At 62.9% G+C, this 56,890-nt stretch carries 49 protein-coding genes (2 of these 49 running past the window's edge); 27 read left to right on the top strand and 22 right to left on the bottom strand.

Annotated elements, in window-relative coordinates; translation table 11 throughout:
- Positions 1-1,316, top strand: the 3' portion of a protein-coding gene (locus CTR2_RS27480) for an NADP-dependent malic enzyme (protein WP_012840379.1). The gene continues 994 nt to the left of window position 1, outside the view; the window shows 1,316 of its 2,310 coding nt (coding positions 995-2,310); its start codon lies beyond the left edge, outside the window; its stop codon occupies positions 1,314-1,316.
- Between the two features lie 69 nt (positions 1,317-1,385).
- Here CTR2_RS27480 and CTR2_RS27475 read toward each other — a convergent pair whose 3' ends face one another.
- The 5 genes from CTR2_RS27475 to CTR2_RS27455 form a co-directional block, all read right to left on the bottom strand.
- Positions 1,386-1,559 (bottom strand): hypothetical protein, encoded by a 174-nt coding sequence (locus CTR2_RS27475; RefSeq protein WP_176391760.1) that lies wholly within the window; start codon positions 1,557-1,559, stop codon positions 1,386-1,388.
- 113 nt (positions 1,560-1,672) lie between these two features.
- Positions 1,673-2,440 carry a tyrosine-protein phosphatase gene (locus CTR2_RS27470; RefSeq protein ID WP_087085586.1) on the bottom strand — a complete coding sequence of 256 codons (768 nt, stop codon included), beginning with the start codon at positions 2,438-2,440 and terminating at the stop codon, positions 1,673-1,675.
- Between the two features lie 154 nt (positions 2,441-2,594).
- Positions 2,595-4,136, bottom strand: coding sequence for a class I adenylate-forming enzyme family protein (locus CTR2_RS27465; RefSeq protein WP_087085587.1), 1,542 nt, complete (start codon positions 4,134-4,136; stop codon positions 2,595-2,597).
- 14 nt (positions 4,137-4,150) lie between these two features.
- On the bottom strand, positions 4,151-5,800 hold the full coding sequence (locus tag CTR2_RS27460; protein ID WP_087085588.1) for an acyl-CoA dehydrogenase family protein: 1,650 nt from the start codon (positions 5,798-5,800) through the stop codon (positions 4,151-4,153).
- Between the two features lie 101 nt (positions 5,801-5,901).
- Positions 5,902-7,146 (bottom strand): branched-chain amino acid ABC transporter substrate-binding protein, encoded by a 1,245-nt coding sequence (locus CTR2_RS27455; protein ID WP_087085589.1) that lies wholly within the window; start codon positions 7,144-7,146, stop codon positions 5,902-5,904.
- A 168-nt stretch (positions 7,147-7,314) separates the two neighbouring features.
- On the opposite strand from CTR2_RS27455, the gene CTR2_RS27450 reads away from it, so the two are divergent.
- Positions 7,315-7,908 carry a TetR/AcrR family transcriptional regulator gene (locus tag CTR2_RS27450; RefSeq protein WP_087085590.1) on the top strand — a complete coding sequence of 198 codons (594 nt, stop codon included), beginning with the start codon at positions 7,315-7,317 and terminating at the stop codon, positions 7,906-7,908.
- Positions 7,909-7,973: 65 nt separating this feature from the next.
- On the opposite strand, the gene CTR2_RS27445 is transcribed toward CTR2_RS27450, so the two are convergent.
- Entirely contained in the window at positions 7,974-10,910 is a 2,937-nt protein-coding gene (locus tag CTR2_RS27445; protein WP_087085591.1) for a DNA topoisomerase III, read from the bottom strand.
- 117 nt (positions 10,911-11,027) lie between these two features.
- Here CTR2_RS27445 and CTR2_RS27440 point away from each other — a divergent pair, with 117 nt between their 5' ends.
- The 3 genes from CTR2_RS27440 (at position 11,028) to CTR2_RS27430 (ending at position 13,494) form a co-directional block, all read left to right on the top strand.
- Positions 11,028-11,534, top strand: coding sequence for an SET domain-containing protein (locus CTR2_RS27440; protein WP_087085592.1), 507 nt, complete (start codon positions 11,028-11,030; stop codon positions 11,532-11,534).
- A 142-nt stretch (positions 11,535-11,676) separates the two neighbouring features.
- Complete coding sequence (locus tag CTR2_RS27435) at positions 11,677-12,507, top strand: biotin--[acetyl-CoA-carboxylase] ligase (RefSeq protein ID WP_053282364.1); 831 nt, start codon at positions 11,677-11,679, stop codon at positions 12,505-12,507.
- A gap of 183 nt (positions 12,508-12,690) precedes the next feature.
- On the top strand, positions 12,691-13,494 hold the full coding sequence (locus CTR2_RS27430) for a sporulation protein (RefSeq protein WP_087085593.1): 804 nt from the start codon (positions 12,691-12,693) through the stop codon (positions 13,492-13,494).
- A 91-nt stretch (positions 13,495-13,585) separates the two neighbouring features.
- Here CTR2_RS27430 and CTR2_RS27425 read toward each other — a convergent pair whose 3' ends face one another.
- The 4 genes from CTR2_RS27425 to CTR2_RS27410 all read right to left on the bottom strand — a co-directional run bounded on the left by CTR2_RS27425 (position 13,586) and on the right by CTR2_RS27410 (position 17,602).
- Positions 13,586-14,563: a tripartite tricarboxylate transporter substrate binding protein BugE gene (locus CTR2_RS27425; protein ID WP_034374884.1), complete on the bottom strand. Its 978-nt coding sequence runs from the start codon at positions 14,561-14,563 to the stop codon at positions 13,586-13,588.
- 220 nt (positions 14,564-14,783) lie between these two features.
- On the bottom strand, positions 14,784-16,226 hold the full coding sequence (locus CTR2_RS27420) for a sensor histidine kinase (protein WP_087085594.1): 1,443 nt from the start codon (positions 16,224-16,226) through the stop codon (positions 14,784-14,786).
- Positions 16,227-16,317: 91 nt separating this feature from the next.
- Complete coding sequence (locus CTR2_RS27415; protein WP_003060046.1) at positions 16,318-16,995, bottom strand: response regulator; 678 nt, start codon at positions 16,993-16,995, stop codon at positions 16,318-16,320.
- A gap of 115 nt (positions 16,996-17,110) precedes the next feature.
- Positions 17,111-17,602, bottom strand: a complete 492-nt coding sequence (locus CTR2_RS27410; protein WP_012840368.1) for a MarR family winged helix-turn-helix transcriptional regulator — start codon at positions 17,600-17,602, stop codon at positions 17,111-17,113.
- 138 nt (positions 17,603-17,740) lie between these two features.
- On the opposite strand from CTR2_RS27410, the gene recA reads away from it, so the two are divergent.
- The 3 genes from recA (at position 17,741) to CTR2_RS27395 (ending at position 20,298) form a co-directional block, all read left to right on the top strand.
- The gene (gene recA, locus CTR2_RS27405; RefSeq protein ID WP_057094139.1) at positions 17,741-18,850 is read left to right on the top strand and encodes a recombinase RecA; all 1,110 of its coding nucleotides are present in this window, start codon (positions 17,741-17,743) and stop codon (positions 18,848-18,850) included.
- Positions 18,851-19,033: 183 nt separating this feature from the next.
- The gene (gene recX, locus CTR2_RS27400; protein ID WP_087085595.1) at positions 19,034-19,504 is read left to right on the top strand and encodes a recombination regulator RecX; all 471 of its coding nucleotides are present in this window, start codon (positions 19,034-19,036) and stop codon (positions 19,502-19,504) included.
- Between the two features lie 59 nt (positions 19,505-19,563).
- On the top strand, positions 19,564-20,298 hold the full coding sequence (locus tag CTR2_RS27395) for a hypothetical protein (protein WP_087085596.1): 735 nt from the start codon (positions 19,564-19,566) through the stop codon (positions 20,296-20,298).
- A 25-nt stretch (positions 20,299-20,323) separates the two neighbouring features.
- Here the strand turns inward: CTR2_RS27395 and yddG are convergent, their stop codons facing one another.
- Positions 20,324-21,244 carry an aromatic amino acid DMT transporter YddG gene (gene yddG, locus CTR2_RS27390; RefSeq protein ID WP_087085597.1) on the bottom strand — a complete coding sequence of 307 codons (921 nt, stop codon included), beginning with the start codon at positions 21,242-21,244 and terminating at the stop codon, positions 20,324-20,326.
- Positions 21,245-21,444: 200 nt separating this feature from the next.
- Positions 21,445-22,377, bottom strand: a complete 933-nt coding sequence (argC, locus tag CTR2_RS27385; protein ID WP_087085598.1) for an N-acetyl-gamma-glutamyl-phosphate reductase — start codon at positions 22,375-22,377, stop codon at positions 21,445-21,447.
- Between the two features lie 472 nt (positions 22,378-22,849).
- On the opposite strand from argC, the gene sucC reads away from it, so the two are divergent.
- From sucC to CTR2_RS27355, 6 genes are all read left to right on the top strand, one after another.
- A complete protein-coding gene (gene sucC / locus CTR2_RS27380; protein ID WP_003060063.1) occupies positions 22,850-24,010 on the top strand; it encodes an ADP-forming succinate--CoA ligase subunit beta in 1,161 nt (386 codons plus the stop codon).
- A 20-nt stretch (positions 24,011-24,030) separates the two neighbouring features.
- Positions 24,031-24,930, top strand: coding sequence for a succinate--CoA ligase subunit alpha (sucD, locus tag CTR2_RS27375; RefSeq protein ID WP_003060065.1), 900 nt, complete (start codon positions 24,031-24,033; stop codon positions 24,928-24,930).
- Positions 24,931-25,075: 145 nt separating this feature from the next.
- Complete coding sequence (locus CTR2_RS27370) at positions 25,076-25,768, top strand: TerC family protein (RefSeq protein ID WP_087085599.1); 693 nt, start codon at positions 25,076-25,078, stop codon at positions 25,766-25,768.
- 140 nt (positions 25,769-25,908) lie between these two features.
- Positions 25,909-26,343: a MerR family transcriptional regulator gene (locus CTR2_RS27365; protein WP_087085600.1), complete on the top strand. Its 435-nt coding sequence runs from the start codon at positions 25,909-25,911 to the stop codon at positions 26,341-26,343.
- Entirely contained in the window at positions 26,343-26,777 is a 435-nt protein-coding gene (locus tag CTR2_RS27360; RefSeq protein ID WP_087085601.1) for a PaaI family thioesterase, read from the top strand. The genes CTR2_RS27365 and CTR2_RS27360 overlap by 1 nt, the downstream gene beginning before the upstream one ends.
- A 115-nt stretch (positions 26,778-26,892) precedes the next feature.
- Positions 26,893-27,462 carry a dihydrofolate reductase family protein gene (locus CTR2_RS27355; protein WP_087085602.1) on the top strand — a complete coding sequence of 190 codons (570 nt, stop codon included), beginning with the start codon at positions 26,893-26,895 and terminating at the stop codon, positions 27,460-27,462.
- Here the strand turns inward: CTR2_RS27355 and CTR2_RS27350 are convergent.
- Positions 27,459-28,343: a DMT family transporter gene (locus tag CTR2_RS27350; RefSeq protein ID WP_087085603.1), complete on the bottom strand. Its 885-nt coding sequence runs from the start codon at positions 28,341-28,343 to the stop codon at positions 27,459-27,461. The genes CTR2_RS27355 and CTR2_RS27350 overlap by 4 nt on opposite strands.
- Before the next feature lie 200 nt (positions 28,344-28,543).
- Between CTR2_RS27350 and pyrF the strand changes: the two genes are divergently transcribed.
- From pyrF to CTR2_RS27335, 3 genes are all read left to right on the top strand, one after another.
- The gene (gene pyrF, locus CTR2_RS27345; RefSeq protein ID WP_087085604.1) at positions 28,544-29,371 is read left to right on the top strand and encodes an orotidine-5'-phosphate decarboxylase; all 828 of its coding nucleotides are present in this window, start codon (positions 28,544-28,546) and stop codon (positions 29,369-29,371) included.
- A 19-nt stretch (positions 29,372-29,390) separates the two neighbouring features.
- Complete coding sequence (locus tag CTR2_RS27340; RefSeq protein WP_012840359.1) at positions 29,391-30,299, top strand: LysR family transcriptional regulator; 909 nt, start codon at positions 29,391-29,393, stop codon at positions 30,297-30,299.
- A 205-nt stretch (positions 30,300-30,504) separates the two neighbouring features.
- A complete protein-coding gene (locus CTR2_RS27335; protein WP_003060082.1) occupies positions 30,505-31,488 on the top strand; it encodes a Bug family tripartite tricarboxylate transporter substrate binding protein in 984 nt (327 codons plus the stop codon).
- A gap of 200 nt (positions 31,489-31,688) precedes the next feature.
- On the opposite strand, the gene CTR2_RS27330 is transcribed toward CTR2_RS27335, so the two are convergent.
- Positions 31,689-32,861 carry an NAD(P)/FAD-dependent oxidoreductase gene (locus CTR2_RS27330; protein ID WP_087085605.1) on the bottom strand — a complete coding sequence of 391 codons (1,173 nt, stop codon included), beginning with the start codon at positions 32,859-32,861 and terminating at the stop codon, positions 31,689-31,691.
- 54 nt (positions 32,862-32,915) lie between these two features.
- Entirely contained in the window at positions 32,916-35,984 is a 3,069-nt protein-coding gene (gene uvrA, locus CTR2_RS27325; protein ID WP_087085606.1) for an excinuclease ABC subunit UvrA, read from the bottom strand.
- Between the two features lie 444 nt (positions 35,985-36,428).
- On the opposite strand from uvrA, the gene CTR2_RS27320 reads away from it, so the two are divergent.
- The 4 genes from CTR2_RS27320 (at position 36,429) to CTR2_RS27305 (ending at position 40,222) form a co-directional block, all read left to right on the top strand.
- Positions 36,429-37,601, top strand: a complete 1,173-nt coding sequence (locus CTR2_RS27320; RefSeq protein WP_140401096.1) for an MFS transporter — start codon at positions 36,429-36,431, stop codon at positions 37,599-37,601.
- Between the two features lie 249 nt (positions 37,602-37,850).
- Positions 37,851-38,399: a single-stranded DNA-binding protein gene (gene ssb / locus CTR2_RS27315; protein ID WP_003064700.1), complete on the top strand. Its 549-nt coding sequence runs from the start codon at positions 37,851-37,853 to the stop codon at positions 38,397-38,399.
- Positions 38,400-38,715: 316 nt separating this feature from the next.
- Complete coding sequence (locus CTR2_RS27310) at positions 38,716-39,432, top strand: FHA domain-containing protein (protein ID WP_087085608.1); 717 nt, start codon at positions 38,716-38,718, stop codon at positions 39,430-39,432.
- Positions 39,433-39,622: 190 nt separating this feature from the next.
- Positions 39,623-40,222 carry a pilin gene (locus CTR2_RS27305; RefSeq protein ID WP_087085609.1) on the top strand — a complete coding sequence of 200 codons (600 nt, stop codon included), beginning with the start codon at positions 39,623-39,625 and terminating at the stop codon, positions 40,220-40,222.
- A 229-nt stretch (positions 40,223-40,451) separates the two neighbouring features.
- On the opposite strand, the gene moaC is transcribed toward CTR2_RS27305, so the two are convergent.
- Positions 40,452-40,919, bottom strand: a complete 468-nt coding sequence (moaC, locus tag CTR2_RS27300; protein WP_087085610.1) for a cyclic pyranopterin monophosphate synthase MoaC — start codon at positions 40,917-40,919, stop codon at positions 40,452-40,454.
- 200 nt (positions 40,920-41,119) lie between these two features.
- Between moaC and CTR2_RS27295 the strand changes: the two genes are divergently transcribed.
- Positions 41,120-42,781 (top strand): M48 family metalloprotease, encoded by a 1,662-nt coding sequence (locus CTR2_RS27295; RefSeq protein ID WP_140401090.1) that lies wholly within the window; start codon positions 41,120-41,122, stop codon positions 42,779-42,781.
- Here the strand turns inward: CTR2_RS27295 and CTR2_RS27290 are convergent.
- The 3 genes from CTR2_RS27290 to CTR2_RS27280 all read right to left on the bottom strand — a co-directional run bounded on the left by CTR2_RS27290 (position 42,740) and on the right by CTR2_RS27280 (position 44,562).
- Positions 42,740-43,090 (bottom strand): phage holin family protein, encoded by a 351-nt coding sequence (locus CTR2_RS27290; protein WP_034348032.1) that lies wholly within the window; start codon positions 43,088-43,090, stop codon positions 42,740-42,742. The two genes, CTR2_RS27295 and CTR2_RS27290, sit on opposite strands and share 42 nt — an antisense overlap.
- A gap of 109 nt (positions 43,091-43,199) precedes the next feature.
- Positions 43,200-43,673: a hypothetical protein gene (locus tag CTR2_RS27285; RefSeq protein ID WP_034351037.1), complete on the bottom strand. Its 474-nt coding sequence runs from the start codon at positions 43,671-43,673 to the stop codon at positions 43,200-43,202.
- Positions 43,674-43,806: 133 nt separating this feature from the next.
- Positions 43,807-44,562 carry a TerC family protein gene (locus CTR2_RS27280; RefSeq protein ID WP_003066777.1) on the bottom strand — a complete coding sequence of 252 codons (756 nt, stop codon included), beginning with the start codon at positions 44,560-44,562 and terminating at the stop codon, positions 43,807-43,809.
- A 425-nt stretch (positions 44,563-44,987) separates the two neighbouring features.
- On the opposite strand from CTR2_RS27280, the gene CTR2_RS27275 reads away from it, so the two are divergent.
- Entirely contained in the window at positions 44,988-45,434 is a 447-nt protein-coding gene (locus CTR2_RS27275; protein ID WP_087085611.1) for a DUF3717 domain-containing protein, read from the top strand.
- Between the two features lie 107 nt (positions 45,435-45,541).
- Here the strand turns inward: CTR2_RS27275 and CTR2_RS27270 are convergent, their stop codons facing one another.
- Together CTR2_RS27270 and purB are read right to left on the bottom strand one after the other, a co-directional pair.
- Complete coding sequence (locus CTR2_RS27270) at positions 45,542-46,102, bottom strand: YaeQ family protein (RefSeq protein ID WP_087085612.1); 561 nt, start codon at positions 46,100-46,102, stop codon at positions 45,542-45,544.
- Between the two features lie 138 nt (positions 46,103-46,240).
- Positions 46,241-47,620, bottom strand: coding sequence for an adenylosuccinate lyase (gene purB / locus CTR2_RS27265; protein WP_034401209.1), 1,380 nt, complete (start codon positions 47,618-47,620; stop codon positions 46,241-46,243).
- A 169-nt stretch (positions 47,621-47,789) separates the two neighbouring features.
- Here purB and CTR2_RS27260 point away from each other — a divergent pair, with 169 nt between their 5' ends.
- Positions 47,790-48,407, top strand: coding sequence for a glutathione S-transferase C-terminal domain-containing protein (locus CTR2_RS27260; protein ID WP_087085613.1), 618 nt, complete (start codon positions 47,790-47,792; stop codon positions 48,405-48,407).
- Positions 48,408-48,747: 340 nt separating this feature from the next.
- On the opposite strand, the gene glnE is transcribed toward CTR2_RS27260, so the two are convergent.
- Positions 48,748-51,540 (bottom strand): bifunctional [glutamate--ammonia ligase]-adenylyl-L-tyrosine phosphorylase/[glutamate--ammonia-ligase] adenylyltransferase, encoded by a 2,793-nt coding sequence (gene glnE / locus CTR2_RS27255; RefSeq protein ID WP_087085614.1) that lies wholly within the window; start codon positions 51,538-51,540, stop codon positions 48,748-48,750.
- Between the two features lie 182 nt (positions 51,541-51,722).
- Here glnE and CTR2_RS27250 point away from each other — a divergent pair, with 182 nt between their 5' ends.
- The 3 genes in view from CTR2_RS27250 to CTR2_RS27240 are tightly spaced (each overlapping or abutting the next) and all read left to right on the top strand, a layout consistent with a single transcriptional unit that may run on beyond the window.
- Positions 51,723-55,784 carry a YhdP family protein gene (locus CTR2_RS27250; protein WP_087085615.1) on the top strand — a complete coding sequence of 1,354 codons (4,062 nt, stop codon included), beginning with the start codon at positions 51,723-51,725 and terminating at the stop codon, positions 55,782-55,784.
- A complete protein-coding gene (locus CTR2_RS27245) occupies positions 55,781-56,596 on the top strand; it encodes a carbon-nitrogen hydrolase family protein (protein ID WP_087085616.1) in 816 nt (271 codons plus the stop codon). Before CTR2_RS27250 ends, CTR2_RS27245 begins: the two co-directional genes overlap by 4 nt.
- Positions 56,593-56,890 carry the beginning of a two-component system sensor histidine kinase NtrB gene (locus CTR2_RS27240; protein ID WP_087085617.1) on the top strand. The gene runs 1,778 nt beyond the window's last position, so 298 of the gene's 2,076 nt are visible here — the first part of the coding sequence; the start codon lies at positions 56,593-56,595; its stop codon lies off the right edge, out of view. Before CTR2_RS27245 ends, CTR2_RS27240 begins: the two co-directional genes overlap by 4 nt.

The raw sequence follows: 56,890 nt of genomic DNA, 5'->3' as shown, positions 1-56,890 counted from the left end.
TGTGTTTCCCCTACATCTTCCGTGGTGCGCTGGACTGCGGTGCGACCACCATCACCACCTCCATGGAGATCGCCTGCGTGCACGCGATTGCCGCGCTGGCCCAGGCCGAGCAGTCCGAAGAAGTGGCAGCCGCCTATGTGGGCGAGGTGTTGAGCTTCGGCCCCGAGTACCTGATTCCCAAGCCCTTCGATCCGCGCCTGATGCTGATCGTGGCACCCGCCGTGGCTCAGGCTGCGGCCGAAGCCGGTGTGGCCAAGCGTCCCATCCAGGACATGGATGCCTATCGCGAGCACCTGAAGACCTTTGTCTACGCCTCTGGCACCATGATGAAGCCCATCGTGCATGCCGCCAAGAAGGCCACCAAGAAGCGTGTGGCCTATGCCGAGGGCGAGGAAGAGCGCATCCTGCGCGCGGCCCAGATCGTGGTGGATGAACGCATTGCCCGCCCGACACTGATCGGCCGTCCCGCCATCATTGCCCAGCGCATCGAGAAGTTCGGTCTGCGCATGAAGGAAGGTGCCGACTACGACGTGGTCAACGTCGAGCATGACGAGCGCTACCGCGACTTCTGGCAGAGCTATCACCGCATGACGGAGCGCAAGGGCATCACTGCCCCCATCGCCAAGATTGAAATGCGCCGCCGCCTGACGCTGATCGGCTCCATGCTGCTGCACAAGGGCGAGGTCGACGGCCTGATCTGCGGCACCTGGAACAATACCAATGTGCACCTGAACTACATCGATCAGGTCATCGGCAAGCGCAGCGGCGTGGCCACCTATGCCTGCATGAACGGTCTGCTGCTGCCCGAGCGCCAGGTGTTCCTGGTCGATACCCACGTCAACTACGACCCCACGGCCGAGCAGCTGGCCGAGATCACCATCATGGCCGCCGAGGAAATGATGCGCTTCGGCATCAAGCCCAAGGCTGCGCTGCTGAGCCACTCCAACTTCGGCTCCAGCAACCAGCCCAGCGCCGTCAAGATGCGCCAGACCCTGGAGCTGTTGCGCGAGCAGGCTCCCTGGCTGGAAGTCGATGGCGAAATGCACGGCGATGTGGCTCTGGACGGCAAGGCCCGCGCCAAGCTCATGCCCAACAGCACGCTGCTGGGTGATGCCAACCTGCTGGTGTCGCCCAACATCGACGCCGCCAACATCAGCTACAACCTGCTCAAGCAGGCGGCCGGCGGTGGCATTGCGGTGGGTCCGGTGCTGCTGGGTGCGGCCAAGCCCGTGCATGTGCTGACGCCCAGCACCACGGTGCGCCGTATCGTGAACATGACGGCGCTGACCGTGGCCGACGCCAACGTCAGCCGTTAATTACGCAGCAAAAACAAAAGCCCGCCGTGCATGGAGCACGGCGGGCTTTTTTTGTGCCTGCGGCGAGGCCTACCAGGTGCGGCTGACGCCTGTGTCCACCGTGCCAAAGATTTCCACGCTGCCGGAACCGCTGGAGCTGGAGGAGGCCGGCATGGTGCCGGAGCAGGCCGTCAGCGCCAGCGTGGCGGCGGCTGCGGCCAGGGAGAGCCATTTGCGCATCTGCATTTCCTTGTCCGCATCCATTGCGGCTTATGGCCCATGGTAGCGGGCCGAAAATCCCCCGCCGTAACAGCTTGTTTTGCCTGAGATTGGTATGAAACCAATTCTGGATAAGCATTGAAAGCTATCAAATTTGATCAGGTCTCCAGATACAGCTCGGCCAGCCGCTCGCGCGCGGCGCCATCCACACCCAGCACCTGGGTCAGATAGCGGTCCACGCTGCCATGCTGGGCGCGCACCACATCGACCGAGGCCATCAGATAGGACGGCTGCACGCGCCATAGCGCATCCAGAGCCTCTTCGGACAGCTGGCCGTACATCTGGGCGGGGCGCCTGAAGTATTGATTGGTCAGCAGATAGTCTTCCATGATCTGCTCCTCGTCCACACCCAGGGCCGTCAGCAGCAGGGCAGCGGCCCAGCCCGTGCGGTCCTTGCCGGCCGTGCAGTGAAAGACCAGCGGCGCATCGCTGAGCTGCAGCAGCGCGAGGAACTGTGCAAAGCGATTGCCGTACACGTTCACAAAGCTGCGGTAGGTGTCGTGCATCAGCTCCTCGGTATCGCTGCTGCTGAGGTTGCGGCCCTGCTCCATCATGGACTGGGCGCGCTGCACTACCGTGGGCTCGACGACCAGGGCATGGCGTTCGATCCTGGGCCAGTCATAGGAGAGATGCGCGCTTTCACCTTCGCCGCGAAAGTCCGCGCTGCGGTGGATACCCAGCTTTTGCAGTTGCTCCAGATCCTGCTGTGTCAGATGCGCCAGATGGGCGGAGCGGTACAGCTTGCCCCATTGCAGGCGGCGGCCGTCCAGGCCCCGATATCCGCCCAGATCACGGAAATTGGAGGCTCCAGAGAGGGAGACTTGGCGCGCCGGGCGCTCCGTCAGCAGGTCGTGGTTCAGTTGCATACCAATGCTTATAGCGGATTGCAAAGACCCATCCATGTCATCCGTGTTACCCGGGCACGGCACCGGGAACGTCGGCCCGAACGGAAAGCGCCGCATGCCCAGGACATGCGGCGCCGAACCTGTCCGAAGCGGTTTTGCGACAGTGCCTTCGCTCTCAATGGCTGCTCGCACTGCCCCGCAGCATGTGCTTGAGCAGCTTGCCGGTCGCGGTGCGCGGCAGCGTGTCACGGACTTCGAAGATGCGCGGAATCTTGTAGCGAGCCAGCCTGGTTTCCATGAACTGGCGCAGATCGTCATGGACCAGCGTCTTGCCAGGCTTCAGGGTCAGCACCGCCACCACGGTCTCGCCCCATTCGGGATGAGGGCGGCCGATGACGGCCACGTCCTGCACATCGGAGTGGGTGCAGAGCACGTCTTCCACTTCCTTGGAATAGACGTTCTCGCCGCCGGTGACGATCATGTCCTTGAGTCTGTCCACGATGTAGAGATAGCCGTCCTCGTCCACGCGCGCCAGGTCGCCGCTGCGATACCAGCCCTGGTCGTCCAGCACGGCGGCCGTGGCATCGGGATTATCCAGATAGCCTTGCATCATGGCCGCAGAGCGCAGGCAGATCTCGCCCACTTCGCCGGGGCCGCACAGGCTGCCGTCCTGGCGGCGCACCTCCAGTTCAACGCCGGGTATGGCGCAGCGGCCTATGGAGCCTGCCTTGGCCACGGCTTCTTCGGGGTAGAGCACGGTGCCCAGCGGACCTGATTCGGTCATGCCATAGACCTGCATGAAGCGGTCGCTGCGATAGACCTGAGCCAGCTTGCGTGCCATGTCTGCGCCCAGCGGGCCACCGCCGTAGGCCCACAATCGCATGGCGCTGAAGTCGTAGCTGGCCACATCAGGCACCACGGACAGCGGAGCCAGAAATGCAATCGGTGCGCCAAAGGTGAAGCTGATGCGTTCCTGCGCCAGCGTTTCCAGAAACTCCCTGGGCGCATATTCGCGCATCAGCACGGCGGTGCCGCCCATGAGCAAGGTGCCCAAAAACCAGTTGTTCAGTGGCGACGAGTGCCAGATGGGCATGGCGATCAGCGTGCGCTCCGTGGGCGCCAGCGAGGTGGCCGCAGCTGCACACAGGGCGGCATGGAAGACATTGGCATGGCTGTGCAGGCAGCCCTTGGGCTGGCCCGTGGTGCCGGAGGTGTAGAGAATCTCGGCCAGCGCGTGTGGCGCGGGTCGGCCATGCTCGTCGCCGCAGGGCGCAGCCTGCGCCAGCAGCTCATCGAAGAAGCCCAGGCCTTCGGCTGCAGAAGCCGTGCTCAGCCACTGCATGCCTGTCAGTGGCTGTGGTTCTGCCTGGATGGTTGTGATCAGCGAAGCGCGCGCACCGTCCACCAGGCACAGTCGAGCACCCGAATGGCGCAGTATGTAGCTGACTTCCGGGGCCTGCAGCTTGTGGTTGATGGGCACGACGACCGCACCCAGCCGCCAGGCGCCAAGCAGCGCAAACACAAAGCCCGGGGTGTTGAAGCACAGCAGGCCTACCTTGTCGCCCTGGCGCACGCCTTGCTCATAAAGCACGGTGGCGGCTCGGCGGCCTGCCAGTGCCAGTGCGGCATAGCTCCAGTCCTGGCCGTCGGCGCGCAGCGCCAGTTTTTCGGGGCGCGTGCGTGCCTGCTGGTCGAGCAGGGAAATGAAATTCATCATGGCTGGCGTCCTCCTCAGCCTGTCCAGGCATTGCGCAGCAGGGCGGCCGGGTCGCTGCTGCCGCAGGCAACACCTGCCACCGGGCCCCAGTCCGGGTCGAAGCGGCTGCCGATGAAGGCCGAAGCACTGTCGCTGCCCGCATGCTGCAGCATCAGCGTGGCTTGCACCGTGGTGGCCAGGCGCTGGGTGAAACGGCGAGCCTCGCGCTCCAGCTCCTGCGGGGGCTGGGTGACGGCCTCGCGCAGCTTGTCCACCTGCGCACGCAGCACGGCTTCCTCCGAACCGACTTCACGCAGATGGTCCAGCAGCAGATGGGCGTCGTCCGGGTTGCGGGCAATGGCGCGCAGCACATCCAGGCACATGACGTTGCCCGACCCCTCCCAGATGGAGTTGACGGGTGCCTCGCGGAACAAGCGACCCATGGGTCCGGTCTCCACATAGCCGTTGCCGCCGAAGACTTCCATGGCTTCGCCGGTGTAGCCCACGGCACGCTTGCAGTTCCAGAACTTGGCGGCAGGCGTGACGATGCGGCGCCAGGCCTGATCCAGGGCGTCTTCGGAGCCAAAGCGTGCAGCCAGATCCATGGCCAGCCAGGTGGCGGCTTCGGATTCCAGTGCCATATCGGCCAGCAGGCCGGTCATCACCGGCTGCTCGGCGAGAGGCAGGCCGAAGGCATGGCGGTTGCGCGTGTAATGCAGGGCCTGGACCAGGGCCTGGCGCATGAAGCCAGCACTGGACAGCGCACAGTCCAGGCGGGTGTAGGTAGCCATTTCGATGATGGTGGAAATGCCCCGGCCTTCCTGGCCTATGAGCACGCCCCAGGCGTCGTCGAACTCCACTTCGCTGCTGCTGTTGGAGCGGTTGCCCACCTTGTCCTTGAGGCGCTGGATGTGAATGGCGTTCTTGCTGCCGTCGGGTCGCCAGCGTGGCACGAAAAAGCAGGTGGGGCCGCGTTCCTCGGTCTTGGCCAGCACCAGATGTCCGTCGCACATGGGGGCCGAGAAGAACCACTTGTGGCCGGTGATCAGGTATTCCTCGCCCCAGGGGCCGCTGCTGCCCGATGGGTTCAGGGCCACGGCACGCGTGGTGTTGCTGCGCACATCGCTGCCGCCCTGGCGCTCCGTCATGCCCATGCCCACGGTGATGGAGCGCTTGCCCTCGGCGGGAATGTCGCGCGCGTCGTAATCGGTGGATTCCAGCAGCGGCCCCAGCACCGCATTGAGTTGCGGGTTGATGCGCACCAGCGGAATGCTGGCCTTGGTCATGGTCGTCGGGCAGGTCGAGCCGGACTCGATCTGGCTGTGCATGAACAGCGATGCGCCATAGGCCGCCCAGGCCGTCTGCCGCTTGTCGGTGAAGGGCAGGTTGGAGATGCCGTTGCGCCGTGCAATCGTCATCATCTGGTGCCATGCGGGGTGAAAGCGCACCTGGTCGATACGCTCGCCTGCGGGCGAATGCGTGTGCAACTCGGGCTCGAAGTGGTTGGCTTCTTCTGCGGCGCGCAGCGTGGCTTCGGCGCCATATTCCGCGCCCTGGCGTTGCAGCTCCGGGTCGCGCCACTGTGCGCCGCCGCGTGTCACGGCACGCTGCAGCACCGGGTCGCTGGTGTAGACGTTGTAGTCCTTGAGCTCCGGAGCCTGGTTATGGGGATGAATGCCGGTCATGATGTCTCCTTCTTGCTATGTGGCCCTGCCCGCAGCAGGGCGCAGGGCTTTGTGATTTCTATGTCATGCGCAACTGGCGGTCGTAGGCCGCCAGGGCAGGTTCAGGATGGCCGTTTCATCTTGCAGCTGGTGTCCAGGCTGGCCGCCTGTGCGGAAACCGTGCTCACGGGCTTCCATCCCAGGCCCGTTCCTTCCTGGTCATGCACCACGGTCTTGCCGTCCACTTGTTCCCAGCTCAGCACATGGATGGGTTGCTGGGCCTGGTGATCGCTCTTGCGCATTTCCACGGGGCCGTTGAGACCTTCGAAGCGCACGCCCGACATCCTGGCCGCCACGGCGGCAGGTTCCACGGACTTGGCCTCGCGAATGGCCTGGGCCAGCATCAGCATGGCGTTATGGCCCAGGCCGTTGATGAAGTCCTCGTTGAACTGGCGCTTGAAGCCCGGCAGCAGCGGGCTGCTCATCAGCGGCTCAGAGTTGGGGCTGAAGGCCGAGATCAGCTTGACCCGGCCCTGTCCTGCCGCACCCATGGCGCTGGGCACGCCGAAGTTGTTGCCGTTGAGGGTGTAGAAGTCCGTGCTCAAGCCAGCTTCGCGTGCGGCCCGCACGATCAGCGCCAGATCGGCACCGAAGTCCGCGGTGATGACGGCATCGGCCCCGGATTGCTTGATCTTGGCGATATAGGGGGAGTAATCCTTGACCTGGCCCAGCGGGTGGAAGTCATCGCCCACGATCTTCAGGTCGGGGCGCTTGGCCGCCAGCATGCTGCGTGCGGCGCGCGAGACTTCCTGGCCGTAGGCATAGTTGGGGTTGAGCAGAAAGACCTGCTTCACCTGCTTTTGCCCGGCCAGATAGGAGGTCAGCGCGGCCACCTTCATGTCCGAATTCGCATCGGTGCGAAAGTGCCAGTAGCTGCATCTGGCATTGGTCATCTGCGGCGCCTGGGCCGCATAGTTCAGGTAGATGATTTCCTTGCCGGGGTTGCGGCTGTTGTGCTTTTCGATGGCTTCCTGCAGTGCCAGGCCCACGGCCGAGGAGCTGGCACCCTGCACCACATAGCGGATGTTCTGTCCGATGATGGAGTTGAGCTGGCTCAGTGCCTCCTGGGCGGAGAGGCGGTTGTCGAAGGGCACGACCTCGAACTTCACGGCACCGGCCCAGCTTTGCTCGTTGGCAAGCTTGGCGCTGTACTGGAAGCTCTTGAGCACATTCAGGCCCAGCCCCGCCATGGGGCCGCTCATGGCATCCAGCGAGGCAATCTTCACCACCGTGGCCGGCTGCGCATGAACGAGTGATGCGCAGGCCAGAGCCACTGCCGCCAGGGGAGTGGAAATACGAGGGTGCATGCTTGTCTCCGTCCTCTCATAAGAATTTTTTATTCATCAGGCCGCAATGCACAATGGCATCGAGGTACCTGTCAAAAATTCTAGGAAACCGTGCAAAAAAGGTGTTCGGATTTGGCCAGCATGAAACCACGTACTCCTTCCGCCGCGACAGCAGGGCGTCGCCGCCCTTTGCAGTCCCGTGCGCGGCAGACGTTTCAGGCCCTGCAGGACGCCTTTGTTCGGCTTTTGCTTGAGCGCAGCTACGCGGAAATCACCGTGCGCGAGATCGTCCTGGTGGCGGGCACCGGGCTGGGCAGCTTCTATGAGTACTTCTCAGGCAAGGAGGACCTGGCCAAGGTTTGCCTGCATCTGCGCTCCAAGTCGCTGCTGCTGGGCATTCGCGGCGTGACCGGCAGCCATGCAGGCCAGCCGCTGATGCAGATTGCCGAGGCGGTGGTGGAGTCACAGTTGCAGGCGCACCGCGAGCGGGCAGATGAATGGGGTGCCCACTACCTGCTGGAGCGCCACTACTCCACTTCCGAGGCCTACCGGAAGATGTTCGAGCGCTTTGTGGACGCCTGGGCCGCAGCCATAGAGCAGGCCGCCGATCTGTCCCCGGACTACCCGGTGCGCGATGCAGCACGGGTGTGCCAGTGCATTCTGTATGGCCTGTTCAACCACAGCTATCTGGCCACCGATGTCCCGCCGGATCCGGACTTGCTGCGCCAGCGCGCCAACACGGCCATATCTGCGTATCTGAACGCCTTGCGCTGCGCTGCCTGAAATGAAAAAGACCGCCGGCGGCAAAGCCGTGGCGGTCTCTATGTGCTGGGTGGCAGGGCTGGCGATCAGCTCACATGCTTGCCCACAATGCCGGCCAGCTCGAACATGCTGATCTGCTCCTTGCCGAACACCGGTTTGAGCTTGGCGTCAGCGTTGATGGCGCGCTTGTCCTTGGCATCCTGCAGGCCGTTGGCCTTGATGTAGTCCCAGAGCTTCTTGATCACGTCGGGGCGCGAGGTGGGTTCGCTGCCGATCACGGCGGCCAGATCGGCGCTGGGCTTGAGCGTGGCGCTCACGGTGCGGGGCTTCTTCACCGCAGCGGTCTTGGTCGTCGCCTTGGTCGCCGTCTTGGCGGCGGTCTTCTTGGCTGCGGTGCCTGTCTTCTTGGCGGCAGCCGTCGTGGTCTTGGCCGCTGCTGCGCCAGCCGTCTTGCGCGCCGGGTATTTGCCTTCGCGCTGCTCGAACTCGAAGTTCACCTTGCCCGCAGCGCCATCCCAGACCAGGAAGGCCTTGAAGTTGCGGCGCGTGCGGTTGGAGACGAACTTCTCCAGCAGATCGGTCTTGCCGGTCTGCAGCAGCTTGCTCATCTGCTCGCGCTCGATGGGCTGCTGCAGGATGATCTGGCCGCTCTTGAAGTCGCAGCTGGGCGTGGTCTGGGCCAGCGTGGGAACGGCCTTGGAGCAGACATAGTTGGCGCCATGCTCGAAGACGGGCGAGCCGCACTTGGGGCAGGGGCCCAGGCTTTGCTGGTGGGCAAAGTCCACGATCTCGCCGGTGTCCTCGGAGTCCTTGTCGTCGCCGAAGTCGAATTCCAGCTTGAAGTTGCTGTTTTCCTCGTCACGCACGATGGCGACTTCGGCCACGAACGGCCAGCCGGCCTTGGAGCGGAAGCCTTCCAGCGGGCCGATGCGGCGCTCGCGCAGCAGCTGCTCGGCCTCGGCCGTCTCGAAGGTGCGGCCGGCAGGGGATTTGGTGAACGAGAAGCCGCAGCCTTCGCTGGCGCCATTGGCGCCCGTGCAGGCGTAGCGGCGGTAGTTTTCCTTGACCACGCCGCCGCAGTTGGGGCAGGGCGTGGAAAGCGTCGCGTAGTCGCCGGGAATGGTGTCGCGGTCGTATTCCTTGGCCTTCTTGACCAGCTTCTCGGTCATGGCCTGGATCTGCTGCATGAAGGCTTCGCGCGAGAGCTGGCCTTTTTCCATCTGCGACAGCTTGAATTCCCATTCGCCGGTCAGGTCGGCGCGGCACAGCTCCTCGACTTCCAGGCCGCGCAGCAGCGTCATCAGCTGGAAGGCCTTGGCCGTGGGGATCAGCTCGCGGCCTTCGCGCAGCATGTACTTTTCCGTCAGCAGGCCTTCGATGATGGCCGCACGCGTGGCTGGCGTGCCCAGGCCTTTTTCCTGCATGGCTTCGCGCAGCTCGTCGTCGTCGATCTGCTTGCCGGCGCTTTCCATGGCACCCAGCAGCGTGGCTTCGGAGTAGCGTGCAGGCGGCTTGGTCTTGAGGCCCTTGACATCGGCGTGGTGGGTGCGCGGCTGCTCGCCGGGCTTCACGGCCACCAGAGGCTGGCCCTTGTCGCCTTCCTTGGCGTCCTCCACCTCGTTGGCGGCTTCCTTGCCGTAGATGGCCAGCCAGCCCGGCTTGACCAGCACCTTGCCCTCGGTCTTGAAGCTGTGCTGCTCCACCTTGCTGATGCGTGTGGTGACCTGGTATTCGGCGCTGGGGAAGAACACGGCCATGAAGCGGCGCACGACCAGGTCGTACAGCTTCTGTTCGGCTTCCGACAGGCCCGAAGGAGCCTGGGTGGTCGGAATGATGGCAAAGTGATCCGACACCTTGCTGTTGTCGAAGACGCGCTTGGTGGGGCGGATGTAGTTGTCGTTGATGGCCTGCTGGGCAAAGGGCGCCAGATGACGCATGCCGCTGGTGGCCAGCATGTCGAAGGTCTGGCGTGCCACGGGCAGATAGTCCTCGGGCAGGGCGCGCGAGTCGGTACGCGGGTAGGTCAGGGCCTTGTGGCGTTCGTACAGGCTTTGCGCCAGCGCCAGCGTGGTCTTGGCCGAGAAGCCGAACTTGCCGTTGGCCTCGCGCTGCAGGCTGGTCAGGTCGAACAGCAGGGGCGAAGCCTGAGTGGTGGGCTTGCTCTCTTCGGTCACCTGGGCTGGCTTGCCCTGCACGGCGGCGGCAATCGCTTCGGCATCGGCCTTGTTCCACAGGCGGTCGGCCTTGGCCTCGGCATCGTCCGATTTCTTCCACTGCGGGTTGAACCACTTGCCCAGGTACTGGCCGGCCTGGGCGTCGAAAGTGCCGTGCACTTCCCAGTAGTCGCGGCTGACGAACTGGCGGATCTTTTCCTCGCGCTCCACCACCAGGGACAGGGTGGGGGTCTGCACGCGACCCACGGTGGTCAGGAAGAAGCCTCCGTCGCGCGAGTTGAAGGCCGTCATGGCACGCGTGCCGTTGATGCCCACCAGCCAGTCGGCTTCGGAGCGGCTGCGCGCGGCGCTGGCCAGGCCCTGCATCTGGGCATCGCTGCGCAGATTGTTGAAGCCGTCGCGAATCGCCTGCGGCGTCATGGATTGCAGCCACAGACGCTTGACGGGTTTGCCCAGGCCGCCCTTGGCGCCGCCCGCGTATTGCTCGATCAGGCGGAAGATCAGCTCCCCCTCGCGGCCCGCGTCACAGGCGTTGATGAGTTCGGTCACATCCTTGCGCTTGGCCTGCTTGACCACGGCGTTCAGACGGGTCTTGGTCTTGTCCACGGGCTTGAGGTCGAAGCGCGGGGGGATGACCGGCAGATTGGCAAAACTCCATTTGCCGCGTTTGACATCGAATTCTTCGGGCGCCTGAATTTCCACCAGGTGGCCGACCGCACTGGTCACCACATAGCTGTCGGATTCGAAATAGTCATCGTGTTTTTCGAACTTGCCTGCCACCGGGGTCAGCGCACGGACGATGTCCTGTGCGACAGAAGGCTTTTCTGCAATCACCAGGGTTTTAGTCATTGTGTGTTCTCGTCGTCATTAACCACCTGAACCCGAATCGAAACTCAGGCTCATACAATTCGCTTCTCACGCGCGCGCATGCGCACATGTGTGCATATTCAAAGTATCAGAGAAAACATGCCCCGCACATCACTGGCCTCTTCCACAGGCCGTCGTATCCAGACCCGGCGCTCCGGCGTGCATGGCAAAGGCGTTTTCGCCGCGCAGGATATTGCGGAAGGCGAAACCATTATTGAGTACGTGGGTGAAGTGATTGACTGGCAGGAGGCGCAGGACCGTCATCCGCATGATCCCAGCCAGCCCAATCACACTTTTTACTTTCAGGTCGACGATGAGCGGGTGATAGACGCCACGCACAAGGGCAATTCCTCGCGCTGGATCAACCACAGCTGCGCGCCCAACTGCTACACCGACGAGATTGACGGTCGCGTCTATATCGTGGCGCTACGCAATATTGCAGCGGGCGAGGAACTGAACTACGACTATGGCCTGATGGTGGAGGAGCGCTATACGGCCAAGCTCAAGGCTGAATATGCCTGCTACTGTGGCGCTGCGAACTGCCGCGGCACCATGCTGGCGCCGAAGCGGGGCTGGAAGCCTCCGATGCCTCACGGCTCCCCCTGAGCGGCTTTGCCGCTTCCCCCTCTCTCGCTTCGCGGGAGGGGGACGACGCCATCGCCGCGAGGCGGCTCTTTCTCGGCGTCTCTGAGTTGGAACATGCTTGTTCAAGGCGTGCTCGCTGAATAGAAATTTTGGATAAAGAAAAATGACTCAGCCGATTCACTGGAATGCCGAAGCCTTGTGGGAAGCCATTGCACCGCAGTTGCCGGGCTTTACGGTCGAGGTGCTGCCGACCATCGACTCCTCAAATACCGAACTCATGCGCCGCGCGCGCGACGGACTGACGGAGCCGGTGCTGCTGATTGCCGAGCAGCAAACCCAGGGCCGAGGCCGCCTGGGCCGCAATTGGGTCAGCGGCGTCGGTGATTCGCTGATGTTCTCGCTGGGCCTGCCGCTGGCACCGCGCGACTGGTCGGGGCTGTCATTGGCGGTGGGCGTGAGTGTGGCCGAGAGCCTGCAGCCCCAGCTTCCCGCAGCGGGGGCTGCGCCCAAGATCGGCATCAAATGGCCCAACGATCTGTGGCTGGAGGGCGACCGCAAGCTGGCCGGTATTCTGATCGAGACCGCCAGCTTTGTCGGCGGGCAACAGCACGATATGACGGCGCCGCGCTATGTGGTGATCGGTATCGGCATCAATGTGCGTCCCCGTCCTGGTGACGGCATGCGCACGGCCCCGGCCTGCCTGCAGGAGCTCGATGCCGCGCTGGATGCGCCCACGGCCCTGGCCTGCATATTGCCCAACCTAGTGGCCGAGGTGCAGAGCTTTGCCCGGCATGGCTTTGCGCCGCTGATGCAGCGTTTCGCCCAGCGCGACCTGCTGGCCGGACGCGAGGTGAATCTGAGCGACGGCACTAGCGGCATGGCTCAGGGTGTGGCTGCCGATGGCGGCTTTCTGGTGCGTACAGCGACCGGGCTGCAAGCCGTGACCAGCTCTGAAATCAGCGTGCGTCCGGCCGGCAGCCCGCTGCAGGCTTGAAATGAAGCACCTCCTGAGGCGCTTTACGCCTTCCTCCTCTCTCTACGCGCTGCGCGCCAGGGGAGAAGGACGCAGCCCTCGCTGCGGGGCCGCCCTTGCCCGGCTGCCCGCGATTGGAATGCGCCAGGTTCACAGGCTAAGTAAGGGCTGTAACCTGGCGGATAACATTGATATGGGAACGCCATGCTGAGAATTGTTTTTCTGCTCCTGGTGCTGGGCAACGCCGGCTACTACCTGTGGAGCCACGGCCATCTGGCCGGCATGGGGCTGGCGCCGGAGTTGCAGTCCGAGCCGCAGCGCCTTCAGGAGCAGATCAGGCCGGATGCCCTGGTGCTGCAGCAGCCCGAAGCGGCGCAAGCTCCGACCATTGAACCCGCAAAAACTGCGGAGCCCGAAGCACCTGCGGTGGACGACAGCGCGCCGCCCGCCGCTCCCGAAAGCAAGTCGGATGGCAAGCCCGAAGCCGCAACCGTCGCGGCCAGGGAAACCAAGGATGCCAAGGACACGAAGGATGCCAAGACAGCTATCAAGGAGCCCGAGGCCTGCTATCAGGCCAACGGCATCGAAGAGGCGCAGGCCGACAGCATTCGCCGTGCGCTGGCGGGCAAATCCAGGAGCGATTGGGAGCTGGTGGCAAGCCATCAGGGCGGGCGCTGGATGGTCTATATGGGCAAGTTCCCAGACGCCGAATTCATGGATCGCAAGCGCGGCGAGTTGCGCCTGATGAATATCGACTTCGACCGCGCCGGCGGCAGCTTCGAGCCCGGTCTGTCGCTGGGGCGTTTTTCGACGGAAGAAGCTGCCCAGCGTCAGCTGGCCACTTTCGCGCGCCAGGGCGTGCGCACCGCGCGCGTGGTGCAGGAGCGCCCCGATGTGACCACCTATGCGCTGCGTCTGCCCAAGGCCACGCCGAGCTTGCGCAACGAAGTGGCGGCGCTGGCTGGCAAGAACCTGGTGCCCAAGGCCTTGCAGGCCTGCGCCAAGTAATTTTCGTAGCACTTATCGCAAAAAAGGCCTGCATTTGCAGGCCTTTTGTATTGGAAAACCAGTTACGACAGGCGCAACCAGCTCCTGTTTTTTAGTCAAGATGAATATTGGCGACAGCTGCCAGCTTCTTCATCTTGGCCACTTCGCTGGCGATCTGCTTGGTGAAGTCGGCGCTCGATGTGCCCGAGGGGTACAGGCCTTGAGCAGCCATGCGCTGCTTGACGGCGGGATCCTTGAGTGCGGCAATGATGGCTTTTTGCACACGTTCCACTTGTGCGGCGGGCGTGTTCTTGGGGGCCACCAGGCCGAACCAGGAAGGCTCGTTCAGATCGGGGTGACCGGCCTGCGCATAGGTCTGCACATCGGGCAGCACGTCCAGGCGTTCATGCCAGGACACGGCCAGGGCGCGCACCTTGCCCGACTTGATATGGGGCAGGGACGAGTTCACCTGATCGAAGTACACGGGAACCTGGTTGCCCAGCACGTCGTTGATGGCCGGTGCAGAGCCACGGTAGGGGATGTGGTGCATTTCGGTGCCCGTGCTCTTGAGGAACTGGGCGCCCCACATATGGCCGATGGTGCCGTTGCCGGGGGTGGCATAGGACACCTTGCCGGGGTTGGCCTTGAGGTAGGCCACAAACTCGGCAAAAGTCTTCACGGGAATCAGCTTGGGGTTGATCACCAGCACGCCGGGTGCCTTGACGATCTCGGTCACGCCCACGAAGTCGTTGATCGCGTCGTAAGGCAGCTTCTTGAACACGGCGGGATTCACGCCATGGGTGGACAGGGTGGCAATACCGAAAGTCACGCCATCGGTGGCGCGAGCCACTTCGGCCATGCCGATGGAGCCGCCGGCGCCGGCCTTGTTTTCAATCACCACGGCCTGGCCGCCCAGCAGCTTGATCAGCACGTCCTGCATATTGCGGGGCACCATGTCGGTAGGGCCGCCAGCGGGGAAGGGCACGACGATGCGCAGAGGACGCGAAGTGTCCTGCGCCATGGTCATGCCGGAGAAGGAAGAAGCGGCTGCGGCAGCAGCGGCGGTGTAGATGAATTGACGTCGTTGCATCAAAAAGCTCCCAGGATCCAGTGATTCCAAATTGTTGTCTTGCAGAGCGCAAATAGCGACTCTTCAGACAACCCATGATCGAATTGATTCTAGGGTAAGCGAGAGCTTGCCAAATACGCAGTTTCCGATATCTGCATCGGGGCAAACGGGCGCAAAGCCAAGCCTGGCGCGGCTTCTCAGCCTGGGAAGGCACCGAATTGGTGCATTTTTAGGTTGCGCTTCACTGCTGTCCGGGCATGGCCTTGAAGCGCACGGTAAACAGCGCCCCCGGCGGGGGATGACCGGGCCTGGCATCCTGCAGCAGCACTTGTGCCCCGTGCTGGCGGGCGATTTCCATGACGATGGGCAGGCCCAGACCGGAGCCGTCGGCTTCGGAGCCCAGCGCCCGGTAAAAAGGCTGGAAGATCAGTTCGCGCTCGCCCAGCGGCACGCCGGGGCCTGAATCCTCGACCTGCAGCAGCAGCGTCTGGCCGAAATGATCGGCCTGCACGCGCACGGTGACCATGCCCGGCTGGGCGCTGGTCGAGGGCGTGTAGTTGATGGCGTTGTCCACCAGATTGCGCACCAGCTCTGCCAGCAGCGTGGCATTGCCGTTGAGCCAGACTCCGGGCGTGCTGGCGCTGGCACCCTCGTAGCCCAGGTCTATGTGCTTGTCCATGGCGCGCGGCAGGCAGTCCTGTACCACCTCGGTGACGATGCGCACGAGGTTGCAGCCCTGCATGGCGGGCACGGCGCTCTCGGCCCGTGCCAGTGCCAGCAGCTGATTGACCGTATGGGTGGCGCGCATGCTTGAGCGGCCGATCTGCGCCAGCGAGCGCTTCAGGTCTTCGGTATTCGTGCCCTCGCGCTGGGCCAGGTCGGCCTGCATGCGCAGGCCCGCCAGCGGGGTCTTGAGCTGGTGGGCCGCGTCGGCCAGAAAACGTTTTTGCGTGGCGATGGAGTCATGCAGGCGCTGCAGCAGATCGTTGACCGAATCGACCAGCGGCACCACCTCCAGCGGCACATCCTTGTGATTGATGGGCGAGAGATCCTCGGGCTTGCGCGCGCGGATGCGCTCCTCCAGCCGGTGCAGCGGTTTGATGCCGCGTGCCAGCGCCAGCCAGACCAGCAGGGCGGCCAGCGGCAGGATGACGAACTGCGGCAGCATCACGCCCTTGATGATTTCCGTGGCCAGCACGCTGCGCTTTTCGCGCGTTTCGGCGACCTGCACCAGGGCGTTGGGCTCGCCGGGCAGCGGCATGCGCACCCAGATATAGGCCACGCGCAGGTCAATGCCCTTGTATTCCTCATCGCGCAGCAGCACCGTGCCCGTGGGCGGGTCCTCATCGGTGGTGGGCGGGCGGGGCAGGTCGCGCTCGCCGGCCAGATATTCGCCCTTGGTGCCGCTGACCTGGAAGAACACCGTGTCCGATTCATCGGCGCGCAGGATCTCGCTGGCCGACTGCGGCAGATTGAACTGCACCTTGCCGCGCTGCACGATGACCAGCTGAGCCAGGGCCTGGGCGTTGTACTCCAGCGCGCGATCAAAGGGCTTGTTGGCCAGACCCTGGGCCACCAGCCAGGTCAGCGCCAGGCTCACGGGCCAGAGCAGCAGCAGCGGCGTGAGCATCCAGTCGAGGATCTCGCCAAAGAGGGATCGCTGCTCACGCTGAAAGATCTTCATGGGTGGGGCGCTATCTCATACAAGAGGCAGCCAGCGAGGGCCGCCCCGAAGCAAAGGCTGCCGTCCCCCTGGGGGGAAGCGGCGGGGCCGCTCAGGGGGGGGTGATTTTTTCCAGGCAATACCCGAGGCCGCGCACGGTGGCGATGCGGATCGGGCCTTTCTCGATTTTCTTGCGCAGGCGGTGGATATAGACCTCGATGGCGTTGTTGCTCACCTCTTCGCCCCATTCGCACAGGCGCTCCACCAACTGGTCCTTGCTGACCAGGCGGCCCGCGCGCTGCAGCAGCACCTCCAGCAGGCCCAGCTCGCGCGCCGACAGCTCCACCATCTTGCCGTCTATGGTGGCGACCCGGCCAGTCTGGTCATAGACCAGCGGACCATGCTTGATGGTGGAACTGGCGCCACCCATACCGCGACGCGTGAGGGCGCGCACGCGCGCTTCCAGCTCGGACAGCGCAAACGGCTTGGCCATGTAGTCGTCGGCCCCATAGTCCAGGCCTTGCACCCGCTCCTCGATGGAGTCGGCGGCCGTGAGAATCAGCACCGGCAGCGCATCGCCGCGCCCACGCAGGCGCTTGAGCACTTCGAGGCCGTGCACCTTGGGCAGGCCCAGATCGAGAATCAGCAAATCGAATTCGCTGCTGGTCAGCAAGGCGGTATCGGCCTCGCTGCCATTGGCCACATGGCTGACGACGGCGCCCGAGCTGCGCAGCGTGCGCAGCAGGCCGTCTGCCAGCACCTGGTCGTCTTCGGCAATCAGTATGCGCATGGGAGTCTCCTACTTGTTATGTGTGCCTGTTTGCACTTTTGCTGCCATTGTAGGGATGGCCCATGGCTGCTCTGGGCAATTCTCGACAGCCGCTCATAGGCGTCAATACAGAATCTCAGTAGCCTTCGGCATAGGCTTCCAGGCCCAGCGCGACCACGGTGGCCACATCCGCGCCCACGGCTTCGCGAAATTCGGCCTCGGCCTGGCTTACGGCGTCGTGAAAAGCCTGAAGCCAGGCCAGGCCCGCATCGGTGAAGCGCACGCGCCTGGCGCGCGCATCGTGCGGGTCGGCCTCGCGCGTGACCAGGCCCCAGGCTTCGCACTGCGCCACCAGATCGGCCATGGCCTGCTTGGTCATGCCGGCCTTGTCGGCAAGATCGGTGAGCCGGTCGCCAGCCAGCGACAGATGGCGCGTGATGTGGATATGGGCCGCACCTACCTTGTCGCGCGCCGCCAGATTGGATAGCGCCAGCGGCACCTCCACTGCACGCGCCATGAGCTGCAGCACGCGCGCATCGAAGCGGCGCATGGCATGGCCGAGCAAACGGCCCAGATGGGTCTGGCGCCAGGCATCGGCGGGCGGGGTGACGGGAGCGATTTCCGACATGGATAAATAGTAAGGCAAACTGACTAAATATTTAAATAAATCTGCAGCATCCACATCTAAACTACTGTTCAAGCATCCAGCCTGAATGCAAAAACAGGACTGGCCACAGACAGTCATTCACCTACTTCGGAGCCTGATATGAACGCCATCGCCAAGACCAACGACGCCAACAGCGAAAAAGCCAAAGCCCTGGCAGCCGCCCTGGCCCAGATCGAAAAGCAGTTCGGCAAGGGCACCATCATGAAGCTCGGTGAAGGTGAAGCCATCGAAGACATTCAGGTCGTTTCCACCGGCTCCCTGGGTCTGGACATTGCTCTGGGCGTAGGTGGTCTGCCCCGTGGTCGCGTGATCGAAATCTACGGTCCCGAATCCTCGGGCAAGACCACGCTGACGCTGCAGGTCATTGCCGAGATGCAAAAGCAGGGCGGCACCTGCGCCTTCATTGACGCCGAACATGCGCTGGACACCAGCTACGCCCAGAAGCTGGGCGTGAACCTCAGCGACGTGCTGATCAGCCAGCCTGACACCGGTGAGCAGGCCCTGGAGATCTGCGACAGTCTGGTGCGTTCGGGTGCCGTGGACCTGATCGTCATCGACTCGGTGGCCGCATTGACGCCCAAGGCCGAAATCGAAGGCGAGATGGGCGATGCCCTGCCTGGCCTGCAGGCCCGTCTGATGAGCCAGGCCCTGCGCAAGCTGACGGCCACCATCAAGAAGACCAACTGCATGGTCATCTTCATCAACCAGATCCGCATGAAGATCGGCGTGATGTTCGGCTCGCCCGAGACCACCACCGGCGGCAATGCGCTGAAGTTCTATGCCTCCGTGCGTCTGGATATCCGCCGCACCGGCACCATCAAGAAGGGTGACGAGGCCATCGGCAACGAAACCAAGGTCAAGGTCGTGAAGAACAAGGTCTCGCCTCCCTTCAAGACGGCCGAGTTCGACATCCTGTTTGGCGAAGGCATCAGCCGCGAAGGCGAGATTCTGGACATGGGCGTGAACGCCAAGATTCTGGAAAAGAGCGGTGCCTGGTATGCCTACAACGGCGAAAAAATCGGCCAGGGCCGTGACAACTCGCGTGAGTTCCTGCGCGAGAACCCCGCGCTGGCCATCGAAATCGAAAACAAGGTGCGCGATAGCCTGGGCATCAAGCTGCTGCCCGTGGACGGTGCTGCTGCTGCCGAAGCCAAGCCTGCCAAGGGCGGCAAGGGCAAGGTGGACAAGGACGGAGTGATTGAAGGCTGATTCTTCCCCCTGAGGCGCCATGCGCCTTTCGCGAAAGGGGACGACATCCTCGCTGCGATGCGGCCCTTGCTTGATGTCCCTGGCTTGGTAAACGCCAGTGTTTGAGTGCGGGCCTCATTGCTCAAAAGGTTTGCCATCTTTGCGCAGGTTCGTCCTGCGCCTTTTTGTTTTTGGAGATGCGTCGTGAGCTTTGCCAAGCTTTCACTCAAGGGTCGAGCCCTGAGGCTGCTGGGGCAGCGCGAGCATTCGCGGCTGGAGTTGCAGCGCAAGCTGGCGCCGTATGTGGAAGAGGGCGATGACCTGCAGGCCATTCTCGATGAGCTGGAAAAGCGCGGCTTCATCAGCGTGCAGCGGGTGGTGGATTCCGTCATTCACAGCAAGTCCAGCCGCTTTGGCACGGCGCGGCTGGTGCAGGAGTTGCGCAGCAAAGGGCTGGACGATGAAGTGGTGCGCAACGCGAGCGAGCAACTGCGCGATACCGAGCTGGAGCGCGCCCGCGAGCTGTGGCGCAAGCGCTTTGGTACGCCGCCTGCCGATATCAAGGAAAAGGCCAAACAGCTGCGCTTCATGGCGTCGCGGGGCTTTTCGGCAGACGTGGCTTCACGCGTGCTGCGCGATGCCCCATACTGCGCAGCACCCGACAGCGAAGACTGAGCTGCAGCCTGCTCCCTCCTGCTGGACGAGGAACCGCTTCTTACACCGGAGGGACCCACGTGCTGACTGCTTCGCAACCCCCTGACGCCCCATCCGCCCTGCGCGTGGGCCTGAGTGCCGGCAAATCGCTGCTGGGCGGCCTGATGCTCGGTGCCTTGCTGGCCCTGGTGCTGGGCTGCGGCGCGGCCGTGTTCTATTTTTCGCGCCTGATGGCCGATCCCGGCCAGGGCATTCATGCCTCGGCGCATACCGGCATCTACGGCGCCGTGATCAGCCTGCTGATGTCGCCGCCGCTGCTGGTGGCCGTGGTGCTGATCTTCATCATTCCCGCCTACCTCATAGTCGGTCTGCAGCTGGGCCGTGCCCGTGCGGCAGGCAAGCTGGTGGCGCGTTACGGCAAGGGCCTGGCCGAGCGTCTGGCGGCCATGCTGGCACAGCGCATCGAGGCCCTGCCCAGCGCTCACAAGGCCATGCACAAGGCGGCTGACCTGCTCACCGTGGGCGCGGCGATGGAGCATCTTCAGCCCTGGGTGGGTAACGGGCGTGCCGTGCAGTTCGTGGTGCGCAGCGTGCTCAATCGCCTGCCGCTGGCCGACCTGCTCGAGGAATGGGGCCACACGCGCGCCGAGTGGGGCAGCGAAGGCGGCAAGGACGATCCGGCGCTGCGCGCCTTTCTGGGCGCCCGCATCCAGGAGATGCTGCAGGGTCTGACCGAGCCGCCCTGGACGCTGTTGTGGATCTTGCTGGCCGGGCATGCCGCCGTGCTCGGCTTGGGCATCTGGATGACGGCCTGAGGGCCCCGGCGGGCGCGATGCCGGCCTAATCCCGGCTGCTGCGCGTCGCCCACCAGCAGACCAGCGAACCCAGCGTTACCAGTGCCACGCCTTGCCAAAAGCTCCAGCCCGGCAGCACTTGCAGCAGTGCGCTGGCCATCAGCGCCGAGAGCACGGGCGTGAAATAGGACGCCGCGGCCAGCAGGGCCAGCTTGCCATGCTGGATGCCGTGCTCCCAGCAGCTATAGCCCAGTGCCGTGAGCGCTCCGACCAGCAAGACCTGGCCGGCGGTGAGCCAGGTCCAGAGCATGGGCTGTGGCTCGCCCAGCATCAGCCACTTGAGCCACAGTGCGATGGCAGTCCAGGTCACGAACAGGCCTACGGCGTTGAAGCCTGAGCCATAGCGGCGCGCCAGCAGCGAGTAGGTTGGCCAGAGCAGGGCGGCTGCAAAACCCATGCCATAGGCCAGCGGGTTGCCCAGCACATGGCTCCACATGACCGGCAGGCTGAAGCTGTCGCCGCCCAGCACGCGCGCCAGACCCCACAGGCAGATCAGCACGCCTGGCCACAGCCACCAGCGAGCCGCCTGCTGGCCGCACAGCACGGCCAGCACGATGGTGAGGCTGGGCCAGAGATAGTTGATGAGCCCGATTTCCATGGCCTGGCTGCGGTCGTGGGCCAGGCCCACGGCCACGGACAGGCAGATTTCATAGACCACGAACAGCAGGCCGCAGCCCCAGAGGTAGGCAGGGTGCATGCTGCGCCAGCGTGCCAGCTCGCGCCAGCCTTTGCGCCCACGTGCGACGGCAATGCAGATGGCGGCCATGGTGTAGATGCAGGCCGCGCCGCCGACGGCACCCAGCGGCTCGGCCACGGCGCGCATCAGGCCCACGGTGCAGCTCCAGCAGAGCACGGCCAGCAGGCCGATGAGCGTGGCACGCCGGGCAGCGGCTTCAGAGGGGTTCATGGGGATGCGCTTTTAAAACAGGAGCTCTGTGCGCAATATAGACAATGAATCAATGCATTTTCTGCATTGAATTTCTTGGCTGAAGAGCGCTGCAAGCTATTGATTTTATTGTTTGTCCGGAGCGGGGCCAAGTGCTGATCTTCGCCGCGAAGCCAATAAAAAACGGCCCTAAGGGCCGTTTCAGCAGATGCGGGGCGTGCTCAGAGACCCAGCATGATCTGCAGGTTCTGCACGGCAGCGCCGCTGGCACCCTTGCCCAGATTGTCCAGGCGTGCGATCAGCACGGCCTGGCGGTATTGCTCGTTGGCAAACACACGCAGCTCCAGCTTGTTGGTATTGGCCAGGGTATCTGCGGCCAGCTTGTTGTCGTCCGTGGGCGGCAGCACGCTGACCCAGTTGGCGCTGGTGTTGGTCTGGGCGTAATGGCTGGCCAGGGCGTCGTGCAGGTCGGCGGCCTTGGGCGCGCCGGGCAGCAGATCGAGGTGCAGCGGCAGCTGCACCAGCATGCCCTGGGCAAAGTTGCTCACGGCGGGGATGAACACGGGGCGGCGGGTCATGCCGGTGTAGTGCAGGATTTCGGGAATGTGCTTGTGCGACAGGCCCAGTGCGTAGGCCTCGTAAGGCGCGGCATCGCCGCCTTCATAGGCTTCGATCATGGTGCGGCCGCCGCCGGTGTAGCCGGACACGGAGGGCAGGCTCACGGGGTAGTCGGCGGGAATCAGGCCGGCAGCCACCAGCGGTGCCAGCAGGGCGATGGCGCCCGTGGCATAGCAGCCGGGGTTGGAGACGCGGGTGGCGTTCTTCACGGCGTCGAGCTGGCCGGCGCGCAGTTCGGGGAAACCGTAGACCCAGCTCGCGGCCGTGCGATGGGCGGTGGAGGCGTCGATGATCTTGATGGCGCGGCCGGTCTCTGCGGTGATGGAGTCCACCATGGCGGCGGTTTCGCGGGCGGCATCGTCGTGCAGGCAGAGGATGACCAGATCCACACCGGCAATCAGAGAGCGTTTGGCGGCGGGGTCCTTGCGCAGTGCGGGGTCGATGCTGACCAGCTCCACACCTGCAAAATCGACCAGACGATCACGGATCTGCAGACCCGTGGTTCCTGCTTCTCCGTCAATAAAGACTTTTGCCATTGCATTTTCTCCTGCACCGGCGCGCGCATTTCTTGGTGGGTATGCCGCTGCCTGCGGCACCATTGCCGCTTTCCGAGCGGTGATTGTCCTTGAATCTCGTCAGGCATGCGCACTGCCTGTCTTTTAGGCAAGTCTTGCGCGAATGGCCCAGTAGACGTAGCAGCTATTCGCAGTTGTCAGCACATTGCCAGCCGCTGCCTCAATGTCCTTGACTCGTATATAAGACATAAGAAAGTTGCGGGAAGAAAAGATATCGTGTAGGAATAATTTCCCTAAAGAATTCAAGGCATTGCAGCTGTTTCCGGAACACGACAAAGTTGCGTGAAATTGTGGATTTTGCGCATGTTCAGGTGTCGTTTTGCGCGGTGCAGCATGGTACATTCCTGCTCGCCATGTCATATGAACCCGATGGCCAGGCTCCCCCGAGTCGGTGGCAAGCGGGTATTTCCCCTCAGTTCAGAGAGACAAAGTCATGAAGATTCATGAATACCAAGGCAAGGAAATCTTGCGCCAATTTGGTGTGCCCGTTCCCCGTGGCATTCCTGCGTTTACCGTGCAAGAGGCTGTTGAAGCAGCCCAGAAGCTGGGTGGACCCGTGTGGGTGGTGAAGGCCCAGATCCACGCTGGTGGCCGCGGCAAGGGCGGCGGCGTGAAGGTTGCCAAGTCCATCGAGGACGTGCAAAAGCTGTCCGAGCAGATCCTGGGCATGCAGCTGGTGACTCACCAGACCGGTCCCGAAGGTCAGAAGGTCCGTCGCCTGTACATCGAAGACGGCGCCGACATCAAGAACGAACTGTATGTGTCGCTGGTGACTGACCGCGCCACACAGAAGGTTGCCCTGATCGCTTCCAGCGAAGGCGGCATGGACATCGAGGAAGTGGCTCACTCCACTCCCGAAAAGATCATCACCGAGATGATCGACCCCCTGACCGGCATCACCGAAGCGCAATCGCGCAAGGTGGCAGCTGCCATCGGTCTGGAAGGCAAGTCCGTGGACCAGGCCGTGGATCTGTTCGCCAAGATCTACAAGTGCTACATGGACACCGACGCGTCGCTGGTGGAAATCAACCCCCTGAACTGCGACTCCAAGGGCGACCTGATGGCCCTGGACGCCAAGTTCAACTTTGATCCCAACGCGCTGTTCCGTCACCCCGAAATCGTGGCTTTCCGCGATCTGGACGAAGAAGACGCTGCCGAAATCGAAGCCTCCAAGTTCGATCTGGCCTACATCTCCCTGGACGGCAACATCGGCTGCCTGGTGAACGGCGCCGGTCTGGCCATGGCCACCATGGACACCATCAAGCTGTTCGGCGGCGAACCTGCCAACTTCCTGGACGTGGGCGGCGGCGCTACGGCCGAAAAGGTGACAGAAGCCTTCAAGATCATGCTCAAGAACCCTGAAGTCAAGGGTATTTTGGTCAATATCTTCGGCGGCATCATGAAGTGCGACACCATCGCCAACGGCGTGGTCACCGCCTGCAAGGCCGTGAACCTGAGCGTGCCTCTGGTCGTGCGCATGAAGGGCACCAACGAAGAGCTGGGCAAGCAAATCCTCAAGGATTCCGGTCTGCCCATCATCGCTGCTGACACCATGGCTGAAGCAGCGACCAAGATCGTTGCTGCCGTTAAGTAATACGCCCCGGAGATAGAAACATGTCGATCTTTATCAACAAAGACACCAAGGTCATCACCCAGGGCATTACTGGCAAGACCGGTCAGTTCCACACTGAAAAGTGCCAGGAATACGCGAACGGCAAGAACTGCTTCGTGGCAGGCGTGAACCCCAAGAAGGCTGGCGAAAAGATTTTCGACATCCCAATCTTTGGTTCCGTCAAGGACGCTGCCAAGGAAACCGGCGCTACCGTGTCCGTGATCTACGTGCCTCCCGCAGGCGCTGCTGCTGCCATCTGGGAAGCTGTTGAAGCCGATCTGGACCTGGCCATCTGCATCACCGAAGGCATCCCCGTTCGCGACATGCTGGAAGTGCGCAACAAGATGAAGGCCAAGGAAGCTGCCGGCGGCAAGAAGACCCTGCTGCTGGGCCCCAACTGCCCCGGTCTGATCACGCCTGACGAAATCAAGATCGGCATCATGCCCGGTCACATCCACAAGAAGGGCCGCGTGGGCGTGGTGTCCCGTTCCGGTACGCTGACTTACGAAGCCGTGGCTCAGCTGAGCGAACTGGGCATTGGCCAGTCCTCTGCCGTCGGTATCGGTGGCGACCCCATCAACGGTCTGAAGCACATCGACGTGATGCGCGCTTTCAACGACGATCCCGACACCGATGCCGTGATCATGATCGGTGAAATCGGCGGTCCCGACGAAGCCGAAGCTGCCCAGTGGTGCAAGGCCAACATGAAGAAACCTATCGTGGGCTTCATCGCTGGCGTGACTGCGCCTCCCGGCAAGCGCATGGGCCACGCAGGTGCCCTGATCTCCGGCGGTGCCGACACGGCTGACGCCAAGCTGGCCATCATGGAAGAGTGCGGCTTCACCATCACCCGCAACCCTTCCGAAATGGGTCGCCTGCTGCAAGGCCTGCTGAAGAAGTAAGCCCGTGCAAAAGTTCGTGATACAGCGTTGAATTTACGCAGTATTACGAACTGGCAAGATGGGCTTCACGCCCTACACTGCCTCCACTCTTAAAAGAAAGCGCCGCGCAATGAGGCGCTTTCATATTCAAAACAGTGGAGTCAACATGGAAATGCTCAATAGCGCCGATTTCTGGATCGGCCTGGTGAAGATCATCTGGATCAACATCATCCTCTCCGGCGACAACGCCGTGGTCATCGCACTGGCCGCGCGCTCCCTCCCCCCTGAACAGCAAAAGAAAGCCATCATGTTCGGCTCCGGCGCCGCCGTGGTGCTGCGTATCGTGCTGACCGTGGTCGCTGCCAAGCTGCTCGAACTCTCCTTCCTGCAGGTCGTGGGCGGCTGCCTGCTGCTGTGGATCGGCTATCAGCTGCTGACCGGCGACGAAGACGGCGAGGGCGAATCCAAGGGCCATGGCTCCATGATGACCGCCATCCGTACGATCCTGATCGCCGACCTGGTGATGAGCCTGGACAACGTGATTGCCGTGGCCGCCACCGCCCAGGGCAATATGGTGTTGCTGATCCTGGGTCTGGCCATCTCCATTCCCCTGGTGATCTTCGGCTCCACGCTGATGATCAAGCTCATGGAACGCTTCCCCGTCATCGTCACGCTGGGCGCGGCGCTGATCGGCTGGGTGGGCGGCGAGACCATCGTCAACGACAACCTGCTGCATGGCTACACCATGGCTCACCCCTGGCTGCACTATGCTGCTGCAGCAGCGGGCGCTGTGCTGGTGGTCGGACTGGGCAAGTTCATGCAGGCACGTTCTGCCAAGAAGGAAGTCGCCGCGGCCTGATCGCCCCGACAAGCTCCTACCAAAAACGCACCGCGAAAACACGGTGCGTTTTTTTATGGCCGCAGCGTGGTCGGCAAACTGTGTGAACATCTGGCGGACACCAACCTTCGTGTAACCCCAGGCTTGTTAGCCTTGTCGCCATGCAGATATCGGAACTTGCCAGCCTGTCGGGTGTGTCCGTACACGCCATTCGCCACTATGAGAGTCTGGGCCTGATTGCCGCCAGTCGGCGTCCTTCCGGCTACCGCGAGTTCGATGACAGCGTGATCCGCGAGCTGCGATTCATCGCCATGTCGCGGCAATGTGGTTTCTCTCTGGTGCAGATCGCCGAAGTGCTGCCGGCCTATCGTCGCAAGACGCTGACGGCGGCCCAGATGATTGCCAGGCTGCAGGAGCGCATTGCCGAACTGGATGCGGAGATTGCCCAGCGGCGCGCACTGCGCAAGCACCTGGTTTCACACATCGCATGGTTTGGCGAACGCGAGCCGCAGCCAGCCTCGAAGCCAGGATTTCCGCGTGTTCGTGCGCGCGGCAGTGACGAGGCCGGTTCATCCGGCAAGAGCAGGAGAGAGTGATGACACCTCAGAACGAGAATTTCGCCCGTGACGTACAGGCTCTGGTGCTTTCCATGCCGGTAGCGCAGCTGCTGCAGCTGCGCTTTGAACGCATAGAGCCAGGCGAGGTCGATCTCTGCCTGCCCTATCAGGACAGTCTGAGTTTCAGGCCCGGCCAGTTGCAGGCAACGCCGGTCTTTGCCATCGCAGACTTTGCCGCCGTATCGGCGGCAGGGACGCTGCTGCCGCCGGGCTGGCTCAATGCCACGATCGACTGCAGCATCAAATACCTGGCTCCTGCCGATGGCGAGACATTGCTGGCACGTGGCCGCGTCATCCAGGCCAGCAAGCTGCTGACGGTTGCCAGGGCGGATGTGTTTTCTCGCAAGGCGGGCCGGGAGCTGCTGTGCGCCACCATGCTGGCCACGGCGCGGAACCTGGCGCCTGCACAGTAGGGGGCCTTTTGGGGACTGCAGCGCCTGAACGCTGGATGCTGTCGAGATTGATTTTTCTCGATAGCGGGCCTGTAACCGGCCGAGTCAGCGCCTTCAAGGCAAACTACAGCCCATCATGAAGACCCAGTACTACACCGCTTCCAGCCTGGACGGCTTTCTTGCCACCGAAGACGACTCTCTAGACTGGCTGTTTCCTCTGGGCAGCCTGACGCAGTCCAGCTATCCGGGCTTTATTGCGCAGGTCGGTGCGCTGGCCATGGGCTCGTCCACCTATGAGTGGATGGTCCGCAACGCCGATGCGGTGAAGAAGGAGACTGGCGCGGCCTGGCCTTATGCACAGCCTGCCTGGGTTTTCTCCAGCCGTCAGCTGCCGTTGATAGAGGGAGCCGGTGTACGCTTTGTCAGCGGCGATGTGCGGCCCGTGCTGGCAAGCATGAGGGCTGCAGCCGGTGACAAGAACATCTGGATCGTGGGTGGCGGAGATCTGGCGGGGCAGTTCCATGACGCGGGCCTGCTCGATGAGGTCATCGTACAGATTGGCTCGGCTACTCTGGGCCGTGGCAAGCCTTTGTTGCCGCGCCGCTTGCTGAGTCCCGTGCTGCAGCTGCAGTCCGTGCAGCAGATGGGCCCGGGAATGGCCGAGCTGCGCTACACCGTGTGCAAAACGCAGCCGCCCGCGAATTAACGGCTGCTTTTGGCTGGCCAGAGCACCGAAGCAATTGCCACCACCATCAGGCAGACAGCAGTCCAGTCCTGCCAGTGCAAGACCTCGCCCAGCCACCAGGCGCCCACGAACACGCCCAGCACCGGAATCATCATCACGCTCAGCGTGGAGGCCACGGGCGGCAGGCTGCGGGCCAGATAGAACCATACGGCCTGGGCGAAGCCCAGCACCAGCACACCGTTGAAAGCGATGGCAGCCAGAGCGCTCTGGTCGGGCATATGCCATTGCTGGCGCTCGAAAACAAAGGCCAGCACGGTCAGTACCACGGTGGTGATGGCCACCATCCACAGCGACAGCGTCATCAGCGGCACCGGAGCCTCGGTGCGGCGCAGCAGCTGCGTGCCCCAGGCCCAGCCGGCGGCGGCAATCAGCATCAGCATCACGCCCAGGGGCTTGCTGCCCAGAGCGCCAACCTCATGCCACAGCAGCAGCAGCACGCCTGCAAAGGCCGCTCCCACGCCGGCCCAGGCGCGTGCGCCCAGCCGGTCCTTGAAGAACAGGCTGCCGAACACGGCCGAGAAGATGGGCATGGTGTAGCCCAGAATCGCCGCGCGCCCGCTGGACAGCGTGGGGATGGCAATGATGATCAGGCAGTGCCAGAGCACCATATTGAACAGCGTGAGCTTGGCCAGCTGGCCCCAGTAGCTGCGCGGTATGGTCAGCGGCAAGCCCTTGCCGACGACAAAGAGGGCCAGAATGGGCAGGCCTATCCACATGCTGACCATGCGAAAACTCAGCGGCGGGAAATGCTGTACGCCGAGCTTCATTACCGGCCAGTTCAGGCCCCAGACGATGGTGAGCAGGACGAGAAGAATGAGCTGTTTGGGCGTGAATGAAGGCATGGGGCTGGATTATCTCCCCCTGTGGCGCTTCGCGCCTTCCCCCTCTCTCTACGCGCTGCGCGCTAGGGGAGGGGGACGACACCGTCGGTGCGCGGCGGCGCTTCCTCGGTGTCACTGAGTTGGTGTGTGCGTCTGATTTGCGGCTTGGCGCAAAACCTGTGGCAAGGCTTGGAAGGGGTGAACAATTAAAATCCCCCTTTATGACTTTTATCGACATGCTGCGCGACGCGTCCACGCGCAATGACTCCATGCTGTGCGTGGGTCTGGACCCCGAACCCAGCCGCTTTCCTGGTGCCATGAAGGGCGATGCGTCCAAGATCTACGACTTCTGTGCAGCCATCGTCGATGCCACCCATGATCTGGTCAACAGCTTCAAGCCCCAGATCGCCTACTTTGCCGCCCACCGTGCCGAAGACCAGCTGGAAAAGCTGATGGAGCACATGCGTCGCGTGGCACCCCATGTGCCCGTGATTCTGGATGCCAAGCGCGGCGATATCGGCTCCACCGCCGAGCAATACGCCAAGGAAGCCTTCGAGCGCTATGGCGCCGATGCCGTGACGCTCTCGCCCTTCATGGGTTTCGACTCCATCACGCCCTATCTCAAGTACGAGGGCAAGGGAGCTTTTCTGCTGTGCCGTACCTCCAACCCCGGCGGTGACGATCTGCAGGCCCAGGTCCTGGCCGATGTGCCTGGCAACCCCCATATGTTCGAGCATGTGGCCAAGCTGGCCCAAGGCCCCTGGAACACCAATGGCCAGCTGGGCCTGGTGGTGGGTGCAACCCGTCCCAACGAGATCGAGCGCGTGCGTGCCGTGGCTCCCACACTGCCGCTGCTGATTCCCGGCGTGGGTGCACAGGGCGGTGATGCCGTGGCAACCGTCAAGGCGGCCCGCATCGGCGGCGGACCCATCATCATCAACTCCTCGCGCGCCATTCTGTACGCAGGGCAGGGCGACGGCTTTGCCAAGGCCGCACGCGAAGCCGCTATCGCCACGCGCGCCACGCTGCAGGCTGCAGCCCAGAGCTGAGCCAGGGTAGGCTCTGGCCATGCAAAGCAAATGGCTGGAAGACTTTCTGCTTCTGGCTCAGGAGCGCAGCTTCACCCGCGCGGCAGAGCTGCGCCATGTCACCCATCCTGCCTTCGGCCGCCGCATTCGTGCACTGGAGGCATGGGCTGGAACGCCGCTGATCGAAGCGGGCGGCGGGCCGGTTCGCCTCACCCCGGCCGGTGAAGCCTTTCGAGACACCGCCGAGCAGATGGTGCGTACCCTGGCCCAGTCGCATGACGAGCTGCAGGCCGTGGCCGGTCGGCAGGCCCATGTGATCACGCTGGCCACGGGGCGCACCCTGGCGCGCACCATCGTGGCCGACTGGCTGGCGCGCTACGGCAGCGTGCTGCAGACGGCGGAGATGCGCATCGTTACCCGCACACTCGACGAAACCGTGCACATGCTCCAGCGCGGCGAGGTCAGCTTTGCCCTGCTCTATCACCATGCGGCCATTGCCGTGCGGCTGGATGGCCGTCAGTTCAGCTATCTGACGGTGATGAGCGACAAGCTGGTGCCCGTGGCGCGGGCCGATGCCGAAGGCAAGCCCTTGTTTGCACTGGCGCAAGCCCTGCTGCCCGGTGCCAGCCCCGTGCCCTATCTGGCGTTCTCGCACAGCATGGCGCTGGGGCGGCTGGCCGAAGATCATCTGGCCAGCCATCCGCTGTGGCCTCGCCTGCGCCGCTGCATCGAATGCGATTCTGCGGATGCCAACTACGAGTACGTGCTCAAGGGCCTGGGCGTGGCCTGGATGCCCTGGTCCATGGTGCAGCGCGACTGCCAGGACGGTCGTCTGGCGCTGGCCGGGGACGGCAGCCTAGACGTGCACTTCGATGTGCGGCTTTATCGGCCCAAACGCCGCTTGAGCACCGCTGCGGAGCAGTTCTGGACCGATATCACTGGCCAGTAAATGAGCAGTCACTCCTTTTTTGTCTGCGGCCAGACTTGAAGCTGGAAAAACAACAGCAGGTATCGGGCTCCTGGCTGCATTGCTCCTCCTCTATTTGCTCAAAAACGCGTTGATGTGCTGAAATGGCACGGAAATGTGCCAGATCAGCACAAAAAGGTTTTCTCCGTATTCGGACAATTGCCTCATACAGATTCGGAATAGTTTCATGCAGAACACAAACATCCTCCGCCGTACCGCCATCGCCGCGGGCCTGCTGCTGGGCGCTGCCGTGGCAGTGCCTGCCATCGCCGCCGACAACTATCCCAGCAAGGCCATCACCATGGTCGTGGGCTACCCGGCCGGCGGCAGCACCGACCTGGTCGGTCGTCTGGTGGCCGACGGCCTGGCCAAGCAACTGGGCCAGCCCGTGGTGGTGGAAAACCTGGGCGGTGCCGGTGGTGCCATCGGTGCACAAAAGGTGGCCAAGGCCCCTGCCGACGGTTACACCATCATGGTCGGCGCCAACAATGAACTGGCCATCGCCAGGCTCATCAACAAGGCCGTGAAGTACAACATTGGCGACTTCACTCCCATCGGCCTGGTGGGTTCCCAGCCCATGGTGCTGGTCGCATCGCACAAGGCCGGCGTGAAGAACGCGGCCGAGTTCGTCAGCCTGGTGTCCAAGAACCCCGACAAGTTCAGCTACGGCAGCTCCGGCGTGGGCACGGCGCTGCACCTGGCCGGCGAGCTGGTCAAGGAGCAGGGCAAGCTGCAGATGACCCATGTGCCTTACAAGGGCGTGGCGCCGCTGACCACCGACCTGGTGGGCAACAACATCGAGTTCGGCGTGTTCGTGCTGTCCTCGGGACTGCCCCATATCAAGGCCGGCAAGGTCGTGGCCCTGGGTACGACCGAAGCCAAGCGCTCAGCCATCACCCCCGATATTCCTGCCCTGTCCGAACTGCCCCAGTTCAAGAACGTGGACATCAACAGCTGGTTTGCGCTGATGGCGCCCAAGGGCCTGCCCGCTCCCATCGCCGCCAAGCTGAAGAAGGCGCTGGAGGAAACCATGGCTTCGCCCGAGTTCCGCAAGAAGATGGAAGAGACCGGCAATGTGGTGGCCGATCCCAAGGTGGATGCCGGCAAGTACATCAACACCGAAATTGCCAAGTACGCAAAGATTGTTCAGTTCGCGCATATCGAGAACTGATCTGACTTTGACTGGCGGCGGCCTGAGGTCGCCTCGGTTGGGAAACGGCTTGTGTCTTTGGGGCGCAGGCCGTTTTTGTTTTTGTGCTTTTCGGTGTCGTGCCTGATTTGTTGGCAGGGGCCGGGGCGAAATCCCGGTCCCAGTCCTGAAATACAGCAAAAATCAGGCTATGGCGCAGTCCCACAAAGCGCAACCAGCTATCAATTCTGAGTCGTTAGCTGACAACGCGCAGGCGACACCGCCCCCACATTCACCTTCTGCGCGGCCAGCGTCGCATCCAGCGTTTCCCCGAGCAGCAGATTGCGCGCCAGCAGGCTGTAGCCGGCGGCGCTCTGGATGCCATAGCCGCCCTGGGCGGCAACCCAGAAAAAGCCCGGCACGGGCGTGGGCGAGGCATCCCAGCCTATCACCAGCTCGCCATCTGCGACAAAGCTGCGCAGGCCGGCCCAGGTATGCGAGGGGCGGCGTATTTGCAGCGTGGTGGCCTCCTCGATGTGATAGATGCCGGTCGCAATGTCCAGCTCTTCGGGCACCACATCGTGCGGAGCCACGGGGTCTGCATTGGCGGGTGAGCCCAGCAGCTGGCCGGCGTCGGGTTTGATGTACCAGTTTTCGTCGGCGCTGATGATGGCGGGCCAGTGCGTGGCATCCATGCCTTCGGGAGCCGGGAAGGTGAATGCGCTGCGGCGTTTTGGAGTGATGCCGATGGGAGCCGCGCCCACCATGGCGGCCACGACATCGGCCCAGGCCCCGGCGGCGTTGACGATGACCTTGGCACGAAGGCTGCGGCCCTGAGGCAGTGCAATGTGCCAGAAGTCGTTGACCCGGGTGATGGCCTGGACCTCGGCGTTACACCACAGGTCGCCGCCGCGCTGGCGCAGGCCGCGGATATAGCCCTGGTGCAGGCCGTGCACGTCGATATCGCGTGCGCCAGTGTCCAGAAAGCCGTCCACCAAGACCTCGGTGTCGAGCACGGGAACCAGGGCCTTGAGCTGTGCGGCGCTCAGGCGCTGGGCCTCGGGGGAGTGGATGGTGGCTTCGGCATAGGCGGCATCGACCAGATCCTTTTGCTCGGCCGTGCCCACATAGAGCACGCCGCGCGGCGTGAGGATGGGAGCTTCGGCAAAACCGGCCGGTGGCGCATCGTAGAAGGCCCGGCTGGCGCGGGTCAGGGCCTGCACCTGGGCGGGGCCGTAATGCTCTTCAAACAGTGCGGCCGAGCGGCCGGTGGTGTGATAGCCGGGCTGGGATTCGCGCTCCAGCACCAGCACGGAAGGCGGAGTATCGCCACCCGACTGCACCAGCTGCCAGGCTGCGGATGCACCGGCCATGCCCGCGCCCACGATGACGAAATCCCAGACATCTTTCTGCATTGCTTTTCTCCTCGGTGTCGCCGGCCATGGCCCTGCATGGCCGGCTGTGCTTGGTCAATCCTGGCTTGTGGCCGACTTGGCTCTGGATTTGGCAGGGGCCTTGTCCAGATAGGGCTTGAGGTAGCGGCCCGTCACGCTGGCCGGGTTGGCTGCGATGTCTTCGGGCGTGCCCTGGGCCACGACCTGGCCGCCGCCCGAGCCACCCTCGGGGCCCATGTCGATCAGCCAGTCTGCGGTCTTGATGACGTCGAGGTTGTGCTCGATCACAACGATGGTGTTGCCCGCATCGCGCAGCTGGTGCAGCACTTTCAGGAGCAGTGCGATATCGGCAAAGTGCAGGCCCGTGGTGGGCTCGTCGAGGATGTAGAGGGTGCGGCCGGTGTCGCGCTTGGACAGTTCCTGTGCGAGCTTGACGCGCTGGGCCTCGCCGCCCGACAGCGTGGTCGCGCTCTGGCCCAGGCGGATATAGGACAGACCCACGTCCAGCAGGGTCTGCAGCTTGCGCGCAATGCTGGGCACGTCCTTGAAGAAGGCATGAGCGTCTTCGACCGTCATCTCCAGAATCTGCGAGATGTTTCGGCCCTTCCACTGTACTTCCAGCGTCTCGCGGTTGTAGCGCTGGCCGTGGCAGAGGTCGCAGGGCACGTAGACATCGGGCAGAAAATGCATTTCCACCTTGACCACGCCATCGCCCTGGCAGGCCTCGCAGCGGCCGCCTGAGACATTGAACGAGAAGCGCCCGGGGCCATAGCCGCGCTCCTTGGCGGTATTGGTTTCGGCCATCAGCTCGCGGATGGGCGTGAACAGGCCGGTATAGGTGGCCGGGTTGCTGCGCGGCGTGCGGCCGATGGGCGACTGGTCGACGTTGATGACCTTGTCGAAATAGTCGATACCCGCGATATCGTCATGCGCAGCCGGCTCGGTGCCGGCGCGGTGTACCTGGCGTGCCACTTCGGCATACAGCGTGTCGTTGACCAGGGTGGATTTGCCCGAGCCCGAGACGCCGGTGACGCAGGTAAACAGTCCGACGGGGAAGTCCACCGTCACGTTCCTGAGGTTGTTGCCGCGCGCACCTTCCACGGTCAGCGCCTGAAGGTCGGTGCGCGCCTTGCTCGCAGATTCCCGCTTTTTGGCGGCCGTGACGGGAAAGCGCGATGTGCTCTGGGTGGCCTCGGCTTCACTGTCCTTGCGCAGCACAGGCAGCCAGGCGGTGCGCTGCCTGGGCACGGGAATGCTTTGTACGCCGCTCAGGTAGCGACCCGTGGGCGAATCGGGGCTGGCCTTGATGTCTTCATAGCTGCCCTGGGCCATGATTCGACCGCCATGCACGCCGGCGCCCGGGCCCATGTCGATGATCTGGTCGGCTGCGCGCATCATGTCTTCGTCATGCTCGACCACGATCACGCTGTTGCCGATATCGCGCAGGTGCTCAAGCGTGGCAATCAGCTTGTCGTTGTCGCGCTGGTGCAGGCCGATGGAGGGCTCGTCCAGCACATACATGACACCCGTCAGACCCGAGCCGATCTGAGACGCCAGGCGGATGCGCTGGGCCTCGCCGCCCGAGAGCGTGTCGGCGCTGCGGTCCAAGCTCAGGTACGAGAGGCCCACATCGTTGAGGAAGAGCAGGCGCGAGGCGATCTCACGCACGATCTTGTCCGCAATCTCTGCCTTGGCCCCGGTCATGCTCAGTTGCTTGAACCAGCCCAACGCATCGGCCAGCGTGGCATGGCTGACCTCGTAGATGGAGCGGGCCTGCTCGCCATCGCCCACGCGCACAAAGCGCGCTTCGCGGCGCAGGCGCGTGCCTTCGCATTCGGGGCATTTGCGAACGCTGCGCAGCTTGGCCAGGTCGTCGCGCACCACCTGGGATTCGGTCTCGCGAAAGCGGCGCTGAATATTGGGGATGATGCCTTCGAACGGGTGCGACTTGATAAAGGCTTCGCCCTTGCGTTCGCCGCTCTCGAAAACATAGTTGAATTCCATGGACTCGTCGCCCGAACCAAAGAGAATCACGTCGCGCACTTTCTCTGGCAGCTCCTCGAACGCCGTCTCGGTGCTCACGCCATAGTGCTTGGCCACGCTCTCCAGCATGGAGAAGTAGTAATTGTTGCGCTTGTCCCAGCCCTTGATGGCACCGCTGGCCAGACTCAGCGACGGGAAGGGCACGACGCGGTCGGGGTCGAATGCTTCACTGTTGCCCAGGCCGTCGCATGCCTGGCAGGCTCCCATGGGGGAGTTGAAGGAAAACAGGCGCGGCTCCAGCTCGGGCAGGGAGTAGTCGCAGAGCGGGCAGGCGAACTTGGCGCTGAACAGATGTTCCTTGCCGCCATCCATCTCCAGCGCGATGACGCGGCCGCCGGCATCAGCACCGCCGGCGCGCAAGGCCGCCTCAAAGCTCTCGGCCAGGCGCTGCTTGATGTCTTCGCGCACCTTGACGCGGTCTATCACCACGTCAATGTTGTGGCGCTCGTTCTTCTCCAGCTTGGGCAGGGACTGTGCATCGTAGATCTGCCCGTCGACACGAAAGCGCACATAGCCCTGGGCCTGGAGCTGCACGAAAAGCTCGGCGAACTCGCCCTTTTTCTCGCGCGCCAGGGGGCCGAGGATCATCAGCTTGGTGTCTTCTGGAAGCTGCAGCACGCTGTCCACCATCTGGCTGATGGTCTGGGCCTGCAGCGGCAGATTGTGGTCGGGGCAGAACGGCGTGCCGGCACGGGCGTAGAGCAGACGCAGATAGTCGTTGATCTCGGTCACCGTGCCCACGGTGGAGCGCGGGTTGTGGCTGGTGGCCTTTTGCTCGATGGAAATGGCGGGCGACAGGCCCTCGATCAGATCGACATCGGGTTTGTCCAGGCGGCCCAGAAACTGGCGTGCATAGGCCGAGAGACTCTCCACATAACGGCGCTGGCCTTCGGCGTACAAGGTATCGAAGGCCAGGCTGGACTTGCCCGAGCCCGACAGGCCGGTGATCACCACCAGCTGGTTGCGAGGAATGTCCAGGTCGATGTTCTTGAGGTTGTGCGTGCGTGCGCCGCGAATGGCGATGCGTGTCTGCGCCAGAGAACGGCCCAGATAGAGGCTGTCATCATGGACTTCAGAGGGCGAATCAGGCTTCAGGGACACGGGCGCTCCAGACGGGGAAAACTCTCCATGATAGTCAGACGGGAATGAGCGTGACTAGGGTCTGTTGATATTTGGTCGAAGATCGCGTTGCAGCGACAAAGGCAGGCAACAACGCAGACAGGCTTTTGTCGCAGCAACCCGAAGGGGAGGTGTATGGCCGACCGCCGCTCGCCGTTGCGTTCCTTGTGCGGGTAGGCACCCGCACTGCGTCACGCGTCTGGATTGGCAATCGGCCATATACCTTCGCGACTCCGAGCAAACCTCAATAGACCCTAATGGATCCAGGTTCACGGACAATCTACGGTTTTATTTCCTCTCTTTTGCCCGGCAGTGATTTAGTTAACCTGGGCATAAGACTTTGACTCTTGGCAAAATCTGAGCGTGAAAAAAATCAATACCTCCCCCAGCGCGGGCACGCAGGGCACGGACAAATCCTCTTCCGCCATGACCTCCCAGGAACGCCGCTCCAGCGGCGCCCTGGCGCTGATCTTTGCGCTGCGCATGCTGGGCCTGTTCCTGGTGCTGCCCGTCTTCATGCTGGAGGCACGCAAATACCCGGGCGGTGACGATCCGGCCATGATCGGCCTGGCCATGGGTCTGTATGGCCTGACTCAGGCCCTGTTCCAGTTGCCCATCGGTCTGGCCTCCGATCGTATCGGCCGCAAGCCGGTCATCGTCGCCGGCCTGCTGGTGTTTGCGGCGGGCAGCCTGATTGCGGCCATGGCCGATTCGCTGACCGGTCTGATGGCGGGGCGTGCCATTCAGGGTGCAGGCGCCGTGTCTGCTGCCGTCACGGCCTTGCTGGCCGATCTGACACGCGATGGCGTGCGTACCAAGGCCATGGCCATGGTGGGCGGCAGCATTGGCCTGATGTTTGCACTGGCGCTGGTGCTGGCGCCGCTGCTCAATGCCTGGATAGGGCTGTCCGGCATCTTCGGCCTGACCTGCGCGCTGGCGCTGGCCGGCATTGCCGTGGTGCTGTGGGTGGTGCCGCCCGAGCCCAGGCAACATGCCGATGCGCCCAAGGGCAGGTTCAGCGAGCTGCTGGGCCAGAAGGATCTGCTGCGCCTGAATTTTGGCGTCTTCATCCTGCATACCGTGCAGATGTCCATGTGGGTGGCCGTGCCGGCCATGCTGGTGCAAGCCGGTCTGGCCAAGGAGCAGCACTGGCATATCTATCTGCCGGCCGTGCTGCTGTCCTTTCTGGCCATGGGCCTGCTGTTCTCCATGGAGCGCAAGGGCAAGCTGCGCAAGGCCTTGCTGGGAGCCATTGGCCTGGTACTGGTCGTGCAGATCGGTCTGGGCATGCTGGCCGTCAGCGGTACCATTCCTACGGTCTGGTGCATGGCGCTGCTGATGTTTCTGTTCTTCTGCGGCTTCAATGCGCTTGAAGCCACCCAGCCAAGCCTGGTCTCGCGCATGGCGCCGGCGCCGCTGCGCGGTGCGGCATTGGGTGCCTACAACACGCTGCAGTCGCTGGGCCTGTTTGCCGGTGGCGCTGTCGGTGGTGCAGTCGCCAAATTTGCGGGCGTGCCGGGCTTGTTCATCATGACGGCGGTGCTCGTTGCCCTGTGGCTGGTCGTGACCTGGCCGCTGCGCCCGGTGGGGCGTCACTGACTTACAGCGGCGCTGTGCGCCTAGGCGGCCCCGCCTTCCCCCTCTCTGCTACGCGGAGGGGGACGCAGCCCTCGCAGCGGGGCTGCCCCTGCTCGGCTGCTCGCGCGCAGTGGCCCCTGCACCATGTATTGCAGTGATGGGATATCGGGAAATCCCGTGCTCCTCATGGCTGGCTTGGGGCAAAATACGAAGTTCATTGGTTCGGGACCTTTCCCAATAGCCCGGACCACTTTTTGAAAAGGTATCTCTATGGCATCCGTCAACAAAGTCATCATCGTCGGCAATCTGGGTCGTGACCCCGAAATGCGCACCTTCCCCAGCGGCGATCAGGTGGCCAATGTGACCATCGCCACCACGGACCGCTGGCGCGACAAGAACACCGGAGAAAACCGCGAAGCCACCGAATGGCACCGTGTGGTATTCAACGGCAAACTGGCCGAAATCGTGGGTCAGTACCTGCGCAAAGGCAGTCAGGTCTATGTGGAAGGCAGCCTGCGCACCCGCAAGTGGACCGACCAGGCCTCCGGCCAGGAACGCTACGCCACCGAAATCCGCGCCGACGCCATGCAGATGCTGGGCAGCCGCCAGGGTGGTGGTCAGCAGCAAGGCGGCTACGGCAGCGATGATGGCTACGGCGAAAGCAGCTACGAAGCACCCCGCCGTCAGGCTCCCGCACCCATGCAGCAGCGTCCCGCACCGGCACCCATGCAGCAGCGTCCTGCTCCTGCACCCATGGCTCCTCCCCCCCAGCGCGCAGCCTCGGGGTTTGACGACATGGATGACGACATCCCGTTTTAAATCACGGATAGGTGGCTGCCGCCACTTTGCAAAGATTTGCAAAAAAGCCCGCGCTTTCAACGAGCGCGGGCTTTTCTTATATGGCGACTTGATAGATTGCGGGTGCGATTCCAAAGATGCTGCAGACGAATGACAGCAAGGTTGAAAATTTCAATCGAATGGCTGGCTTCATCGAATTAGTGAAATAAGATGCAGCATGCAAGCGCGTTTCATCCAGTTACGATTAATGATTGAGCGCTGAATCACACACTCAAGTGGGAGTGGTCCTAGCCAGTGCAGCCAAGCAGGACTTGGCGTTTCCTCAGGAGCTTCGAGCATGCCGACTTTGGTCATCTCAATCGACGGCGCAGTCATCAAGGAAGTACAGCTCACCAAGGAGCGCACGACCTTGGGTCGTCGTCCTTACAACGACATCGTGATCGAGAATCTGGCGGTCAGCGGCGAGCATGCCGTGCTCACCATCTCCGGCGGCAAGGTCTGCATTGAAGACCTGCGCAGCACCAACGGCACCTATGTCAACGGTCGCGCCATCCAAAAGCAGGACCTGCTCAACGGCGACCTGCTGGACATTGGCCGCTACAAAATCCGCTTTCTTGATACCGTGATTGCCGATACGAATACGCCAACGGCCCAAGGCGGCAAAAAGGCGTTGGCGCATATTTCCGAAGAGGCCGACAGTGGCTATGCCAAACTCGCCAGCCCCTCCGGGTTCGGCGAAATCTCCAGCTTCAGCTCCACCATCCAGGGCTCGCTCACCGCGCTGCCTGCGCGCCACGCCGTGATTCGCATGCTCACCGGCAGCCTGGCCGGCAGGGAAATACCTCTATTCAAGGTGGTTACCACTTTGGGCAAGCCCGGTGTAGCCATTGCCTCCATCACTCAGAAGCCCCATGGCTTTGTGCTCACCCAACTGGAAGGTGCGAGCGAAGACCTCAAGCTCAATGGTCAGGTGGTGGGCCCTCTGTCTGTGCCGCTGCTCAATGGCGATACGGTGGACTTGGCGGGCAGCACCATGCGCTTTGTCGTTGACTAAGGCCGCTGATCCAATCCGGGCTACAGGCGGACAAATTTGTCAGTCGCGCTACCAAACTGCCAAATTTGTTATCTGAGGTTTGCTAGATGTTGTCAATCGTGTCATTCTGTTCGGGATACCTTGAGGTGGAGTAATTGGCACGCTGCTTGCTTGATGGACAGTGTTACTTCATCAACCAAGGGAGTTTTTCATGAAGCGTTCCATTCAAAAGGGTTTCACCCTGATCGAACTGATGATCGTTGTGGCGATCATCGGTATTCTGGCTGCTGTGGCGCTGCCGGCTTATCAGAGCTACATGGCCAAATCCCGTTTTGCAGAAGTCGTTTTGCAAGGCTCGGCCTGCCGTTCCGATGTTTCCGCCAAGTATCAGACATCCATGGATCCGCTGTCTGCCACAAACCCCGGCCCTGGTGGCTGGGGCTGTGAAGTTCCCGCAGTGGGTACTACGCCTGTGGCAGGCAAATATGTGCTGGAAATCGCAACCAATGACATTGGCGTTGCTAAATTGACGCTCAAGGATGTCAAGGGCGAACTGGGTATTCCTGAAGGCGAGTTCCTGTACTTCGTTCCCCTGAAGAAGGACGGCACCCCCATTGCAACGGCCGACTTGGCCGCAGCAGACATCCAGGCTGATGGCTCCAACAAGGGTGGCCTGACCGGCCAGCAAATCGGCGGCATGAAGTGCATGGCCTCTGAGGACGCAAAGACACAGCTGAAGAAGCTGCTGCCCGGCAGCTGCTCTGTGGGCAAGATCCCTGGCGGCACGACCTTCACCTCGAAGAGCGCCTAATCTGCTGTCTGGTCCCGTGTTGCTCAGAATTCCGAATCTCTGAGCAGTACTTGGCACACCACAACACAATGCCCTGCAGTGGAAACTGCAGGGCATTGTTGTATTCAGTGGGTCCGTCGGTGCCGCATTTGAGCCAAGCACTTGAATGGCAGCGCTTGGCCTTCAACCAATATTGACGAAACCACCATTGGAATCAACACCTGTCTGAGCGATGGACAAGACCGCTGCCTTACAAGGAACTGGACTTCCCCCCCCGCTTCTCCACTACCCTAACTCCCTCCATCACCATGCCCTTATCTACCGCTTTGCACATGTCATAGACCGTGAGCAGCGCCACCTGAACAGCTGTGAGGGCCTCCATCTCGACTCCTGTAGGTCCCACCGTTTCCACGGTAGCCACACAACGAACGGAAGATACATCTGGCAACATCTCAAACTCCACAGCCACCCGCGTCAACGCCAGCGGATGGCACAGCGGAATCAGGTCGCTGGTCTTTTTGGCGGCCATGATGGCGGCGATGCGGGCCACGCCCAGCACGTCGCCTTTTTTGGCCGTGCCGGCCTGCACAATGGCCAGGGTCTCGGGCTTCATGGTGATGCGGCCTTCGGCCACGGCGATGCGATGGGTGCTGGGCTTGGCACCGACGTCCACCATATGGGCCTGGCCCTGGGCGTCGAAGTGGGTAAGAGAGGACATGGCGGTTCTTTCCGGCGGCAGATGGGTTCGGCTCTGCGGCGCAATCAAGGTTGAGTAGGTGGTGGGTGGCGGCTATACCTGGGCATCACAGGCGGGCATCTCGCCGCATCCATCAATCAAGGCATCATAGTGGGGTGTTGAACGGTCGGCATATGGAAGATCCGTATGTCGGCAATGCTGTGATTGCCATGCCATTTTTGATGCCAAAACTGCGTACAGTTCATATTCTAAAAGCGCTGACAGCTTCTGTTTTGATAGCTATTCAGGCCGTATCCCCATTGACTTCCTCTGCGCAGGCGGCAGGCTTGCCGACCCTGGGCGATGGTGCCTCGTCGCTGACCACGGGCGAGGAGCGGCGTCTGGGCGATTCCATCGTCCGCGAGCTTTACCGCGACCCGGACTATCTGGACGACCCGGTGCTGCAGGAGTACGTAGAGGGCATCTGGCTGCATCTGCAGGATGCGGCACGCAAGAATGGCGAGCTGTCGCCCGAGCTGGAGGAGCGCTTTGCCTGGACGCTGCTCCTGGGCAAGGATCGCCAGGTCAACGCGTTTGCGCTGCCGGGCGGCTATATGGGCGTCTATCTGGGTCTGATCGGCGTGGTCAGCAGCGGCGATGAGCTGGCATCGGTCATTGCCCATGAAACCAGCCACATCACCCAGCGCCACATTGCCCGCATGATGGCGCAGCAAGGCAAGCAGACGCCGCTGATGCTGGCTTCCATGCTGCTGGGCGCCCTGGCGGCCACGCGCAGCCCCGATGCGGCCATGGCCATCATGATGGGCGGTCCGGCAGCGGTGATGCAAAACCAGCTGAATTTCTCGCGCGCCATGGAGAGCGAGGCGGACCGCATGGGCTACAGCCTGATGTCTCCTGCCGGTTTTGCGCCCCAGGGCTTTGTGAGCATGTTCGGCAAGCTGCAGCAGGCCAGCCGGCTCAATGACAACGGCAGCTGGCCCTATCTGCGCAGCCACCCGCTGACCACGCAGCGTATCGCGGACATGGATTCGCGCATTCCGCCCGGCAAGCGCGCGGCTGAACCTGTGCCGACGCTGGAGCATGTGATGATGTCGGCGCGCGCGCGTGTGATCTCCAACCCCGGTGTCGAGGTGCGTCGCCAGTGGGCCAGGCTGCCGCGTTCCGGCAGTTTTTCCAGCCTGAGTCAGTTCGAGCAGGTCGCTCAGCTTTATGCGGCCACGCTCAGCGCCATGTATCTGCGCGACTGGCCGCTGGCGCGCGAGATGGCGCAGCGGCTGCTCGCGGCGACGGCGGGCAACGCACCAGCGAATATTCAAGCCAAATGGCTGAATGCCGAGCTTGAATTCAAGGCCGACAACCCGCAGGCGGCCTTGGCGGCCTTGCCACTGCAGTCCGGCAATGCGCCCGAGGCGGCACCCAGGGGCCCGGCCAGTGGCAATCTGGCCGGGCCACGTGAGGTCGGGCCGCGCGAGGCCGGGCCAAGCCTGGCCACGATTGACGTGGTGGAGCGGGTTGCGCCGCGCAGACCGCAGCTCTTGCTCAAGACCGAAATCCTGCTCAGGCTCAACCAGGCTGGCTCCATGGCCAGCCCCTTGCAGACCTGGGTGACGGACCACCCCCGCGATGGCTCGGCCTGGCAGACGCTGGCGCGCGTGTGGCGCAGCCAGGGCCAGGAAATGCGAGCCCTGCGGGCCGAAGCAGAGGCCCAGGTGGCGCACTACGACTACGCGGCAGCGGTGGATCGCTTCAAGGCCGCGCAGGATCTGGCCCGCAAGGCCGGCGCCGGTGCCGACTACTTCGAGGCTTCCATCATCGACACGCGTTTGCGTGCCGTGGAAGAGTTACTCCGGGAACAGCTGCGCGACAAGGCGGTCAATAAGTAGGCCCAGCACAGAGTAGATCAGCGCACCCAGCATGGCGGCCCAGAAGCCGGTGACATGGAAGCCGCCGAGGATGCCGGAGGCCATCCAGAACATCAGGCCGTTGACCACCAGCAGGAACAGACCCACGGTGATGATGGTCACGGGCAGCGTCAGTATCACCAAGATGGGGCGAATGATGGTGTTGAGCAGGCCGATGACCAGGGCCGCAATCATGGCCGAGCCGAAGCTCTGTACCTGTACGCCGCTGTAGACATAGGCGACCGCGAGAAGAGCCGCCGCGCAAAGAAGCCATTTGACGAGGATTTTCATGCTGACCAGCATATCAGCAGGCCGTGTCTGCGCTCATTGCGGCACAGCATAAAAAAAGCCTTGCGAGGTTTTGGCCGCGCAAGGCTTATTCAGAGAGTGCTTGAAGCTCTTAAATCGAGAGCGAGTCGTCGATCACAAAGCCCATCATGGCGGCAATCGCCGCCATGGTGCCGGGCAGATTCCAGCGGCCGCCGGTGGCGCCTGTCTTGGCGTTGGCCTTGACGGGAGCGGCTTGCACGACCTCCTGCTTGGGGCGGCGGGCGTCGATGATCTGCGCTGCGCCATGTTCCTGCTGCAACTCGGCGACCAGCTCGGTCAGCGGGCCCTTGGCCAGTACGGCAGTGACCTTGCCTCCTGTCGTCGCCATCACGGGCATCAGTGCCGCAAACAGCTTGTCTGCCCATTTGCCGCGCCAGTTCTCGCGAGCGCGATGGCTGACCCATTTGCTCACACGGTGGGTCATGCGCGGAGCACAGGCCACCAGCAACCAGTGGGAGGAAGCCGCCTGGCTCGATCCCGCCAGTGCCTCGAGCATAGGCTGGGCGTATGTGGCGTCATCCACGTAAACAATGATGGGGTTCAAAGTGCGTCCTAACTGGAACGAAGGTTGAAGAATGCGGCACATCTGTAGGAATGTGCCGACTTGTTTCTATTGTGAGTCGTGAAGGCTGCGGTCAGTTCCCGCATTCCTTCACGAATTGCTGGGTTTTCCAGACTTAGTGGGCTGCAACCGCGGGGCGGCGGCTGGCAATGAACTTGCCCAGGGCCAGAACCAGCAATGCGCCGCCGATATGGGCCGCCCAGTACAGGGTCTTGGAGATTTCGGCCAGACCTTGTGCATCGGTCGTGCCCAGCTTGGGCATCCACAGCCACTTGTCGGTGTTCACGAACACGGGGTCGGTCACGAACATGCCGCCTGCGATCCAGCCCAGCAGCATGCCGCCGGCCACGATGATCATGGGGAAGCGCTCCATCAGCTTGATGACCAGCTGCGAACCCCAGACGATGATGGGCACGGAAATCAGCAGACCCAGCACGATCAGCAGCATCTGGTGGTCGCCCGAGCTCTGGGCTGCGCCGGCGATGGCGATCACGTTGTCCACGGACATCACCAGGTCGGCGACGATGATGGTCTTGATGGCGGCAAACAGCTTGTCGCTGCCTTCGATGTTGTCGTGACCTTCGTCATCGGGAGCAATCAGCTTGATACCGATCCAGATCAGCAGTATGGCACCCACGACCTTCAGGAACGGCAGCTGCAGCAGCACCATGGCAAAGGCGATCAGGATGATGCGCAGGATGATGGCACCGGCAGTACCGTAGATGATGCCCTTGCGACGCTGCTCGGGTGGCAGCTTGCGGCAGGCCAGTGCGATCACGACCGCGTTGTCGCCGCCGAGCAGGATGTCGATGATGATGATTTGGCCCAGCGCAATCCAGAAGGGCGTGTGGGTCAGAAAGTCCAGATCCATGTGATTTTTCCTCGTTGTGGAATGCCGCCGGTGCAGTCTGCATAGGTTTGGCACTTGACGCCAGCGGGTGAAGACCAGGGTGACGTAAGTCGAAGCGCAAACCCGCGCGAGGAATCGTGCAGGGGAAGACACTTTGATTGACCGTCATCGGCCTATCAAAGGTCTTGCTCGATTGCAGTCTGGCTGCAAACCGTATGGCCGGAAGCTTGCGCTTCGTATTGACGACCATCCGCTCATGGCGCAAAACATGCGCCCGATAAGCTACTCCCCTTCGAAGCTGCGCATTTCAACACAGCAGGCATGGGATTTCAAGTTTCAAACCCCATCTAGTTCACAGGTTTTATATTGAGCAGCCGTCTTGCAGCGCCTTTGCACAAAGCACAGACAGCTACCAAAAACGAAGCAACCTTGCTGGCGCAGGCCTCATGGCTGCGGCTTATGATGCCTGCTCCATGACTGCCATTCACATCACCGACATCGAAGCTGCCATCAATTACTGGCGAGGCCGCGCTCCATCGCCCGACGGCGTGCTGCTGGCACCCGAGGTCAAGGCGCTGGCCGAGGTGTATGCGCTGATGATTCATGCCTGCGAGTCCGAGGTGGCGGTGGAGGGCTTCCCGTCACATGCCATGGCGGCCTGGCTGGTCTGGTTCGACACCATGCCCGATACGCCTTGCATTGCCATCTGCTCCACCAGCCAGGGCGATGAGAAATGCAAGGGCTGCGGCCGCAGTTTTGACGAGGTGCAGTTCTGGACTGCCATGGAGCCCGCCGAGAAGCGGGCCGTATGGCGCCGCATCACGGTCGAGGGCGATTCCTGGCGCTTCACCCGTTATGCGGAGCGCGCCGTGGAGCGTAAACACACTCCATAAGACGCTACGCCCAGGCGGCCCCATGCCTTCCCCCTCTCTGGCGTTGAGCGCCGGAGGAAGACGATGCCATCGCTGCGGGGCGAGGCATCTTGGCGTACCTCAGTGGCTTATTTCCAGCGCGTGGGCTCGACAAACACCGTGCCCAGATTGCCGGACAGCGTGAGCTGGCCTTCCTGAATCGTGGCCTGCAGCTGCATGCTGCGCTCGGCCAGCGAACCCAGTTGCTGGGCCACTTCCGAGTCGATGTAATGCACTTCCAGCTTGCTCTGGCGGGCCAGCTTGCCTTCCAGACCCTTCCACCAGACATGGGCGGCGTGGTTGAAGGGGTAGACCAGCATATGGTCCGACTTGTTGCAGGCCTTGGTGATGGGCTTTTCGTCGGGCTGGCCGACTTCGATCCACAGGCGCTTCTGGCCGGTGTAATCGGTGATGTGCACGTCCGGATCGTCAGGGTCGGACAAACCAATGCCAAAGCCCAGCGTACCGTCACCATTGCACAGGTCTTGCAGCTTCCAGGCGTTCAGCGCCAGGGCCACCAGGCGCACCATCATGCGGTCATCGGTTTCGCTGGGATGGCGCGCCAGCGTCAGATTGTGGTCGGCGTAGTAGTTGTGGTCGATGTCGGCAATCGACAGATTGGCTTTGAAGATGGTGGACTTGATGGCCATGGCGGTGCTGCCCGCAGGCAGTCCTTTTGAAAACTATCAAAAACAAGAGCTGCCAGCGCCAATCAACATTGGCTTTGGCAGCTCTTTGATGCTGAGAAACTTGAATATCAAGCGCTAGCAGCTATCCTTTTTTGCGGATCAAACGCGCTTGGCCAGCTCGGCAGCCTTGCCGATGTAGGAAGCAGGCGTCATGGCCAGCAGACGGTCCTTGTCGGCCTGGGGGATTTCCAGACCGTTGATCAGGCGGTGCAGGTCTTCGGCCAGCACGGTCTTGCCGCGCGTGACTTCCTTGAGCTTTTCGTAGGCGCCCTGCACGCCATAGCGGCGCATCACGGTCTGGATGGGCTCGGCCAGCACTTCCCAGGCGTTGTTCAGGTCTTCCTGCAGACGCTCTTCGTTGAGTTCCAGCTTGTTCAGTCCGGTCATCAGCGAGGCGTAGGCCAGCGTGGTGTAGCCGAAGGCGACGCCGATGTTGCGCAGCACGGTGGAGTCGGTCAGGTCACGCTGCCAGCGGCTGATGGGCAGCTTCTCGGCCAGATGCTTGAGCATGGCGTTGGCCATGCCCAGATTGCCTTCGCAGTTCTCGAAGTCGATGGGGTTGACCTTGTGGGGCATGGTGGACGAGCCGATCTCGCCAGCCTTCAGGCGCTGCTTGAAGAAGCCCAGGGACACATAGCCCCAGATGTCGCGCGACAGGTCGATCAGGATGGTGTTGGTGCGAGCCATGGCATCGAACAGCTCGGCCATGTAGTCATGGGGCTCGATCTGGATGGAGTAGGGCTGGAAGCTGATGCCCAGACCCTTGGGCTCGGCGGATTCCACCACGTTCTGGCTGAACGCTTCCCAGTCGAACTCGGGCCAGGCCGACAGGTGGGCGTTGTAGTTGCCCACGGCGCCGTTCATCTTGCCCAGAATCTTCACGCCGGCGATGTTGGCAGCGGCCTTTTGCAGGCGCACGACCACGTTGGCCAGTTCCTTGCCCACGGTGGTGGGAGAGGCGGTTTGACCGTGCGTGCGGCTGAGCATGGGCACTTCGGCGTAGAGGTGGGCCATCTCGCGCAGCTTGGCGATGATGCCGTCGATGGCGGGCATCAGCACGGTGTCGCGGCCAACGCGGATCTGCAGGGCGTGGCTGGTGTTGTTGATGTCTTCGCTGGTGCAGGCAAAGTGCACGAACTCGGCAGCCTTTTGCAGCTCGGCGCGACCGTCGAACTTGGACTTGATCCAGTACTCCACGGCCTTCACGTCGTGGTTGGTGGTCTTTTCGATGGCCTTGATGGCGTCTGCATCGGCTTCGGAGAAGTTGGCGACCAGCGCGTGCAGATAGTCGCGCGATTCGGCCGACAGCGCGGGGAATTCGGCAAAGCCGGCATCCGACAGGGCGATGAACCAGGTCACCTCGACCTGAACACGGCGGTGCATATAGCCGTATTCGCTCATGATGGGGCGCAGTGCGGACAGCTTGGCGGCGTAGCGGCCGTCCAAGGGAGAGATGGCGGTGAGGGAGGACAGGTTCATGGTGGCGCAATTGTAGGTGTGCTGCATCAGTCGCACGCAGCGCTGGGTTGCTCGGCGGCCGCGGCCGGCACCATGGCGGCCCTGTGCGGCGGCAGCCGGGCCGCCATGGCAGCGCATAGAATCATTGCACCGGCCCGTCGCCGGTGACTCGTGTCATGGAACCGCTGCTATGAAACTAATAGGCTCCACCACCAGCCCCTATGTGCGCAAAGTCCGCGTCGTGCTGGCCGAAAAGAAGCTGGACTATCAATTTGTCGAAGAGAACCCCTGGGAGGAAGCGCTCTCACCGGGTACGGGCAATCCTCTGGGCAAGGTGCCGCGTCTGGTGATGGACGGCACGGAGGCCATGTTCGATTCGCGTGTCATCGTCGAATATCTGGACACACTTTCGCCGGTCGGCAAGCTGATTCCGGGCACGGGCCGCGAGCGTGCCGAGGTCAAGACCTGGGAGGCCCTGGCCGACGGCATGCTGGACGCTGCCGTTCTGGTGCGGCTGGAGGCCACCTGGCCCGGCCGCAGCGCAGAGCAGCGCAGCCAGGCCTGGATGGACCGCCAGATGGGCAAGGTCCAGGCCGCGCTCAAGGTCATGTCTCATGGATTGGGCGAGAAGCCGTTTTGCTGCGGAGGCACGCATCTGACGCTGGCCGATATCAGCGTCGGCTGTGCCCTGGCCTGGCTGGATTTCCGCTTTCCCGAGATGGACTGGCGCGCAGAGCATCCGAACTTGGCCGCCTTGCTGACCAAGCTGGCGGCGCGCCCCAGTTTTGTGAACACCGTGCCCCATTGAGTGGCGGCATGTCAGCCAAGAAAAAGGCCACTCGGAAGTGGCCTTTTTTGGGGCATAAAAAAGCTGCGAAGCATCCCGAAACGAATTAAGAGAGGGAGGGAGGAGAAGCGCTCCGGGGATCGTTCAATGGGCGTACCCAAGGGCTTCGCAACTGGAAATTGGTGAATGCAGACCTGTCAGTTCATTGCACTTGACTATCAGATAAGACACTGTTGCAGAAGTTCCAGCCCCCGTGGGTTTCATTTTTGTAACAATTTGGCAATGCCTGTAGGCAAATCTTGACGGATGCTGCCAGCGCCTCGAAAAGCAGGTGCTCACCCATCTCCAGGCCCTGAGGCCGCTAGCTGCTTTGTGTTGAGGCGACTGGCCCGAACACCGCAGTCCAGAGCTTGAGTACCGCTTCACGCTGGGCTTGGGCCTGCTCTGGTTCCAGCTGTCCGGAGCGCTCATCCAGTCTTGCCACGTGTTGCAGGCGGCGCAGCTCGCGGTAGGCCTTGGCGGCTTCATAGCCCACTGCCTTGGGCAGCAGGCCCGCGTCTTCGGCGCGTTGCAGCAAGGCGATATTGCCCACATTGGCGATCAGCTCGCGGTGAGCGCCGGATTCGGCCAGCACCAGGTACTGCACGGCAAATTCCACATCCACCATGCCGCCGGGGCTGTGTTTGACGTCAAACAGGCCACCGCGTACCGGGTGGGCGCCACGCACCCGCTCACGCATGGTTTCAATCTCGTTGCGCAGAGCAGCGGCATCGCGCGGCGCGGTGATGACGGCTTCGCGCACCGCATCAAAGCGCTGATGCAGGTGCAGATCGGTCGCAGGCTCACCTGCAGGCGAGGGAAAGTCGCGGCTGCCCAGCACAAAGCGGGCACGCGTCATGGCCTGGTGCTCCCAGGTCCAGGCGGTGTTGCTGCCGCGCTGCTGCTGGTAATTGGCATAGGACTCGAAGCTGGTCACCAGCAGGCCCGAGTTGCCGTTGGGGCGCAGCGCGGTGTCGATCTCGAACAGATCGCCTTCACCGGTCTTGACGGTCAGCCAGTTGATGAGCTTGCGCACATAGGCCGCGTAGACCTCGGGCGCGCGGTCATCGTCGTCATCGAAGACGAAGACGATGTCCAGATCGCTGCCGTAGCCGAGTTCCTTGCCGCCCAGCTTGCCGTATCCCACGATGCCGAAACGTGGCGTATCGCGATGGCGGCTCTTGAGCCGGCTCCAGCACCATTGGGCCGTGATGCGCAGCACGCTGTCAGCCAGGGCGCTGAGGTCGTCGGCCACTTGCTCTACGGTAATGCGGCCTTCGATATCGCGCGCCAGCGTGCGGAAGACTTCGGCATGGTGGGCGCGGCGCAGCAGATTGAGCAGGGTTTCGTCGTCGTCCTCGCCCGTGGATTGCAGGGCGGCCAGGCGCATGGCCAGCTCGTGCTCGAAGTCTGCTGCAACAAAGCGCTCCTTGAGGATGGCATCGCTGGCCAGCTCATCGATCACCCCGGGGTGTTGCTGCAGGTACCGTGCAGGCCAGCGTGCAGCTCCCAAAAGATGTAGCAATCTCTCGTGAACTGCCGGGCGTTCCAGCAGCAGGGCAAGGTAGCTTTCGCGGCGTAGCAGGGGCTCCAGCCACTGCAGAAAGCGTTTGGCAGCTTCTTCGCCGGACTGGCCGCTTTCCACCCATTGCGAGGTGCGCTCCACCAGCCTGAACAAACGGGCCCGCGCCTCGTCGCGCAGGCCATTGATGCGGGTATTGCTGCGCCAGTCGGCGACCTGCCCGGCCAGCGAGGGAGGCAGGGCCTCGATCAGGTCTTCGATGTCTCTGGGCGTGGGCGGCCCGCCTGCCGCGGCCTTGGCGGCATTGCAGTGGCCGTTGCTGCATTGCTGGGAGTCACCGCCGAGCAAGGTGTCGAACTCCTGTGCCACCAGTTCGCGATGCTCGTCCAGCTGGTGCAGAAAGCCACAGGCATCGGCGTAGCCCAGGGTGCGGGCAATCCACAGCAGATCATCGTCGCGTGTGGGCAGCACATGGGTCTGCTGATCGTCCAGATACTGGATGCGGTGCTCCACCTGGCGCAAGAAGATGTAGGCGCGGCTCAGCGCATCGGCAATTTCGGCGCTCATCAGATTGGCCTGCACCAGGCGCTGCAGCGCTTCCAGCGTGGGGCGACGGCGCAGTTCGGGGAACTGGCCGCCGCGCACCACCTGCAGCAGCTGCACGATGAATTCGATCTCGCGGATGCCGCCGCGCGAGAGCTTGACGTCGTTGGCGCGCTCGGGGTGGCCTGCGCTGCGCTTGGAGGCGTGGTCGCGGATCTGGCGGTGCAGGCTGCGCAGCGAGTCGAACACCGCATAGTCCAGATAGCGGCGGAACACAAAGGGCAGCACCACGCCGCGCAGGGCCTGGACGTTGGGGGTCTGGATATCGGCCAGCGGCGCCACGATGCGGCTCTTGAGCCAGGCAAAGCGCTCCCACTCCCGGCCATGGATCTGCAGATACTCCTCCAGCGAGGACAGCGAGACGGCGGGGGCGCCGGAATTGCCGTTGGGCCGCAGGGCCAGGTCGACGCGAAAGACAAAGCCGTGCTCGGTGGTGTCGCCGATCAGGCTGAAGATGCCCTTGACGGCGCGGCCGAAGTACTCGTGGTTGGAGATTACGCCGCGGCCGTCGGCCTTGCCCTGGGTGTCTCCGTCATGTTCGTAGACGTAGATCAGGTCGATGTCGCTGGAGACATTGAGCTCGCGGGCGCCGAGCTTGCCCATGCCTATGACCCAGAACTGGACTTCCTGGCCGGCAGGGCCTTGGGGTGCGCCATGCCGGGTGTCGAGTTCGGCGCGCACCTGGGTGCAGGCACGGTCCAGGGCCAGCTCCGCCAGCTCGGTGACAGCCTTGGTCACCACGGCGAGGGGCGCCTGCTGTTCGCAGTCCAGCACGATGATGCGCTCCATCACCAGCTGGCGCAGCACGCGCAGCGCCGCGGAGAGATCCAGGCCGCGCGAGTGCAGCGTGCCCAGGGCCTGCTCCATCAGAGCCCGATCGGGGGCTCCCGGCGGCAAGGCGTCAAACCAGTTCTCGTAACGGCGGTGAAGGCGCTGCACAAAGCGCGAGTACTGGGCCGGGGAAGGAACATTGAGGGCGTTTTCTGCCATTGCTTGCTCTGGGGACTGCATGCGGACCGTAAAAAATGATGTCAGGCAGGCAGGTAATCAGTTCGGCAACGTGTGGTTACCGAAACGCGCACGGGGCGCCGGTCATAATTCCTGCCATTGCTAGGCCACCGATGATCGAACCGAAACCACTCCCAACTCGCCAAATTCATAGGCTGGCCAGCTTGGCACGGTGGTCTCTGGGACTGGTCCTTAGCCTGTGGCTGCTGCTGGCCACCGTGTGGGGGGTGCTCCATTTCTGGATTGTGCCGCGAATCGAACAGTGGCGCCCCGAGCTGGAATCCCTGGCCTCACGCAGCCTGGGTGTACCGGTTTCCATTGGCCGGCTGAGTGCTTACCGCTCGGGTCTGGTACCGACCTTCGAGCTGGGCGACGTAGTCCTGCATGACCCCGCGAACAAAAGTGAGGCCTTGCTGCTGCCCAAGGTGGTGGTGGCGGTCTCTGCCCATTCGCTGATGACCCTGGGAGTCGAGCAGATATACCTGGAAGGGCCGGATCTGACGGTCCGCCGCGATGCCGACGGCCAGATCTTTGTGGCCGGTATTGCCGTGTCATCCGATCCGGGGCAGGGAACCGACTCCGACTGGATCTTCTCCCAGCCCGAAATCGCCATCCGCAGCGGCAAGCTGCAGTGGGTGGACGAGCTGCGCAATGCTGCGCCCTTGCAACTGCAGGATGTGGATCTGGTGCTGCGCAACAAGCGCTGGCACCACTCCCTGCGGCTGGATGCCACGCCGCCAGAGGGCTGGGGCCAGCGCTTCACGGTCATGGGCAACTTCAAGGAGCCTTTGCTGTCGGTGCATGAAGGGCGTCTGGAGCGCTGGAGCGGACAGGCTTATCTGGACTTCACGCATATCGACCTGTCCCATCTTGGCCAGTATCTGGGTCCGCAGGATTGGAAGCTGCAGCAGGGCAAGGGCTCGGTCAGGGCCTGGCTGGATGTGGATCACGGACAGCCCGTGGGCGGGGTGGCCGATGTCGCGGTACAGGCGCTGCAACTTCAATGGCGGGACAGACCTGAGCCCCTGGCCCTGCAGGCCTTGCGGGGGCGCCTGCGGGCCAAGAACCAGAACGGTTACCAGTTTTCCGTCCAGGGGTTGCAGTTCACGGCCGATGACGGCCTGAACTGGCCCAGAGGCGATTTCAGCCTGCGCTATGTGCCGACCGGTGCTTCCGAGCAGGGCAGCCAGGGCGAACATGGTGATGTTCAGGCCGATGGCATCGACCTGGCCATTGCGGCGCAGATGCTGCAGCGCCTGCCCCTGCCGGAGTCCGTGCAGACCCAGCTCAAGGCGCTTGCGCCGACAGGACAGCTGAGTGATCTCAAGCTGTCATGGCGCGGACCTCTGCAGCAGCTGGGGCAGTACAAGGCCTCGGGGCGCTTCGAGCAGTTGGGCTTGCGTTCCCAAGCTTCGCAGGAGGGCCCGCACAGCATAGGTATTCCCGGCGTGCGGGGGCTGAGTGGCAAGTTCACCCTGGACCAGGACAGCGGCGAGGCAACGCTGACCAAGACGGCGGCCTCCAATCAGGCCATGCTGAGCTTCCCCGGAGTGTTTGAAGACCCCGATATCCCGTTCGACCAGTTCGACAGCCTGGTGCGCTGGCAGTTGCAGGACAAGGGCCAGTCCATCAAGGTGCAAGTGCCCCGCCTGCGTTTCGCCAATGAAGATACGGCCGGCCAGGCCCAGGCCAGCTGGCAGTCCGGTGCAGGGACCAAGGAGCAGCCACGCTTTCCGGGACTGCTGGATCTGCAGGGGCAGCTCAGCCGCGCCAAGGGTGAACGCATTTATCGCTATCTGCCCCAGGATCTGGGCAGCGAGGCATTGCGCTATGTGCGCGAGGCCATTACCACGGGTCAGGCCAGTGCAGTGAACTTCCGCGTCAAGGGCGAGCTCGAGCATGTGCCGTTTGAAAAACCGGGCAAGGGCGAATTCCACATCAGTGCCCAGGTGCATGATGTGAACTACCAGTTTGTGCCCGGCTATCTGCTCGACCCCGGCGAAAAGCCCTGGCCGCCGCTGACCAGGCTGTCGGGCGAGCTGGTGTTCGACCGCAACTCCATGCAAGTGCGCAAGGCCAAGGGCTTTCTGGGGCATACCGCCATCGTGGTTGATGAAGCACAGGCCGGAGTGGCCGACTGGAACCTGACCGAGGTGGAGGTCAACGCCAAGGCTCATGGAGCTCTGGGCGATATGCTGAGCCTGGTTCAAGGCTCTGCCCTGTCTGCGCTGACTGCCCACGCTCTGGATGGCAGCAAGGCCACGGGCAATGCCAGGCTCAGCCTCAGGCTGCATCTGCCCACCATGCATATGGAGCGCAGCAAGGTACAGGGTGAAGTGGCGCTGGCGGGCAATACGCTGCAGCTGATGCCCGATGTGCCCACACTCAGCCAACTGCGCGGCAATGTGCAGTTTTCGGAGACCGGCTTTCAGCTCTCGGGCGTGCAGGCCAGATCTCTGGGCGGTGATGTGCGCATAGAGGGCGGCATGAAGCCTGCCGCCGACGCCGCCACGGCTCCGGTGCAAGTGCGCGTAGACGGTATTGCCACGGCCCAGGGCCTGCGTGACGCCAAGGAGATGAGCGAGCTGGTGGCTCTGGGCAAGCATCTGCAAGGCCAGGCCCGTTATGGCCTGCAGATCAAGGTGCTGCACAGCGTGCCGGAAATCAGCCTGCAGTCCGACCTGCAGGGCATGGCGGTCATGTTGCCAGCTCCTTTGGGCAAGGCGGCCGACAGCTCCCTGGCCTTGCGTGTCAACCGCACGGTGCCAGCCGTGGCCAAGCCGCTGACCGATCAGTTCAGCGTGCAATGGGGCAATCAGGCTGCAGCCTTGCTGGAGCGCGATATCAGCGGGGCGCAGGCTCGCATCACACGCGGCAGCCTGGAGCTGGTGGAGTCAGGCAAGGCGGAAGCCGCTTTGCCGCCTGCCGGCCTGCAGGCCAGGGTGCAACTGCCGGTGCTTGATCTGGATGCCTGGAGTCGCTTGTGGCCCGATGGCGCAGGAGGCGCAGCCGATGGCCCCGGTACCGAGGAAGAGAGCTGGCGCCAGTTTGTGCCGCAGCAGCTGGCGCTCAAGGCGCGCGAGGTGAAGCTCCATGGCCGTTCGCTGCACGATGTATCCCTGCAGCTCAGCCATGCCAACAAGGTCTGGACCAACCAGATCCAGTCACGCGAGCTGGCGGGGCGTGTGGAGTATCGCGAGCCCTCTGCGCAGGAGCCGGGCGGCCTGGTCATCGCCAAGCTCTCGCGTCTGAGCATTCCCGACGGCCCGGACGAAGGGCTGGATGCTGCTGCGGAACAAACCGGCAATGTGCGCGAGTTACCGGCCTTGCAGGTCAGTGTGGACGACTTCCAGCTGGGCAAGCGTTCGCTGGGCAAGCTGGATGTGGTGGCGCGCAATCATGGGTTGTCCGTCGGCGCGGGGCAGCGCGAATGGCAGCTGTCGCGCTTCAATATCAGCACGCCGGAGGCGACGTTGACGGCCCAGGGTTCCTGGGGGCTGCGCTCCAGTGACAAAAAGCACCCGGGTCAGACCCAGCTGCAGTTCCAGCTCAATCTGCGCGATGTGGGCAAGCTGCTCAATCGCTTTGACATGCCTGGCGTGGTTGCCAATGGACAGGGCCAGCTGCAGGGTGAAATCAGCTGGACAGGGGCGCCCGTGACGCCGGAGTTCAAGACCATGTCCGGCGCCGTGCATCTGGAGGTGCAAAAAGGCCAGTTCCTCAAGGCAGATCCGGGACTGGCCAAGCTGCTGGGCGTGCTCAGCCTGCAGTCCTTGCCCAGGCGGCTGACGCTGGACTTCCGCGACGTGTTCCGTAACGGCTTCTCTTTCGACTTCATGCGGGGCGACGTCACCATAGAGCGCGGCATTGCCAAGACGAATAACATGCAGATGAAGGGCGTGAACGCGGCCGTGCTGATGGAGGGCTCTGCCGATATCGACAAGGAAACCCAGGACCTGCATGTGGTGGTGGTGCCGGAGATCAACGCCCTGTCCGCCTCCCTGGTTGCGACGGCCATCAATCCCGTGGTGGGGCTGAGCAGCTTTCTGGCCCAGATGATTTTGCGTGGCCCGCTGATTGCGGCCACGACCAAGGAGTTCCATATCCACGGCAGCTGGGAAGACCCGCAGGTGACCGAGCTGCCCAGGCGCAGCGTGCCCAAAGCCGGTGCCGACGATGTCGGCAAGCAGCCCGCTGCCGCTCCAGGTTCAGAGGAGAAGCCATGAAGATTGCCGCTCTACAAATGGTCTCGGGTCAGGACGTCGCAGCCAATCTGGCGCAGGCGCGCAGCCTGATGCAGCAGGCTGCCGCCCTGGGTGCGGAGCTGGTGGTGCTGCCCGAGTATTTCTGTGCCATGGGAGCCAGGGACACCGACAAGCTGGCCTACCGGGAGGTTTTTGGCCAGGGGCCGATCCAGGATTTCATGGCCGGGGCTGCCAGGCAACTGCAGCTATGGGTGGTGGCCGGCACGCTGCCGCTGCAGGCCGCTGACGACAGCCATGTGCTCAACACCAGTCTGGTCTATTCGCCCGAGGGCGAATGCGTGGCCCGCTACGACAAGATCCACCTCTTTCAGTTCGACAACGGGCGCGAGAGCTATACCGAGGCCGCCGTGGTGCAGGCGGGCAGCCAGCCCGTGGTCTGCGACATACAGGCCAGAGACGGCGCCCGCTGGCGCCTGGGCCTGAGCGTCTGCTATGACCTTCGCTTTCCCGAGCTGTACCGCGCGCTCAGCGCACAGGGGGCCGATCTGCTGCTGGTGCCCAGTGCCTTCACCTACACCACGGGCCAGGCGCACTGGGAGGTGCTGCTGCGGGCACGGGCGATAGAGAACCTGGCCTATGTGCTGGCACCGGGCCAGGGCGGCGTGCATGAAAACGGTCGTCGCACCTGGGGCCACAGTCTGCTGATCGACCCCTGGGGCGAGGTGCAGGGCCTGCAGGCCGGCGGCAGTGGCGTGGTGGCGGGAGAGCTCAATCGTGACCGCTTGCTGCAAGTGCGCCAGCAATTGCCGGCCTTGACCCATCGTGTGCTGTGACTGATCCGCTGAATACCGCTCTTGACGCACTGCCCGAGGACCATCCTGTCCATTGGCCCTGGCGGCGCTGGCGCATGGCCTGGAAGCGCTGGTCGCTATGGACCTTGCTGGTGGCGCTGGTGGTCAGCATGCTGGTCACCATGGTCTGGCTGGCCGGACGCTATGAGGCATCGCAGGTGCAGGAAAAGCTGGAGCGCGACACCGCCAATGCGGTCGGCGATATCCGTGCAGCGCTGGGCCGCAATCTGCAGGACCTGCTGGCGCTGAGCGCCTACAGCAGCAAGCATGCCGCCT

The sequence above is a fragment of the Comamonas thiooxydans genome (assembly GCF_002157685.2).
GTDB lineage: Bacteria > Pseudomonadota > Gammaproteobacteria > Burkholderiales > Burkholderiaceae_C > Comamonas > Comamonas testosteroni_H.
Note: the sequence above shows the minus strand (reverse complement) of the source record. Positions and strands in the feature narration are given on the sequence as shown.

Bases quoted from the DNA above. Each gene is read 5' to 3' on its own strand.
- CTR2_RS27260 (WP_087085613.1), top strand. From the start codon at position 47,790: ATGAAACTAATAGGCTCCACCACCAGCCCCTATGTGCGCAAAGTCCGC.
- CTR2_RS27245 (WP_087085616.1), top strand. From the start codon at position 55,781: ATGAAGATTGCCGCTCTACAAATGGTCTCGGGTCAGGACGTCGCAGCC.
- CTR2_RS27475 (WP_176391760.1), bottom strand. From the start codon at position 1,559: ATGGATGCGGACAAGGAAATGCAGATGCGCAAATGGCTCTCCCTGGCC.
- CTR2_RS27360 (WP_087085601.1), top strand. From the start codon at position 26,343: ATGACACCTCAGAACGAGAATTTCGCCCGTGACGTACAGGCTCTGGTG.
- recA (WP_057094139.1), top strand. From the start codon at position 17,741: ATGAACGCCATCGCCAAGACCAACGACGCCAACAGCGAAAAAGCCAAA.
- CTR2_RS27410 (WP_012840368.1), bottom strand. From the start codon at position 17,602: ATGTCGGAAATCGCTCCCGTCACCCCGCCCGCCGATGCCTGGCGCCAG.
- CTR2_RS27415 (WP_003060046.1), bottom strand. From the start codon at position 16,995: ATGCGCATACTGATTGCCGAAGACGACCAGGTGCTGGCAGACGGCCTG.
- moaC (WP_087085610.1), bottom strand. From the start codon at position 40,919: ATGTCCTCTCTTACCCACTTCGACGCCCAGGGCCAGGCCCATATGGTG.
- CTR2_RS27420 (WP_087085594.1), bottom strand. From the start codon at position 16,226: ATGAAGATCTTTCAGCGTGAGCAGCGATCCCTCTTTGGCGAGATCCTC.
- CTR2_RS27335 (WP_003060082.1), top strand. From the start codon at position 30,505: ATGCAGAACACAAACATCCTCCGCCGTACCGCCATCGCCGCGGGCCTG.
- ssb (WP_003064700.1), top strand. From the start codon at position 37,851: ATGGCATCCGTCAACAAAGTCATCATCGTCGGCAATCTGGGTCGTGAC.
- CTR2_RS27310 (WP_087085608.1), top strand. From the start codon at position 38,716: ATGCCGACTTTGGTCATCTCAATCGACGGCGCAGTCATCAAGGAAGTA.
- argC (WP_087085598.1), bottom strand. From the start codon at position 22,377: ATGGCAAAAGTCTTTATTGACGGAGAAGCAGGAACCACGGGTCTGCAG.
- CTR2_RS27270 (WP_087085612.1), bottom strand. From the start codon at position 46,102: ATGGCCATCAAGTCCACCATCTTCAAAGCCAATCTGTCGATTGCCGAC.
- CTR2_RS27470 (WP_087085586.1), bottom strand. From the start codon at position 2,440: ATGCAACTGAACCACGACCTGCTGACGGAGCGCCCGGCGCGCCAAGTC.
- CTR2_RS27425 (WP_034374884.1), bottom strand. From the start codon at position 14,563: ATGCAACGACGTCAATTCATCTACACCGCCGCTGCTGCCGCAGCCGCT.
- CTR2_RS27445 (WP_087085591.1), bottom strand. From the start codon at position 10,910: ATGACTAAAACCCTGGTGATTGCAGAAAAGCCTTCTGTCGCACAGGAC.
- glnE (WP_087085614.1), bottom strand. From the start codon at position 51,540: ATGGCAGAAAACGCCCTCAATGTTCCTTCCCCGGCCCAGTACTCGCGC.
- CTR2_RS27340 (WP_012840359.1), top strand. From the start codon at position 29,391: ATGCAAAGCAAATGGCTGGAAGACTTTCTGCTTCTGGCTCAGGAGCGC.
- CTR2_RS27330 (WP_087085605.1), bottom strand. From the start codon at position 32,861: ATGCAGAAAGATGTCTGGGATTTCGTCATCGTGGGCGCGGGCATGGCC.
- sucC (WP_003060063.1), top strand. From the start codon at position 22,850: ATGAAGATTCATGAATACCAAGGCAAGGAAATCTTGCGCCAATTTGGT.
- CTR2_RS27355 (WP_087085602.1), top strand. From the start codon at position 26,893: ATGAAGACCCAGTACTACACCGCTTCCAGCCTGGACGGCTTTCTTGCC.
- CTR2_RS27440 (WP_087085592.1), top strand. From the start codon at position 11,028: ATGCCCCGCACATCACTGGCCTCTTCCACAGGCCGTCGTATCCAGACC.
- CTR2_RS27350 (WP_087085603.1), bottom strand. From the start codon at position 28,343: ATGCCTTCATTCACGCCCAAACAGCTCATTCTTCTCGTCCTGCTCACC.
- sucD (WP_003060065.1), top strand. From the start codon at position 24,031: ATGTCGATCTTTATCAACAAAGACACCAAGGTCATCACCCAGGGCATT.
- CTR2_RS27320 (WP_140401096.1), top strand. From the start codon at position 36,429: ATGACCTCCCAGGAACGCCGCTCCAGCGGCGCCCTGGCGCTGATCTTT.
- purB (WP_034401209.1), bottom strand. From the start codon at position 47,620: ATGAACCTGTCCTCCCTCACCGCCATCTCTCCCTTGGACGGCCGCTAC.
- CTR2_RS27435 (WP_053282364.1), top strand. From the start codon at position 11,677: ATGACTCAGCCGATTCACTGGAATGCCGAAGCCTTGTGGGAAGCCATT.
- CTR2_RS27305 (WP_087085609.1), top strand. From the start codon at position 39,623: ATGAAGCGTTCCATTCAAAAGGGTTTCACCCTGATCGAACTGATGATC.
- CTR2_RS27275 (WP_087085611.1), top strand. From the start codon at position 44,988: ATGGCTGCGGCTTATGATGCCTGCTCCATGACTGCCATTCACATCACC.
- CTR2_RS27370 (WP_087085599.1), top strand. From the start codon at position 25,076: ATGGAAATGCTCAATAGCGCCGATTTCTGGATCGGCCTGGTGAAGATC.
- CTR2_RS27460 (WP_087085588.1), bottom strand. From the start codon at position 5,800: ATGACCGGCATTCATCCCCATAACCAGGCTCCGGAGCTCAAGGACTAC.
- CTR2_RS27455 (WP_087085589.1), bottom strand. From the start codon at position 7,146: ATGCACCCTCGTATTTCCACTCCCCTGGCGGCAGTGGCTCTGGCCTGC.
- pyrF (WP_087085604.1), top strand. From the start codon at position 28,544: ATGACTTTTATCGACATGCTGCGCGACGCGTCCACGCGCAATGACTCC.
- CTR2_RS27290 (WP_034348032.1), bottom strand. From the start codon at position 43,090: ATGAAAATCCTCGTCAAATGGCTTCTTTGCGCGGCGGCTCTTCTCGCG.
- CTR2_RS27465 (WP_087085587.1), bottom strand. From the start codon at position 4,136: ATGATGAATTTCATTTCCCTGCTCGACCAGCAGGCACGCACGCGCCCC.
- CTR2_RS27430 (WP_087085593.1), top strand. From the start codon at position 12,691: ATGCTGAGAATTGTTTTTCTGCTCCTGGTGCTGGGCAACGCCGGCTAC.
- yddG (WP_087085597.1), bottom strand. From the start codon at position 21,244: ATGAACCCCTCTGAAGCCGCTGCCCGGCGTGCCACGCTCATCGGCCTG.
- CTR2_RS27365 (WP_087085600.1), top strand. From the start codon at position 25,909: ATGCAGATATCGGAACTTGCCAGCCTGTCGGGTGTGTCCGTACACGCC.
- CTR2_RS27295 (WP_140401090.1), top strand. From the start codon at position 41,120: ATGCCAAAACTGCGTACAGTTCATATTCTAAAAGCGCTGACAGCTTCT.
- CTR2_RS27280 (WP_003066777.1), bottom strand. From the start codon at position 44,562: ATGGATCTGGACTTTCTGACCCACACGCCCTTCTGGATTGCGCTGGGC.